The sequence below is a fragment of the Arthrobacter sp. BE255 genome (genome assembly GCF_031457335.1).
In the GTDB taxonomy this organism is placed as follows: domain Bacteria; phylum Actinomycetota; class Actinomycetes; order Actinomycetales; family Micrococcaceae; genus Arthrobacter.
Genome location: NZ_JAVDWK010000003.1, coordinates 339,567 through 395,182, shown reverse-complemented (window position 1 = coordinate 395,182; position 55,616 = coordinate 339,567). Strand labels below are relative to the sequence as shown.

Genomic DNA, 55,616 nt, shown 5'->3' with positions numbered 1-55,616 from the left:
TCCATGACCAATGCTACCGCTGTGCCTTTTGCCGGGCACGGGGCGCCGCGCGCCTCCGCTGAGCGCGGCCACATCGCTGCCGTTCCGGTGGCCGATGCAGACGAGCGTACCCGCGACCGGGTCCTTGGGGCAGTCCTGGAGCACGGTCCAGTCAGCGCGGCTGAACTTGGCGACCTTCTCGGCTTTACGCCCGCGGCAGTCCGCCGCCACCTGGACCATCTGTCCCGCAGCGGCGTCATTGAGGTCAAACGCGTCGCCAAGGCCGGGGCCGGCGCTGGCCGGCCAGCCCGCCGCTACGTCCTGAGTTCCCAGGGCCAGTCGTCACTGGGCAATGACTACCTCGACATCGCCACCCTCGCGCTCAAGCAGCTCCAGGCAGTGGCGGGCGAAGAGGCTGTGCGCCAATTCGCCGTCGAACGCTTCGCCGAAATGGAACGCCGCTACGCACCGGAGATCGAGAAGGCCGGACCGGACATCACTGCACGTGCGAGCGTACTCGCCGAGGCGCTCAGCCGCGACGGCTTTGTGGCCTCTGCCGCGTCGATTGAGGCCAAGGCGCCGCTGCCGGCAGCGCTGTCCAGCGTCCAGCTGTGCCAGGGCCATTGCCCGATCCAGCAGCTCGCCGCCGAGTTCCCGGTCTTCTGCGATGTGGAGACTGAATTGTTCTCCCGGCTGGTAGGCGTTGACGTACGCCGCCTGTCCACGCTCGCGCGCGGCGGACACGTTTGCACAACCCACATACCCACAGGCCGGCTGGCTGCCGGCGGACCGAACGTCCCGCAAACAGCCCCCGCCAGCCTGGATGAAGTAACCAACCATCAGCAAGAAAGGCCGTGATGACGGACCAACTATCAGAGAAAGCGGTAGCCGAAGACACTGTGATCTCGGAGATTCTGGAAAAGAATCCCGAGCTCCACGGCATCGGCACGTACGAGTACGGCTGGTCCGACAAGAACGATGTCGGCGCCAACGCCCGTCGCGGTATCAACGACGAAGTAGTCCGTGATATTTCGGACAAAAAGAGCGAACCGCAGTGGATGCTGGACCTTCGCCTGAAGGGCCTGAAGTACTTCGACCGCAAGCCCATGCCCACCTGGGGTGCAGACCTCTCCGGCATCGACTTCGACAACATCAAGTACTTTGTCCGCTCCACCGAGAAGCAGGCCGCCACCTGGGAAGACCTGCCCGAGGACATCCGGAACACCTACGAGAAACTGGGCATCCCGGAAGCTGAGCGCAGCCGCCTCGTCTCCGGCGTCGCCGCACAGTACGAGTCCGAGGTGGTGTACCACCAGATCCGCGAGGACCTCGAAGCCCAGGGCGTCATCTTCCTGGACACTGACACGGCGCTGCGCGAGCACCCGGAGATCTTCCAGGAGTACTTCGGCACCGTTATTCCCGTGGGCGACAACAAGTTCGCCTCGCTGAACACTGCCGTCTGGTCCGGCGGATCCTTTGTGTACGTCCCCAAGGGCGTCCACGTGGACATTCCCCTGCAGGCATACTTCCGCATCAACACGGAAAACATGGGCCAGTTCGAGCGCACTCTGATCATCGCCGACGAGGACTCCTACGTCCACTACATCGAAGGCTGCACGGCGCCGATCTACACCTCGGATTCGCTGCACTCCGCCGTGGTCGAAATCATCGTCAAGAAGGGCGCCCGCGTCCGGTACACCACCATCCAGAACTGGTCCACCAACGTGTACAACCTGGTGACCAAGCGTGCCATCTGCGAAGAAGGCGCCACCATGGAATGGGTTGACGGAAACATCGGCTCCAAGGTCACCATGAAGTACCCGGCCGTCTACCTCGTGGGCGAGTACGCCAAGGGTGAGACCCTGTCCATCGCCTTCGCCGGCGCCGGCCAGCACCAGGACACTGGCTCGAAGATGGTGCACATCGCGCCGAACACCAAGAGCTCCATCATCTCCAAGTCCGTGGCCCGCGGCGGCGGCCGTGCCGCATACCGTGGCCTGGTCCAGGTCCGTGAAGGTGCCAAGCACTCTGCCAACACCGTCCGCTGCGACGCGCTGCTGGTGGACACCATCAGCCGGTCGGACACCTACCCGTACATCGACATCCGCGAGGATGACGTGGTGATGGGCCATGAGGCAACTGTTTCCCGGGTCAGCGAAGAGCAGCTCTTCTACCTGATGTCCCGCGGCATGCGCGAAGACGAGGCCATGGCGATGATCGTCCGTGGCTTCATCGAGCCCATCGCCCGCGAACTCCCGATGGAGTACGCACTTGAGCTGAACCGCCTGATTGAACTGCAGATGGAAGGGTCCGTCGGATAACGATGACTGAAATCACTACTGAAAAGGCACGCATCGGCGCGCCCTCAGCCCAGCCGTTTATTGACGGTTTCACGGAAGAGGGCGAAAGCCTGTCTCCGATCAATGCGAACGCCTCCAAGGCCCCGCTGGCAGGCGAAGCGGTCAAGAGCCACTCGCACGGCGGCGGAGTGGGCATCCCGGACAGCTCACGCGCCGGACGCCTGACCTCCTACACGCTGGCGGACTTCAAGCCGCTCACCGGCCTTGAGGAAGACTGGCGGTTCACCCCGCTCAAGCGCCTGCGCGGCCTGCACAGCGAGGTCCTTTCCGGCGCGGCTCCCACCGTCACGGTCAGCGGCCCGGAGCGCGTCACGGTGGAAACCGTGGCCCGCGGCGACAAGCGCATCGGTTCTGCCGGCATCCCGGAGGACCGCGTGTCCGCCAACGCCTGGGAGAACTTCAGCGAAGCGACCGTCATCACGGTTCCGGCTGAATTCGAAGCCGAGACTGAGATTGCCGTCCTGATCGAAGGCACGTCGACGGAGGCCGCGGCCCAGCACATCGTGATCGTCGCGGAGAAGTTCTCCAAGGCCGTTGTGGTCCTGGACCACCAGGGTTCGGCCGTCGTGTCCGAGAACGTCGAGATCGTCGTCGAAGACGGCGCCAGCCTCACGGTTGTCACCCTCCAGGAATGGAACGACGACGCCGTGCACGCGTCCTCGCAGCAGGCGAAGATCGGCCGGGACGCCAAGTTCAAGCACGTGATGGTCAGCCTCGGCGGTGACCTGGTGCGCGTCACCCCGTCCGCACGCTTCACCGCTCCCGGTGGCGAGGCCGAGCTGTTCGGCCTGTACTTCGCCGACGCCGGCCAGCACCTGGAACAGCGCCTGTTCGTTGACCACGCAGTGGCCAACTGCAAGTCCAACGTGCTGTACAAGGGTGCGCTGCAGGGCCGCAATGCCCACGCTGTCTGGGTTGGTGACGTCCTGATCCGCAAGGAAGCAGAAGGCACCGACACCTACGAGGCCAACCGCAACCTGCTCCTCACGGACGGCGCCCGCGCCGACTCGGTGCCGAACCTGGAAATCGAAACCGGACTGATCGAGGGTGCCGGCCACGCCAGCGCCACCGGCCGCCTGGACGACGAGCACCTGTTCTACCTGATGGCCCGCGGCATCCCCGAGGACGTTGCCCGCCGCCTGGTGGTCCGCGGCTTCCTGCACGAGATCATCCAGCAGATCAAGGTACCGGCAATCGAAGAGCGCCTCACCGACGCTGTTGAGCGCGAACTCGCGCTGACGGACAACTGAGACTGCACGGGAACAGCACAGATGACTGAACAGCCAAAGGGCGAGCTTGTCTGCAAGACGGATGAAATCCAGCTCAAGCAGGCGCTCCGGATCCTGATCGATGACTACCCGGTAGCCATCGTGAAGGATTCCATGGGCGAGATCCACGCCATCGGCGACACCTGCTCACACGCGGACATCTCACTGTCCGAGGGTGAAGTGGAGGGGTGCATGATCGAATGCTGGGGCCACGGCTCCCAGTTCGACCTGCGCAGCGGCGAGCCGCTTCAGCTGCCCGCCTACGATCCCGTTCCGGTGTTCGCCGTCGAGATCCTCGGGGACGAGGTCTACGTGGACTTCACCAACGTCCTCAACGGCGCGGAAGCACCGAACTTCAGCTAGCAGCATCGCCCCGGCGCCCGCCGGACAAAGCAACAGAACCAAAAACTTCCAGACAAAGACCGCACCGCCGCCGGAGGGCACGGTGCAGAGGAGAACAAGACCTATGTCTACTCTTGAGATCAAGGACCTGCACGTCAGCATTGACACGGAGCAGGGCACCAAGGAGATCCTGAAGGGCGTCAGCCTGACCATCAACACCGGCCAGACCCACGCCATCATGGGCCCCAACGGATCCGGCAAGTCCACCCTGGCGTCCACCATCGCCGGGCACCCGCGCTACAACGTCACCTCGGGCTCCATCACGCTCGACGGCGAAGACGTCCTGGCCATGAGCGTTGACCAGCGCGCCCGCGCCGGCGTCTTCCTGGCCATGCAGTACCCCGTGGAGGTCCCCGGTGTCTCCATGACCAACTTCCTGCGGACCGCCAAGACCGCCATTGACGGCGAAGCACCCAAGCTGCGCACCTGGACCAAGGAAGTCAAGGACGCCATGCAGAAGCTGCGCATCGACGCCGACTTCGCCCAGCGCAACGTCAACGAAGGCTTCTCCGGCGGCGAGAAGAAGCGCGTGGAGATCCTCCAGCTGGAACTCTTCAAGCCGAAGTTCGCCATCCTTGACGAGACCGACTCCGGCCTGGACGTCGACGCCCTGAAGGTTGTTTCCGAAGGCGTCAACCGCGCCCACGCCGAAGGCAACATGGGCACGCTGCTGATCACGCACTACACCCGCATCCTGCGCTACATCAAGCCTGACTTCGTCCACGTGTTCGTTGACGGCCAGGTTGTTGAAGAGGGCGGCCCGGAGCTCGCCGACCGCCTCGAAGAAGAAGGCTACGACCGCTACGCCACTGGCGCCGGTGCAGCCACCATCGCCGCCGCAGCACAGGCCTAGTTAGGACTTGCCATGACCGAAACCAATACGGCCCGCACGGCCCTGGAGGATGTCGAAGAGGCACTCAAGGACGTCATCGACCCGGAGCTCGGCGTGAACATCGTTGACCTCGGGCTGCTGTATGGCCTGAAGTACTCAGACGACGACGGCGCGCTGCTGATCGACATGACGCTCACCACGGCCGCCTGCCCGCTCACCGATGTCATCGAGGAGCAGGTCGGCAAGGCCCTGGACGGCATCGTTGATGACTGGCGCCTGAACTGGGTGTGGATGCCGCCATGGGGTCCGGAGCGGATCACCGACGACGGCAAGGACCAGATGCGGGCCCTCGGCTTCAACATCTGACGTCACCGCACAAAGTACGACGGCGGCCGGTCACCTTCCCTGCGAAGGCTTGACCGGCCGCCGTCGTTCCGCTTTAATCAGCCGGACCTTTAGAGGGTGGCTGCCGCGAACGTGTCGCACTGGTTGATGTCGCCGGTCTGGTAGCCGGTGTAGAACCACTTCTGCCGCTGCTCGCTGGACCCGTGCGTCCACGATTCCGGCGAGACCTGGCCGGTGGCTGCTTCCTGGATCCGGTCATCGCCCACTGCCGAGGCGGCGGACAGGGCGTCGTTGAGGTCCTGCTGGGTGATTGGCTCAAGGAACGGCTGGCCGTCCGGGCCGGGCTGGGTTGACGCGTGCTTTACCCAGAGACCTGCGTAGCAGTCGGCCTGGAGCTCCACCCGGACGGCACCGGACTCCGGCCCCTGCGGATCCTGCTGGGCCCGATCGAGGTATCCCAGCACGTTCTGGATGTGGTGGCCGAATTCGTGCGCCACCACATACTCCTGCGCCAGCGGACCGCCGGAGGATCCGAACCGGTCCACGAGCTCCTGGAAGAAACCCGGATCAAAGTAGGCAGTGGTGTCGGTGGGGCAGTAGAAGGGGCCCACAGCGCTGGAGGCATTCCCGCAGCCGGTGCTGACGGCCTCGGCGAAGATGACCGTCTCCGGCTGGGGATACTGCACGCCGTAATCCTTCAGGTACGCCGGCCAGAACGCGTTGAGGCTGTTCACCGTGCCGGTTATCCGGCAGTCCAGGCGCGCGTCGGCGTCGGCCCCCGTCTGGCAGGCAGGCGCGGTGCCCTGGCTTTGCGGCTCCTGCCCCGCGCCGGTGAGGCCCTCGAGCAGCTGGGGGTTGACGCCCAGCAAGGTGGCAATCAGCAGGATCACGGCGCCGCCAATCCCACCCCCGATAAGACCGCCGCGGCCTCCGCCGCGACGGTCCTGAACCTGGGAGGGATCCAGCTGGACATTGTCATTGAAGCTCATAGAGTCACAATAGTCCCCGCGGGCACGGGCAAGGAGGCCCTGCCGGTAAAGTTGAGGCGATGCCTTTTCTCGATCGAATCCAGCGCTGGGCCGATGACCGCCCGCACGACACCGCCGTCGTTGTGGCCGGCCGGCGCCTGAGCTGGGCTGAATTCCGCGACTCCGCAACGTCCGCCGTGTCCGGTGCCAAAGCTGTCACCGTCCTGGCCGAAAGCAACTCCGTTGACTTCGCTGTCCGGTTGGCCGCGGCAGTGGCAGGGGAGCGCCAGTGCGCCGTCCTGGACCCGACGTGGCCGGCACAGCTGCAGCAGGAGATCCGCCACCGGCTGGACGGCTCAGCCCGGCCCGGGGACGTGGCCGCGGACGACGCCCTGGCCGACGGTCCGCCCGAAACCACGTTCCTGATCGGCCTGACCTCCGGCACCACCTCGGTACCCAAGGCGTTCACCCGCTCGAGGCAGTCCTGGCGGAAGTCCTTCGACGCGTCCATCGAATTCTTTGGGCTCCGGCAGGACGACGTGACCCTTGCCCCTGGCCCCCTTGCTGCGAGCCTGAACCTCTATGCGCTGGCGGAGTGCCTCTACGCAGGCTCCGAGTTCCAGACGCTGGAGACTTTCGACGTCGGCGACGTCCACGCCGCCATCACGCACGACGGCGTGACGCGCCTGGTCCTGGTACCCACCATGCTGCGGTTGCTCAGTGAGCGCGGCCTCACCGGCTGCGTGGATGCGGCCGGCGTGCGGACCATCATCTGTGCGGGTTCCAAGCTCGATGCCCGCACCCTTGAAGCCGCCCGCCGATGGGCACCCAACGCCACCATTTTCGAGTACTACGGCGCCTCCGAACTGAGCTTCGTTTCGGGCGCCGGCCTCCCGGCCGGGGAACTCGATGCCGGCGGCACCGGAATCGGCCGCGCGTTTCCGGGCGTGGAGGTCAGGATCCTGGACGACGACGGAACCCGGCTCCCGGACGGCGACGCCGGAAACATCTGCGTCCGCAGCGGCATGGTCAGCAACGGGTACCTGTGGGGCGACGACGGCGAGGCACTTCGTTCGTTCGACGGCTGGTTCACTGTGGGCGACCAGGGCTACCTGGCAGAGGACGGGCTGCACATCCTGGGCCGGCGGGCTGACATGATCCTCACGTCCGGGAAGAACGTCTACCCGCATGAGGTCGAACTGGCGCTGGCGTCCGTTCCCGGGGTCGCGGCGGCCATCGCGGCCGGGATGCCCGACGACCTCAGGGGCCAGCGCGTCGTTGCAGGCGTGGTCCCGGCGCACGGCGGAATATCGGCCAACCAGCTCAAAGCCGGCCTGGAAAACATCCTGGCGCGGGACAAGCGCCCGCTGCAGTACTTTGCCCTGTCCGAGCTGCCCACCACCGACCGCGGCAAGGTAAGCCGGAACATGCTCCTTGACTGGATCAGTTCCCATGACCAGCGGGTCCGCCCCCTTGGGCACTGAAGCCCGTGGACACTGACACCGCAGTCCCGGGGCTGCTCCCTGCCGACCGCCAGCCTGTGATCATCGCCGCCCGGAGGACCCCGGTGTGCCGCTCCAACGGGGCGCTGAAGGACCTGCGTGCCCACCAGCTGCTGGCGCCTGTCCTGACGCAGCTCCTGGCCGAGAGCCACGTGTCCTCGAAGGACGTGGCAGATGTGGTGATCGGCAACGCCGTGGGCGGTGGCGGCAACGTGGCCCGTTTTGCCCTGCTGGAGGCCGGCCTTCCGGTCAGCGTGCCCGGCCTGACAGTGGACCGCCAATGCGGCTCCGGCCTGGATGCCATTGTCCTGGCCGCCAGGCTGGTGGCTGCAGGCGGGAATCCGGTCTATCTCGCCGGGGGAGTGGAGAGCATCAGCACTGCGCCGCTGCGGGCTTACCGGAACGACGACGACGGCGAACCGGACTTCTTCTCCCGGGCCCGGTTTGTGCCGGCCGGCTACGGGGACCCGGACATGGGGGTTGCCGCCGAGAACGTTGCCGCGCGGTTCGCCGTCGGCAGGGACCGGCAGGATGCCTTTGCCCTGGCCAGCCACCAGCGGGCTGTCGCGGCTGCCCGGGCCGGACTCTTCGAAGGCGAAATCACGCCGCTGGAGACAGCGGCCGGAACTGTCAGCAAAGACGACGGCCCGCGCCCGGGACTCAACGCGGCGGTCCTGAAGCGCTTCCCGCCTGCCTTTGTTGAGGGGGGAACGGTCACCGCCGGAAACTCATGCTTCGACGCCGACGCCGCCTCCGCCGTCGTGATCACGTCGCTGCAGCGAGCCCGCGAACTGGGGGCAGCGGACGGGCTCCTGGTCCTGGCGACGGACACCGCCGGAGTGGATCCCGAACTGCTGGGGATTGGTGCGGCGGTGTCCGGTGAAAGACTCCTGGCGAGCCGGGGGCTCATGCCGGCAGATGTGGGGCTCGTGGAGTTCAATGAAGCTTTCGCCTCCCAGGCCCTGGCGTGCCTGGATTACCTTGGCTTTGACCCGGAGAGCGCGAACGCAGACGGCGGTGCCCTGGCGCTGGGCCACGCCTACGGGGCATCCGGGGCGGTGCTGGTAACGCGCCTGCTGGCCCAGGCCCGGGCCCGTGGTGAAGAGGGCCAGCTGGCGCTGGCGCTGATCAGCATCGCCGGCGGGATGGGGACCGCGGCGCTGTTGCGGTACGAAACCATCAGCTAGGCAGCCGTCAGCGGGGCGGTCAGTCGTCGGCGTCGCCGAGCCCTCGGGCGGCCAGCGCCTCACCGGTCTGGCGGGCGAAGGCCACTGTGGTGATAAAAACTGGCAGCACCAGCGCGCGCGGGTTTCGTTCCAGTCCCCGTGCCCGGGCGGAATCGCGGACGTCGGCGAAGGCGCCCGCAATGTACGGGATGCTCCGCAGCATCACAGCGATGGTCAGTGCGAAGCGCTCCGGATCGGCACCAAAGCGCCGAAATGGCGTGGCCAGTGACACCACGCCGTCCAGCAGCCGCTGCATGGGCGTGGTAGCAGTCAGCAGGGACGCTGCCACGATGCAGACGAGGATGTTCAGGACGATCCGGGCCGCGGTGGGACCCCCGAGCTGCCACCACTGGAACAGCCCGATCACGGGCAGGACCAGCAGCAGCGGCCGGATGGCACCGAAGAGCCGGCGCGGTCCGGCCCCCGTGAGGAGGTAGAGCCCGCACATCACGGCGAGGACCGCGGCGGACACCAGCCAGTCCACGATCAGGAAGGACGCCAGGCCGCAGCCAAACACCAGCAGGAACTTCAGGAGCAGCGGGCAGCGGTGGATGACCGAATCGCCCTGGACATAGTTCGCCAGGAGGAAGCCGTGCCCCCTCACGGTGCCGCCAGGCCTTCGGCGCAGAGCGTCCGGTACCGGTCCACGGCCTGGAGGGGCGCGCCGTCGAATACGATGTGTCCCGCTTCAACCACCAGAACACGGTCCATGTCGAGCGCCAGCTCCAGGTCGTGGGTGGACATCAGGATCTGCTGCTCCAGGCCGGCCAGTGTGCGGCGCAGGAGTTCGCGGTTCCGCAGGTCCAGCAAGGTGGAGGGTTCGTCGAGCACCAGCACGGAGGGGTTCACAGCCAAGACAGCGGCCAGTGCCATCAGCTGCCGTTCCCCGCCCGAGAGTTCATAAATGCTTTGGTCAGCGAGGCCCAGCAGCCCGAACCGCTCCAGCGCGGCCTCTGCCAGGCGCCGCCGTTCCACTCCGTTGCGGACGGAGCGGCGGAGCGAAAGCTCAACATCTTCCCGTCCTGTTGGCATCACCAGCTGGGACAGCGGATCGGTGAAGACAAAACCAACGTTCCGCCGGACCGCCCGCACGGCGCGGACGGTGTCGTCGCCGTCCACCGCCACTGTCCCGGACCTGGGCTGAACCAGGCCGTTGACCAGTCGCAGCAGCGTCGACTTGCCGGATCCGTTGGCCCCGATCACGCCGATGCGCCGTTCCGTCAGCTCCAGGGTCACGCCGTGGAGCAGCGTCTTAGGCTCCGGATGGTTGTCAACGTCTACCGCGACGGCGGCCTGGCGGAAGGAAATTGCCATGACGGTTAGCGGTTGATCCGCTTCACGCGGCGGACCAGCACGTCGGGAAATGCCCGGTGCAGGGCCACGGCAATCCCGGCGGCCAGGATGTTCTTGATCACGTCACCGGGGTAGAAGACAAGGTCGGCCATGAAGGCCTGGCCCAGCCCGGTCTTGGTGTTGATCACGATGCCGGCAACGCCCAGGGAATGCACCACCAGGATGCTGGTCACGGTGGCCGCCAGGAAGAACCAGAGCGCCCGGGCCCGGGTGGTGCGGCGGATAACCACGGTGGCGAGCCAGCCGACGAGTGCCGCGGCAATGGGGAATGCGATGATGTAGCCGGCTGACGGTCCTGCCAGGATGCCCAGGCCGCTGCGGCCCTGGCTGAAGATCGGCAGGCCGGCGAGCCCCAGGAGCGTGTAAAGCCCGACGGCGGCGAAGCCCCGCGCGGGGCCCAGCATCAGTCCCGTGAGCATCACCGCGAGGGTCTGGAAGGTGATGGGGATGCCGAAGACGTTCGCCGCGATCCCGGGAACAAGCGCGGAGCCGGCAACGAGCGCGGCGAAGACGGCGATCAGGCCAAGGTCGGTTGCGTTCCAGCGGCGGCGGGCGGGGGAGGCGGCGCCGTTGACGGCGGTGTCAGTCTGGCTCATGGAAAATCCTGTCGGGGTTGTACAAGCAAAGCATGGGGTGCTTCCGACGTTACCGCCCGCCGTCGGACTCCATTTTGTAGGGGATCCACTAAGCGGGACGGTCCGATGTGACGGCAGGGCACAAAGGTCCGTGCCGGACCCGCGGCAGAGCGCCCCCAGAGCTGCCGATCGAGGCGGTTATGCGGTGAAGCTGCGGCCGGTAGACTTGTATAGGCCGTTCTCCGGCCTCTCTGCCCGGTTCCTTCCAGACTTCATTCGGTTGGCTGCGGCGTTCCCTGTTGTGAAAGGCCTTACCTGCTGTGATTACTGTCCAGGATCTTGAACTGCGCGCCGGCGCCCGGCTCCTTATGGACCAGGTGAGCTTCCGCATCGACAAGGGAGACAAAATCGGCCTGGTAGGCCGGAACGGTGCAGGCAAGACCACCCTGACACGTGTCCTGGCCGGCGAGGGGCTGCCGGCAGCGGGCAAGGTGACCCGCACCGGTGAGATCGGCTACCTGCCCCAGGACCCGCGCACCCCGGACATGGAGCAGCTCGCGCGCGACCGGATCCTGTCCGTCCGCGGCCTGGACATCGCCGTCGGCAAACTCCGCGTGGCCCACGAAGAGATGGCCAGCGAGGACGCCAACATCCAGCGCAAGGCAATGAACCGCTACGACCGGCTGGAATCGGAATTCCTGGCCGCCGGCGGCTACGCGGCCGAGGCTGAGGCGGCGGCGATCTGCTCCAACCTCGCCCTGCCGGACCGGCTGCTGAACCAGCCGCTGAAGACACTCTCCGGTGGCCAGCGCCGCCGCGTGGAGCTTGCGCGCATCCTGTACTCGGATGCCGAGACCATGCTCCTGGATGAGCCCACCAACCACCTCGACGCCGATTCCATCGCCTGGCTGCGTGACTTCCTGAAAAACCACCAGGGCGGCCTGATCGTGATCAGCCACGACACCGAACTGCTCGAGGCCACCGTTAACAAGGTGTTCCTGCTGGACGCGAACCGCGCCCAGATCGACTTCTACAACATGGACTGGAAGCGCTACCTCACCCAGCGCGAGACGGATGAGCGCGCCCGCAAGCGCGAACGCGCCAACGCTGAAAAGAAGGCCCAGGTCCTGTTCGACCAGGCCAACAAGATGCGCGCCAAGGCCACCAAGGCCGTTGCCGCGCAGAACATGGCCAAGCGCGCCGAACGCCTGCTCAGCGGGCTGGAGGCAGTCCGCGAAAACGACCGCGTGGCAGCCCTCCGGTTCCCCGACCCGTCGCCTTGCGGCAGGACCCCGCTCACCGCCGAAGGCCTCAGCAAGTCCTACGGCTCGCTGGAGATCTTCACCGACGTGGACCTGGCCATCGACCGCGGTTCCAAAGTGGTCATACTTGGGCTCAACGGCGCCGGCAAGACCACCCTCCTGCGGATGCTCGCCGGCGTGGACAAGCCGGATACCGGCGACGTCATAGCCGGGCACGGCCTGAAGGTGGGCTACTACGCCCAGGAACACGAAACACTCGACGTCGACCGCACCGTCCTGGAGAACATGCGCTCCTCCGCGCCGGACATGAAGGACGCCGAAGTCCGCGGCATCCTCGGCTCGTTCCTCTTCTCGGGCGACGACGTCGACAAGCCGGCCGGAGTGCTCTCCGGCGGTGAAAAGACCCGCCTGGCCCTGGCCACCATCGTCGCCTCCAGCGCCAACGTGCTCCTGCTCGACGAGCCCACCAACAACCTGGACCCCGCCAGCCGCGCCGAAATCCTCGGGGCCCTGCGGAACTACTCCGGCGCCGTTGTCCTGGTGAGCCACGACGAAGGTGCAGTCGAAGCACTGAATCCTGAGCGGGTTGTGCTGCTGCCCGACGGCATCGAGGACCACTGGAACGAAGACTACCTGGACCTGATTACGCTGGCTTAGCCTTATCGCCCGTTCGGGTGCGGTCGCGCCCCCGGCCGCGTAATTTGCCGCTTGCTGGCTCGTTCCTCGCCTCTGACGCAAGCTACACAAATCACCCGGCCGCTGGCGCTTGCGGTCCGGTCACCTTTGGGCGAACCAGAGCTAGCGGACCGTTAGTTCTTCGGCTTGTGTGATCCGGAGCAGCTCTTTGTAGGTGATGCTGAACATTGAGTTGTGGTCTCCTGCTCCGGCCCAGAGGATCTTGTGGGCCTTGAGGGAGTTGTCCAGGATCGTCCTAATCTTGACTCCGGCCGCTGTCAGGGCGCGTTTCACATTCGCCACCGGAGCGGCAACATCCAACGGCTTCACCCGTCAGTAGCCCTGCGCGTCGAGGAGGGCGTCTTCCTCTTCCTCGGCGGTTGGGTGCTTCCGCTTGCGCGGGACATGCGGACGACGGCGGGCTGCCGCTGCGGCAGAGTGCCCCGGGCTGCCCGAATCGCTGGCGCCGTCATCCTCAGCGTCCTCGGCGTCGATCTCGGCGTTCCGGGCCTGTTGGCGCGCGGCGTAGCCGAAGCCCACGAACATGAGCACGCCGAAGGCAAACCACTGCAGGGAATACGACAGGTGCGTGCCTTCCTCCGTGGAGGGCATGGGGAACGGGAAGGGCATCTCCGCTGCCGGCGGCGTCTCTGACGCAAGCTGGCCGTAGGCTCCTGTCAGCAGAGGGTAGCCGAGCTCTTCTGCGTAGACGGGCAGGTCGATGGACGCCAGCTGGCCGTCAGGGGCGCCACGCTGAAGCGTCGGTTCTCCTGCCTTCAGGCGGACGACGGCGGTCACCTCACCTGCGGGCGGCGCGGGGATCGAGTCAGGGCGGCCAGGATTGTTGTTGCCGATGGGCAGCCAACCGCGGTCGATCACCACAGTCTCGCCCGAAACCAGCTTGAAGGGCACCACCACTTCGTAGCCGGGCTGCCCGTTCAGGGGCCTGTTGCGGACAATCCGCTGGCCGGCGGCGTCATACGCGCCCTTGAGTTCAACCTGCGTCCATTCCTTCTCGGGCTCCAGATTGTTGAACTCGTCCTTGACCGCAGCGAAGGGGACCGGGGTGGCCGAGTAGTTGGTGAGGACCCGGTTGATCTCCGCGAGCGTTTCGGCGCGGCGGTCCATCTGCCAGCGCCCCAGGAAAACACACGCCGTGGCGAAAATCACGGCAAGCAGGAGGTAGCCCAGCCATTTGCTGGAAAAGAGGAAGCGGTACATTCAGCCTTCCTGTCCCTGCTGGGTGGAACCGGACACGGAATCTGTTTCCAGCGGCAGTGTTTCCTTCCAGAGCCCGCGGGTCTGCAGGTAGTCCTCGAGCCAGTCGCGGTGGTCGCCGCAGGCCAGCCAGATCTTCCGCCGCTCGGGCGTGTGGATCTTCGGGTTGTTCCAGAGCAGCTGCCAGGAAGCCTCGGACCGGCAGGCTTTCCGGGAGCACATGGGAGCTGCGGCCGGCGGGGGACCGGGGGTCCCTGCGGCCAGGTCAAAAATGTTCATGAAGCGCGCCGTTCCTCGCCGTGGGTTGGTTCGTCGTCGTCATCAATGAGTTCGCCCTGCAGGACTTCGTCATCCGGAGCGGCTTCGGCCGGTGCCCAGCTGGGTCCTTCCAGTTCGGCCAGTGGCGCGGAGTCGAGCAGGGAATCGCTGTGGATCTCCGCTTTGTCGCTGCCGTTCGCAATGACCACCGCGATCCAGGGCAGGAAGACAGCGCCTGCGACCATCACCAGCTTGAACCAGCCGTCCACCACAAAAATGAGGATGAGGCAGACCATGCGGATTCCCATGGCCAGTGCGTATTTGATCATCCGTTGGCGCATGTCCTCGGAGTGGGCTGACGCAGCGTCCGTGATGCTATGGACTCCGGTATCGCCGGAGAACCGTTCAGGATCTCCGGGCACGGGCTGTCCAGCATGGTTTTCAAGGGTCACGGCTGATTGATCACGCTCCAAAGGCTTGCCTCAATTCTCTCACCATCCGGCAGTGGCGCCCAAACGCGGGCTAAGATCGGAGGCAGCAAAATCACAGCCTCTTCCTACCGCGGCGCAGCCTGCCGCAGATTCCCGGAGCGTTTTATGTCTGAAGCAGCTACTGCGGCCCGCAGCGTCCTCATCACCGGCGGAAACCGCGGCATTGGCCTGGCCATCGCCGAGGCCTTCCTGGCCAACGGCGACAAGGTGGCGGTGACCTACCGGAGCGAGTCTGAGCTGCCGGCCGGGATCCTGGGCGTCAAGGCTGACGTGACGGATGAAGCCTCAGTGGATGCGGCATTCGCCGAGGTGGAAGCTGCGCATGGCCCCGTTGAGGTTCTCGTGGCCAACGCAGGCATCACCAAGGACACGCTGCTGATGCGGATGAGCGAGGACGATTTCACCTCCGTGATCGACACCAACCTCACCGGCGCCTTCCGTGTGATCAAGCGCGCGTCAAAGGGCATGATCCGGATGCGCAAGGGCCGCGTTGTGCTGATCTCCTCAGTTTCCGGCCTCTACGGCGCTCCGGGGCAGATCAACTACTCCGCCTCCAAGGCAGGCCTGGTGGGCATCGCCCGTTCGCTGACCCGGGAACTGGGATCCCGCGGAATCACGGCCAACGTGGTGGCACCGGGATTCATTAACACGGACATGACGGCCGAACTTCCCGAAGCCACCCAGAAGGACTATCTCTCCAGCATTCCTGCAGGCCGCTTCGCTGAAGCGTCGGAAGTTGCCAATGTGGTCCGCTGGATTTCCAGCGACGAGGCAGCCTACATTTCCGGCGCAGTCATCCCTGTCGACGGCGGATTGGGCATGGGCCACTAACAGGAAACCCTGCTGCCGGGCAACCTCAGGAAGCGGCGCCGAACGCTTCAATCAGCCAGGCCGTTACGTCTTCGTCGACGTCGTCAGCCGCGTTGAGTTCAAGGTGGTGCATCCACACTCCGGGGGACGGGTGGACCACCTCCTTGAACCGCGCTGACTCCACCCGCCGGGGCAATGCAATGGAGAGAACAGCAGGTACCGCTGTCTTGAGGTGCTGCTGCGGATTCCAGACATAGGCGAACCCGCGCCGGTTCCGGAAGGCCACCTGGCTGGCAGTGGTCCGCACGGTGGCTGGAACCGCGCCGAGAATGGCGTCGCTGACAATGTGGCAGAGCCGCAGTCCTTCCGGTGAGTTGGCGAAGACGCCTTCCGGCGTCGACGGTTTGCCTGCGGCGCCCGTCATGGCCTGTGCCCTTGCGGTTTCCGGCGGTTCTTCATGGGGGGAGCCTACGCCGGGACGGCAGGCTCCCGGCAGGGCCCCGTCACTAGCCGGGGCAAGCTTCTTTGTCGGGGTCAAACAAGCAAATACGGGGCCTGCGCTGGCATGATGGACTGCAGACCTCTAGCGATTTAGACGTTTCGAACAAAGGAGCCCATATGGGACTGCTGGACAACAAGACCGCCATCGTGACCGGATCCTCACGCGGAATCGGCGCCGAAGTGGCAAAGATCCTGGCCGGCGAGGGCGCCGCCGTCGTGGTTAACTACCGCCAGAAGGCGCCCCGCGCCAACAAGGTGGTCGCAGGAATCGAAGCCGCGGGCGGCCGTGCAACGGCCGTCGGTGCGGACCTGACCACGCTGGAAGGCGTGCAGGCCCTTGCCAGTGCCGCCATGGAAAACTTTGGTTCGCTGGACGTCCTGGTGCTCAACGCTTCCGGTGGCATGGAGACCGGCATGGAGGACGACTACGCGCTGAAGCTGAACCGGGACGCGCAGGTCAACATGCTCAATGCCGCAGTGCCGCTGATGAAGGAGGGCTCCCGCGTGGTCTTCGTGACCAGCCACCAGGCCCACTTCATCAACAGTGTTTCCACCATGCCGGCGTACGAGCCGGTGGCCCGCAGCAAGCGTGCCGGTGAGGACGCCCTCCGTGCCCTGATCCCGAACCTTGCCGAGAAGGGCATCTCGCTGGTGGTCGTTTCGGGCGACATGATCGAAGGCACCGTTACGGCCACACTGCTTGACCGCTCCACTCCCGGCGCCATCGAGGCCCGCCGCGCCGAGGCCGGCAAGCTCTACTCGGTGGAGGAGTTCGCCGAAGTGGTGGCCGGCATGGCTACCGCCGACGTCGAGTCCGGCCACACGGAGTACGCCGGCGGTGCCGACTACTTCGGCAAGGGCGCCAGCTAGGGTTTCCGGGCTCTCCCAAAGGGTTGTCCCCGCGGCAACCCGTCACACGACAGGCTCCGGGCAGAAAAGCTGCCCGGAGCTTTTGTCTGTCCGGAGCTTTTCTCTGTCGGGGGGCGTTGTCTGGGAGTGCAAGGCCGCCTAGGGTCTTATGCATGGCACAGCAACCAGAGGTGACGCGCCGTACCTATCCGGCCGGTGTTCCCTGTTGGGTGGACACCCGGCAGCCCGACGTGGAGGCAGCCATGCACTTCTACGGCGGAGTCTTCGGGTGGCAGTTCAACGACACTGCCCCGGCCGGCGGTGGCAGGTACGTCATTGCCACGCTCAACGGACAGGAAGCCGCCGCGATCATGGGCCCCGGCCCCGGTGTCGCCGCGTGGAACACCTACGTCTCCGTCGACGAAGCGGATGCTGCCGTTCGCCACCTGCTCTTTGCCGGTGCAACACTGAAATCGGCTCCTGCCGATGCGGGCTGGGGCGGCGTGCAGGCGGTGCTGGCAGATCCTGAAGGCGTCGAGTTCCGTATCTGGCAGGCCCGGGAGCGCTCCGGCGCCCAAGCGGTCAACGGTCCCGGTGGCTGGAATTTCAGTGACCTCCACACCACAGACACCGAGGCAGCTGCCGCCTTCTACACGAAGGCCTTCGGCTGGCAGTTCGACAGCCTCGGCTTCGGAACGATGATCCGCCGCCCCGGATACGGGGACCACCTCGAAGCCACCGTCGACCCCAACATCAGGGTCCGCCAGTCCGGCGCCCTCGTGCCCCGCGGGTTCGAGGACGCCGTCGCCTGGCTTGCCTCCGCGGCGCCTGGTGGGCAGCCGCAGTGGCACGTGACCTTTACTGTCGCGGACCGCGACCGGACGGCCAAGGATGCAGAGCGCCTCGGCGCCGTCCTCCTGGGGCAGGACGATACCGAGTGGACGCGCACTGTCCTGATCAGGGATCCCGGCGGAGCCGTATTCACCGCAAGCCAGTTCACGCCGCCGTCGGGCTAAGTGGTCCCGGCCGGAGCCGGGGGATCAGACGCCGGCGATGTGGCGCACGGCATCCAGGTAGGGCATGTTGACGGCGGAGTCTGCAACTGCACGGACAGCGGGCTTTGCGTTGAATGCCACTCCGATCCCGGCGGCTCCCAGCATGTCCAGGTCGTTGGCCCCATCACCCACGGCAATGGTGTGTTCCATCGCGATTCCTTCGGCGGCCGCCCACTCGCGCAGGTATTTCTCCTTCGCAGCGCGGTCAATCACGGCACCGAGAACCTTGCCGGTCAGGGCGCCGTCCACGATTTCGAGTTCGTTCGCGATCCAGTAATCCAGGCCCAGGTCCTCCGCGATCGGACGCAGGATCTGGTTGAAACCGCCGGAGACCACCGCAACCACGTGTCCTGCGGCCTTGAACGCGGCCACCAGATCGGCGGCGCCCTCACTCAGTTTCACTTCTGCGCGGACGGAGTCGACGACGGCGGCCGGCAGTCCCGCGAGCACGGCCACGCGTGCGTGCAGGCTCTGCGCGAAGTCCAGTTCGCCGCGCATGGCGGCTTCGGTTACGGCGGCAACTTCCTCGCGCTTGCCCGCGTAGGCTGCCAGGAGTTCAATGACTTCCTGCTGGATCAGCGTCGAGTCGACGTCCATGATCAGGAACTTCCGCTGGGCTGCGCGGAGTCCGGAGGGAACGATGGCGGTGTCCAGGCCGTCCTGCGCCGCCTCGGCTACCGCGTGGCGCAGGGCCGCGATGCCCGAATCCGTGCCGTCAGCGACGGCCAGTTCGGCGGTGTGGACCTCAAACCGGCTGTCCCCGGCGCGGGATTCGGACTCGAAAGTCGCGCCGCTGCCGGCCAGGACGGAGCGCAGCTGGTCAAGCTCGGAGGCGGTCAGTTTCGGGCCATAGCTGACCGCAGTCACGTTCGGAGTCATGGCTGCAATCTTAGCCAGCGCAGGGGTACGGCCCGAATTCATTGCGGAGGTACAACGCCGCCGGCCGTGACGCATGTCGCAAGGCCCGTATCAGTTATCAGTCGGTCCCCGTTTTGTCCTAGTGTCTACTCCTATGAGTGATGTTTTGGAATTGGCTTCCGTCAGCGTTGTCCGAGGCAAGAAGACCCTGCTGGACAAGGTTGACTGGCAGGTCAACGAAGGCGAACGCTGGGTCATCCTTGGCCCCAACGGCGCAGGCAAAACGACGCTTCTGCAGATCGCCGCAGCACGCCTGCATCCGAGCAGCGGCAAGGCCGGGATCCTCGACGAAACCCTGGGCCGCGTCGACGTCTTTGAGCTCCGTCCCCGCATCGGCCTTTCGTCCGCCGCCCTCGCCACCCAGATCCCGGAACACGAGATCGTCCTGAACGTGGTGGTCACCGCCGCCTACGGTGTGACCGGCCGGTGGCGCGAGGGTTACGAGCGCGACGACGAGCGCCGCGCCTTCCGTCTGCTGAACGCGTGGGGGATGGGGCCGCTGCTCAACAGGACCTTCGCCACGCTCTCCGAAGGTGAGCGCAAGCGCGTCCAGATCGCCCGGGCCCTCATGACGGATCCGGAGCTGCTCCTGCTGGATGAGCCTGCTGCCGGGCTGGACCTGGGCGGCCGCGAAGAACTCGTCCACAAGCTCAGTGAACTCGCGCGGGACGAAGCCGCCCCGGCCATGGTCCTGGTCACCCACCACCTTGAAGAAGTCCCGCCCGGCTTCACGCACGCCATGCTGCTGCGTGACGGCGGTGTCGTCGCTGCCGGCCCGATCTCCGACGTCCTCACCGATGAGCACCTCACCACAACCTTCGGCCTGGCCCTGGACGTGACCGAGAACGCCGGCCGCTACACCGCCACAGCCCGCCGCTAGGCCAGGGCGCCGCCCACCGTGGATTTTCTCAGCAGTACTTTTGTGTTCATCGCCGGCCTGTGGGCCGGCACCATCAACGCCGTCGTCGGCTCCGGCACCCTGGTCACCTTTCCCGTCCTGATCGCCCTCGGGGTCACCCCGGTGGTGGCATCCATGAGCAACGCCATGGGCCTGGTGGCCGGTACCGCCGCCGGCGCCTGGGGCTACCGCCGTGAGCTCAAGGGGAGGGGACTCCAGCTCCTCAAGCTCCTGCCGGCGTCGCTGCTGGGCGGCATCACCGGCGCCTGGCTCCTCCTCCACCTCCCGGAGAAGGTCTTCCACTACGTGGCGCCGGTCCTCCTGGTGCTCGCCCTGCTGATGGTGGTCTTCCAGCCACGCCTGCAGGCGTGGGTCCGCAACCGCGAGGAGAACCCGGAACACGCCGTGCGGGACAAACGGCACGGCGTCCTCCTGGTGGTGCTCGTTTACCTGGCCGGCGTCTACGGCGGTTATTTCGTGGCCGCCCAGGGCATCCTGCTGGTGGGCATCCTGGGTGTTTTCCTGACCGGTACCATCCAGAACGCCAACGCCATGAAGAACATCCTGGTGCTCGGCGTGAACCTGGTGGCCGCCGTCTCCTACCTGGTCTTCGCCTTTGACCGCATCAACTGGCTGGTGGTGCTCCTGATCGCCGTCAGCTCCACCATCGGCGGACTCCTTGGCTCCAAAGTAGGCAGAAGGCTCTCACCCACCGTCCTCCGTGGTGTGATTTTTGCCCTCGGGCTGGTTGCGCTGGGCTTTATGATCGCCAATCTGCTGAAATAATCAGCCGGTGCCAATCCACTACCTCGAGTCGGCCCGGGATCCCCGGGTATCCGACTACACCCAGCTGACAGATGTCCACCTGCGAAAGCTCCGCGAACCGGCGGAGGGCATGTACATCGCCGAATCCTCGCGCGTGCTGCGCCGCGCCCTGGCCGCCGGCCACCAGCCGCGTTCGTTCTTCCTGGCCGAGAAATGGCTGGCGGACCTGCAGGATGTCCTGGACGCCCACCCGGACGTCCCGGCATTCATTGGCCACGCCTCGTTGCTGGAGGAGATCACCGGCTTCCACCTGCACCGTGGGGCGATGGCTGCCATGCAGCGGCCGGCGCCCGCTCCCCTGGACGAACTGCTCGCCGGCGCCCGCCGGGTTGCGGTCCTGGAGGACATCGTGGACCACACCAACGTCAGTGGTCGCAAAATACAAGATTCTGATCGAGCTCATTTTCCGGGGCGATCAAGGATCGCGGTCCTGGAGAACCTTACCGACCATACAAACGTAGGTGCGATTTTCCGCAGCGCCGCCGCCATCGGCGTCGACGCCGTCCTCGTCTCACCCCAGTGCGCCGACCCCCTCTACCGACGCTCCATCAGGGTTTCGATGGGCACCGTGTTCCAGGTGCCGTGGACCCGGATCGAGTCGTGGCCGGGGGACCTTGAGGTCCTCAAGGAAGCAGGCTACTTCGTGGCCGGCATGTCGCTCGGCGAAGGTGCCATCACACTCGATGAGCTTGTCGCCCACGACCACCAGAACCTGGCGTTGGTCTTCGGCACCGAGGGTGACGGGTTGAGACCTGAGACCGATCAGGCGCTCGACGCGCGCGTAACAATCCCGATGATGAATGGCGTGGATTCGCTGAATGTTGCGGCGTCATCCGCTGTGGCGTTCTACGCGACGAGGTAGTGGCTGAGCGTGACGCACCCGCCCGACCGCGGTGTCAGGAGCAATTGAAGAGCTGGAGTACCGCATCAATGCCAGCGGCGACTCCCCAGGAACGTCACAGCGGCGGTGATGGCGATGCCGAGGCCGATCGGGACGCTGAGATGGATCTGGAGCAGGGGAACTCCGATGGCGGCCCCGGCGAACATAGCGAGGACAGCGCCCAGCCGTCGGTTGAGTAACCTGGGCCGTTGCTTGCCCACAAGTGACTCTCCGGCGAGGGAAGTCATGGTGGAAGTAATGACCACTGTGGTCATGTCTCGTACGCCCAAATGCCGCGCAATCAGGGCCTGGGAGCCCATGTGCATGGCGATAACGGCGGCAACAAGGACACCAATAGACTGCCGGCCGACGTCTTCCACGATGAGAGAGGTGGCGGCGGTTCCCGTCAACGCGATACAACCCGCTGTGAGAAGGAGCGTGACCCTGCGGTTCCAGCCTTTCGGGCTTGACTGGAGCGTAGATCCGGCAACCGCCGCGCCGAGGAGAAAGGCGCCAAGTGCTACCAGTGGGCCCAAAGTTGGCAGGTTCGCCGCCCCGGCCAACGCCATAGCAAGAATCACCAAATTGCCGGTCATGTTTCCGGTGAAGATGTGATCAAGTCCAAGGTAGCCGACCGCGTCAACCACACCTGTAACGAGCGTGAGGGCCATCATGAGCATCAGTCGGAACTTTTCCGGAGACGACACATTTTCTTGTGGGGTAGAGGCAGTTTTGATACCTGAGCTGGCTACAGCTGATGTCATGGTTTAAGGGATCCTTCATCGTGAGGGGTGGTCTCTATGACCACCCCACGGACACGCTTGTTGGTGGTTTTAGATGGACTGGCAGGCAACTAAGGCGATGCCGTCGCTCCGGGGATCTGCGCCGGTGGCGAGGGCGCCATCGTAGCGTCGACGTGCAATCTTGGAATGGCCGAATGCTTCCGCCGTCGTGAGCCGCTCGGCTTCCTGCCTTGCATTGTTGGCGCGGCGCTCAGGCTTCAAGCTTGGAATGCTCGCCCAGACGATGCCATGAACGGTTGTGGTAGACCAGGGCGTCGCCGGGTTCGCCCGCTTGGACGTCACGCATCACGCGGGACTCCAGGGCGTGAACGGCGATGATGGTGGAGGTCCCCACCTCCATGCGATCGATGACGGCGCAGCGCACCCAGGCGCGGACATCCTCATACACCGCTTCGCCGGTTGCAAGGGGCGACCAGCGGTGCGTCTGGCCAAAGCGGTCGGCGCCGGGGGTCGCTCCAAACTTCGCCAGGTCGACGTCGTGCGCGTCCAGCAGGTGCACGACGACGGTTTCGGCGCGGGAAAGTACTTCGGACGCAGAGGACAGTGCCGAGACCGAGAAGATCATCAACGGAGGTTCCGCACTCACTGACACGACCGAAGATACCGTCAGTGCCACCGGTCCTTCGCCGGCATCGGCCGTGATGACGGCGACACCTCCCGGATGGCCACGGAACAGTGACTTGAAGTCGTTGGCCGAGAGGGAGGACGGGAAGCTTTGCTTGGGAGTATCGAGCCATGTGTCCATGGGGTAAGCATGGAACATCGTTATGACACCTTGGGGGCGGAGCGGGCGAGTTCCTCGCGAATGATGTTCGTCCCTGCGCTGAGGGCACTCAGCTTGGCCAGTGCGACGTCCCGGGGGAACGGTGCCATGCCACAGTTGGAGCTGGGGATGAGCTTGTCCGCATCGACGAACTGCAGGGCCATGCGGAGGGTGTTGGCGACCTCCTCCGGCGTCTCGATGGTCTCGCTTGCGACGTCGATTGCCCCGAGCATGACTTTCTTGCCGCGGAGGAGCTCGATGAGGTCCATGGGCACGTGGGAGTTCTGGGACTCCAGCGAGATGATGTCGATGCTGGAGCTTTGCAGCAGCGGGAAAGTTTCCTCGTACTGCCGCCACTGTGAGCCGAGCGTCGCCTTCCAGTCATTGTTCGCCTTGATCCCGTAGCCGTAGCAGATATGCACGGCGGTCTCAGCGCGCAGTCCTTCTGCGGCTCTCTCAAGCGCAGCCACTCCCCAATCCTTGACCTCATCGAGGAAGACATTGAACGCGGGCTCGTCGAACTGGATGATGTCAACGCCGGCCGCCTCGAGTTCTTTCGCCTCCTGGTTCAGGATCGTGGCGAACTCCCAGGCCAGCTTCTCGCGGCTCTTGTAGTGGTCATCGTAGAGGGTATCCACCATCGTCATTGGACCGGGAAGAGTCCATTTGATCGGCCGGTCCGTGGTTGCGCGGAGGAACTTTGCGTCGTCGACGAATACCGGCCGCTCGCGGCGCACCGGTCCGACGACGGTCGGTACGCTCGCGTCGTAGCGGTCGCGGATGCGCACGGTCTTGCGTTGTTCAAAGTCGACCCCGCTGAGATTCTCGATGAAGGTCGTGACGAAGTGCTGGCGGGTTTGCTCACCGTCGCTGACGATGTCGATGCCGCGCAGGCTCTGCTCGTGGATGGCGATGCGCAGCGCATCCTGTTTGCCCTCGAGCAGCGCATCTCCCTCCAGCTTCCACGGGGACCAAAGAGTCTCCGGCTGTGCGAGCCACGATGGTTTCGGCAGGCTACCGACGACGGTGGTGGGCAAAAGTGTGTTCATGATTGATGATTCTCCGTGGGTCAGTTGACGAGGGCGGGGTAGTTGGCGGTCCACTGATCCAACAGATCCTTGTGGGGCGTGATGAAGTGCTCCTCCGTGTACTTCGCCTGCGTGATCGCGAGCTGACCGCGCTCGACGCGGTCGTAAGCGATCTGGGTCCGCGAGTAATCCTGCTCGCCCAGGCTCGGCTGGTAGACGGCGGCGGCGGCGGAGTTCGCGTTGTAAACTTCGGGGCGGTAGATCTTCTGGAACGTCTCCATGGTGCTGATGGTGCCGATGAGCTGCAGGTTGGAGTAGTCATTGAGCAGGTCGCCGCGGAAATAGAAGGCGAGCGGCGCAACGCTGCCGCGTGGCATGAAGTAGCGCACCCGCAGTCCCATCTTGGCGAAGTACGCGTCCGTCAGCGAGAACTCGTCCTGCTGGTACTCGACGCCCAGGACCGGGTGACGGTTCCCGGTTCGCCGGTACGTCTTGCTTGTGGAGACGCTGATGCAGACCACTGGCGGCTGCGGGAAGCGTTCCCGGCATACCGGGGAATCGAGGAAGTGCTGGAACAGCTTGCCGTGAAGATCGCCGAAGTCCTCAGGCACCGTGGGCTTGCCTGAGTCCCCGGCTGCCGCTGGCAGTACGACGCTGAAGTCGAAGTCTCGGACGTAGGAGGAGAAGTTGTTGCCGACGATCCCTTGGTGGCGGACCCCGTTCAGCAGGTCGACGATCTGGATATCGAGAACCTCGAACAGCGGGAACTGCTGATCCGTGCCGTCCGCGGTGAGCTGTATCTGCACGGAAACGATCTCAAGCTCGAGCGCGTAGCGGTCCCGGTCCGGGTTGTCCCAGTCTGCGAGATCGTTGAAACGGCGCCGAATCATGGTCAAGGCGTTGCGGAGGTTCTCCTGGCGGTGCTCGCCCCGTGCCAGGTTGGCGAAATTCGTCGTGATCCGGGAGCCTTCCGACGGGGAGTAGTCCTCGTCGAAGCGGGTCGTGGTAATGCTGAAGGTGAAGTCGTCTGCCATGTGCTGCCAATCTTGGAGATGGGCCGGAGACGGCCTTTCAAAAGGGACGTGTCCATGGTGCAGCCTTTCAGGGGGTATCAAGTAACTAGGCGTCGCTATGCACTCATATAGACTTTCCCTATGGCTCAGATTTCGAGCGGACTGACCCTGCAGCAGCTCCGCTACTTCATAGAAGTTGCCGCGGAGGGGTCGATCTCCGCGGCGGCCGATCTTCTCTATGTCGCGCAGCCGACCATGTCCGCGGCAATGAAGGACCTTGAGGCACGGGTGGGCCGTGCACTCCTGGTTCGCTCCGCCCGCGGGGTCACCCTCACCGCCGACGGGGTAGAGTTCCTCGGCTACGCGAGGCAGGTCGTCGAGCAGTTCGCCCTCCTCGAGCAGCGCTATCTTGGCAGGCCACCGACACGACGTCTGCTCGGGGTGTCCACGCAGCACTACTCGTTCGCGGTGGACGCCTTCGTCCGGATGGTCAAGGCCACTGAGGTGGCCGAATACGAGTTCTCGCTCCGCGAGTCCCGCACCTGGGACATCATCGAGGATGTCCGGACACTCCGCAGCGAGATAGGCATCCTCTACCGGAACGATTTCAACCGGAAGGTCATCGACAAGCTGCTCCGCGAATCCGGGCTCGCGTTCTCTCCGCTGTTCCTCGCCGATCCGCACATTTTCATTTCACGGAACAACCCGCTCGCCTCAAAAGAGCGAGCGACTCTTGACGATCTTGCCGGCTTGCCGCGGCTGACCTTCGATCAAGGTGCGAACAACTCTTTTTACTTTGCCGAGGAGATTCTCTCCACCTTGTCCAGTAAGCAGGAGATCCGGGTCTCTGACCGAGCGACAATCTTCAACCTCATGATCGGGCTCCACGGCTACACGATCTCGACGGGCATCATCAGCGGGCAGCTGGACCCGGAGATCGTCGCCATCCCACTCGACGTTGACGAACGCATCGAGATCGGCTGGATCGGCCACGCCGCGATTCCGCTCACCGACCAAGCACAGCGCTACCTCGGGGAACTGCGGGCCGTCGTCGCTGAGTTCGGCGTCGCTCTACTCGACTGACCGCAGTCGAGTAGGCGGTTCCGTACCCCTCAGGTGATTCGACGCGTCTGTTGCAGCCGAGCGGGTTGCTGGTGTCGTACCTACCCGTCGCAGGAGCCAAACTGACAGGCAAGGCCCTGGATAAGCTGCCAGAGGCGGACGAAGAATAGGTGCAAATCAAGGTTCTTCACGTGTGTGACTGTTCGTGCCAAGCCCCGGCAATGTTTGCGCCGTGAAATGCCTATAACACATTGGAACCACCACCAACGTGGGGGCGATTTTCAGGTCCGCGGCTGCGCTGGACATCGATGCCGTCCTGGTGTCGCCGCGGTGCGGAGACCCGCTCTACCGGCGGAGCGTCCGCGTCAGCATGGGCACTGTTTTCCAGGTTCCGTGGGCACGGCTCGAGTCCTGGCCGCGGGATCTTTCCCTCCTCAAGCAGCATGGCTTCACCGTGGCGGCGCTGGAGCTGACCGGGGATGCGGTGGATGTCGATGAACTTGCCGCCCGGAATCCGGACCGGCTGGCTTTGGTGCTGGGCACGGAAGGTGCAGGCATGAGCGCAAAGACACTCGCCGCCGTCGACCTCGCAGTGAAAATCCCCATGCGGGCCGGCGTGGACTCGCTGAATGTGGCCGCCGCGTCTGCAGTGGCGTTCTGGGAGCTCAGGCCCCGGGGATAAGGCCCGGCAGGCGGTTCGCGGGGACCGCGCCGATCCGCTATTATTGGTAGCTGGCCGCAATGCTGTAGTGCTTTTCGCTGCTGCAGGGCGCGGCCATCCCATTCATACCTGGCAACTGGCCAAATCCAGTTGTGCGAACAAAGGTCCCATTATGAAGTCTGATATCCACCCGAAGTACGAAGCTGTTGTTTTCAACGACCTGGCTTCCGGCGTCAAGTTCCTGACCAAGTCCACCGTGTCTTCCAAGAAGACCATCGAGTGGGAAGACGGAAACACCTACCCGGTCATCGACGTCGAAATCTCCTCCGAGTCCCACCCGTTCTACACGGGCAAGCAGCGCATCATGGACTCTGCAGGCCGCGTCGAGCGCTTCAACGCTCGCTTCAAGGGCTTCGGCGGCAAGAAGTAATTCACTTCGCCCCAACGTTCTGTGGAAAGCCCGCACCGGCAACGGTGCGGGCTTTTTTGCATTTTCCGGCACCCCGGGCTGTGAGGCAGGATGGAAGGCATGACTGACACAGCGCTCCCCGACGAAGACCGCCCCCGCCTCCATGGCGAGTACAAGGTCCCCGGCGGGAAGCTCGTGGTGGTGGACCTCGACGTCGTGGACGGACTCCTCACCGGCGTGTCAGTCAGCGGGGACTTCTTCCTGGAACCGGACGAGGCGCTCCCGGATATCAACCGGGCCCTCAACGGGCTGGCGGAAACCACGACGGCGGCAGAGCTTTCCGCTGCCGTGACCGCTTCCCTGCCACCGGGCGCAGTCCTGTTCGGCTTTTCGGCCGACGCCGTGGCGGTCACCGTACGCCGTGCCCTGGCGAAGGCAACGTCCTGGTCTGACCATCACTGGAACGTCATTGCCCCCACGGTCCTCCCAACCCACGTCAATGTCGCACTGGACGAGGTCTTGACCGAGGAAGTCGGCGCCGGCAGGCGCAACCCGACGCTGCGGTTCTGGGACTGGGAGGAGCCGTCCGTGGTGATCGGCAGCTTCCAGTCCGTCCGCAACGAACTGGATCCCGACGGCGTGGCCCGGCACGGCATCACCGTGGTCCGCCGCATCAGCGGCGGGGGAGCGATGTTCATGGAGGCCGGCAACTGCATCACGTACTCCCTGTACCTGCCGCAGACCCTGGTGGACGGGATCAGCTTTGCCGACTCCTATGCTTTCCTGGACGCCTGGGTGATGGCCGCGCTGGAGAAGATCGGGGTCACCGCGTTTTACGTGCCCCTGAACGACATCGCCACGGACCAGGGCAAGATCGGCGGCGCCGCGCAGAAACGGCTGGCCAACGGCGGCATGCTGCACCACGTCACCATGAGCTACGACATCGACGCCGACAAGATGGTGGACGTGCTGCGCATCGGCAAGGAAAAGCTCTCGGACAAGGGAACCCGCAGCGCCAAGAAGCGTGTCGACCCGCTCCGCCGGCAGACCGGGCTCGCACGCACGGAAATCATCGCGGCGATGATCGAAGTGTTCACCGAACGCTATGCCGCCACCCTGTCGGAACTCACGGACGCCGAACTCAGCGCCGCCCGGGAGCGGGTGGCTGCCAAGTTCGGCACCGAGGAGTGGCTGCACCGCGTCCCCTGAGGGTGTTTATATCCAAGCCTGCGCGGTGAGTGCCCGGAGCAGGTGGCTGCGCTGCTCCACGATGATCCTGCGCAGGGCGCGCGGGGCATCGGCATTGGCCTCCAGCCAGGCGTCCGTCCGGAGCACCACCGGGTGCTCCTTGGGCAGGGTCCCGGCCGGGAGGTCCTGCGCCAGCGGGTAGAGCCCGCGGACAATCCGGCTGGCAATTTCGATGCTCCGGCTGTCCCAGACGCCGCGGAGGCTTGCGAAGTATGGCTCCACGTACGGCTCCAGGAGCGGGGCGGGCGCCGTGGTGAAGCCCGCTATGGTGGCGCTCAGCAGCTGGTTTGAGAGCTCCGTTCCCTCCACAGCGGCCTTCCAGGCAGACGCTTTGACCTGGGGGTCCGGACGCGCGGCGAGGGCGGTCGCGTGGCCCGCCCGGCCTGACGCCGTAGTGTCCGTTGCCAACTCGGAGTCCAGCTCCTCGACGGCTGCCTGGCCGTTGGCTGCCAGCGCGTGCCAGATGTTCCACCGCAGCTCGGCGTCCACGGCGAGGCCGTCCACCTTCCCTGTGCCGTCCAGCAGCTCCCTGAGCCGGGGGAGAAGCGTTGAATCGTGGCGGCTGACGGCGGCCACGGTGCGTGCCCACGCAAGCTGCTGGTCGGAACCCGGGGCGGCCAGGCCAAGCTGGCTGTCCGCAGCCGTCAGGAAGTCCCTGCGCACGGCGTCACGCCCGGCTGCAGGGGTGTAGCGTTCGACGGCGGCCTGCGCGTTGTCGAGGATGTTCAGCAGCACGCCGATCCCGGTTTCGGACGGCCCGAACGCCTTCACGGCGTCCACGTAGCGGGCGGCCGGGCTTTCCGCGTCCCTGGCGGAGTTCCATAGCGCCGTCCAGCAGAGTGCCCTGGCCATGGGGTCGGGGATCCGGTCCAGCGAGGCCAGCACCGTGGCTTCGGAAACAGGGTCCAGCCGGACCTTGGCATAGGTGAGGTCGTCGTCGTTCACCAGCAGGAGCGCCGGCCGCGGCCGGCCGGTGAGTTCCGGGACCTCCGTCCGCGCTCCGGCTATGTCAGTTTCGACGCTTCCGGTCCGGACCAGTGCACCGTCGGCGTCGAAGTTGTAGGAGCCCACCCGCAGCCGGTGCGGCCGCAGCGCCACACGTCCCGTGACCGGGTCCACAGCATCCTGGACGATGGCGACGGCGCCGAGTTCGCCGTCGTGCGTGCCGCTTTCCACGGACAGCGTGGAGATACCGGAAGTCTGCAGCCATTGCGCGGCCCAGCCGGCCAGGTCGCGCCCCGAGGCATCGCTGAGGGCCTTCAGGAGGTCGGCCAGCGTGGTGTTTCCGTAGGCGTGGTCGCGGAAATACTGCCTCGAGCCGGCGATGAAGGCGTCGAACCCCACGTACGCCACCAGCTGCTTGAGCACGGACGCGCCCTTGGCGTAGGTGATGCCGTCGAAGTTCTGCTTGGCGGCCTCGAGGTCGGGAATGTCGGCGACCACCGGGTGGGTGGTGGGCAGCTGGTCCTGGACATACGCCCAGGCCTTGCGCTTGTTCGCGAAATTCACCCAGGCTGTATCCCAGTCCGTGGCCTGGTCCACGCCGAGCGTTCCCATGTAGTCCGCGAACGACTCCTTGAGCCACAGGTCGTCCCACCACTGCATGGTGACGAGGTCGCCGAACCACATGTGGGCCATCTCGTGCATCAGCGTGTTTGCGCGCCCCTGGTACTGCGCATCGGTGGCCCGGGAGGTAAAAACGTAGCTTTCGGTGAAGGTGACCAGGCCCGGGTTCTCCATCGCGCCCAGGTTGTATTCCGGGACAAAGGCCTGGTCGTATTTCCCCCACGGGTAGGGGTAGTCGAACAGCCGGTTGAAGAAGTCCAGGCCGCGCTTGGTGAGGCCGAACAGTTCGGCCGCATCGAAGGATTCAGCCATCGACGCCCGGCAGTACAGTGCCAGCGGCACTTCCAGTTGCGTGCCGTCGTCGAGCGTAGCGCTCCAGTGGTCCTGTGCCCTGAAGTACGGCCCCGCGAGCACGGTGGTGATGTAGGTGGACATGGGGCGGGTGGGGGCGAAGTCCCAGCGGCTGGTGTCCGGATCACTGGTCAGCCGGGTCCGGGCAGCCTCGACTCCGTTGGAGGCCACCTCCCAGCCCGACGGCGCCATAACGTGGAACGTGAATTCAGCCTTGAGGTCCGGCTGTTCAAAGTTGGCAAACACGCGCCGGGCGTCGGCGGGCTCGTACTGCGTGTAGAGGTAGCACTGGCCGTCGGCCGGATCCACAAACCGGTGCATGCCCTCGCCGGAACGGCTGTACAGGGCGGTTCCGGTGACCGTCACCTGGTTTTCTGCCTGCAGGTTGTCCAGCCGGATCCGCGAGCCCTCCACCGCGTCGGCCACGGGCAGGCCTTTGCCGTTCAGGAAAACGCTGTGGACCTCGGCGGCGATGAAATCAAGAAATGTCGACGCCACCTGTCCCTGGCCCGGTGCGGCTGCCGAGAAGTTGATGACGCTGCGGCTGGTGTAGCCCGCCACGTCCGGGTCCGCTGCCTGCCGCACGTCCAGCGAGACATCGTAACTGTGGGTGGTGATCAGGGCTGAACGTTGCGCGGCTTCTTTGCGCTGCAGATTCTCATGTGACACTCCGCTATCTAATCACGGGATTCGCCCGCCGTTCACCGCAGGAAAGCCGCCATGGCAGCGCCCTGCAGGCGTCCTAGGCGGTCATGAGCAGTGCCGCCGCCAGGCCCAGCAGCGCGATCAGCAGCCATGCCGCCAAAGCGGCGAAGAGCGCACGGCCTCCGGTATGCAGGAGCGTCCGGATCCGGACGGCTGACCCCAGCCCGAACAGCGCGGCCCCCAGCAGGATGTCCTGGACTGCGGCGCCGGCGTCGAGGATCCCGGGCGCCAGCCAGCCGCTGGATCGCAGGCCGACCATGGCCACAAAACCGAGCACAAAGAGCGGAATCACCGGAGGCAGGCGCCCCGCGTCGGGCGCTGCCGGTGACCCCGGCGGGGCGGAGGCTGCTGCCTTCCCGGCGGCACGCGCCGTACTGAAGCGCTGGTGGACGCCCGCCGCGGCAACGATGGGTGCCAGCATCAGCACCCGGGTGAGTTTGACCACGACGGCGATCCCCAGCGCCGCCGTCCCCGCGGTCTGGGCGGTGGCTACTACCTGGCCGACGTCGTGCACGGAGGCCCCGGTCCAGGCCCCGAATGCCAGCGGACTGAGCTGCAGCGGATGGACCAGCAGCGGCAGGACCCCGATGGCCAGGGTTCCGCACAGCGTCACGAGTGCCACGGGCAGTACCGTGTCCACATGCCGGATCCGGCGGACGGCGGCCATGGCGCCGATGGCGGACGCACCACAGATGGAAAAGCCGGTGGCAATCAGGAGCGACGCCTCCGCCGGCAGCCGGAAGAGGCGGGAGATCGCGTAAGTGCCGGCGAAACTGGCCAGCACCACGCCGGCGATCAGCACCAGGGCCAGCCAGCCCAGGCCCAGTACGTCCATGATGCTGACCTTGAGCCCCAGAAGCACGATCCCGCCTCGCATCAAATGCTTGCCGGCGAAATCGAGTCCCGGCCTGGCGCGCCCGGCCACCCAGACAGCCGTCCCCGGAAGGTTCGCCGCGAGCAGGCCAAGGACCACGGCCAGGGTCATGGCGGGAAGGACGGGCACCAGCCAGTGGATGCTGAAGGCAGCGGCCAGTGCCAGGGCGGCAGTCAGCAGGCCCGGCAGGAGACGGTCCTTTCCAAGTGGCACTCACCTACTTTGCCGGATGGGACACGGATTCCACGAACCGGCGGCACCGGTCCAACACGCCACAATGGATGGCAGTAATGATTTCGAAACAAAAAGATGGTTGGCTAAAGGACATGTCAGACCTATTCCAGGATTACTCCGAGGCCGCCGGGCGTACCGGTGCCTACGACGAGATGTTCGCCCCCGGCCAGGAAGCACGCGAGTCGTACGGCCAGGTGGCCGATGCCCTCCGAAAGCTCTCGCTGGCCGATGTCAGCGCCCGGGCTGACTCGATGGCGCGGACCTTCCTCGACCGCGGTGTGACCTTCGACTTTGCAGGGGAGGAGCGGCCGTTCCCCCTGGACATCGTTCCGCGCGTCATCCCAGCGGATGAGTGGACCGTCCTGGAAAGGGGCGTGGCCCAGCGGGTCAAGGCCCTGGAAGCGTTCCTCAACGATGTCTATGACAAAATGACGGTAGTTTCCGACGGCGTCATCCCTCGCCAGCTCGTCACCACCAGCGCCCACTTCCACCGCCAGGTGCAGGGCTTCGAGCCCGCCGGGGGCGTGCGCGTGCACATCTCAGGCATCGACGTGGTCCGCGATGCGGCCGGCACCTTCCGTGTTTTGGAGGACAATGTCCGGGTGCCCTCCGGCGTGAGCTACGTCCTGGAGAACCGCCGCGCCATGGCCAAGGGCCTGCCCGAGGCCTTTGGCCAGCAGCTCATCCGTCCCGTCGAGGAGTACCCGCGGCGGCTGCTGTCGGCCCTGCGCAAAACCGCACCGTCCGGCGTCGATGATCCCACCGTGGTGGTCCTGACCCCCGGCGTCTTCAACAGCGCCTACTTCGAACACACGCTGCTGGCCGGCCTGATGGGCGTTGAACTGGTGGAAGGCCGCGACCTCATCTGCCGCGGCAACCGCGTGTACATGCGCACCACCGCCGGCGAACAGCGCGTGGACGTGATCTACAAGCGCATCGACGACGAATTCCTGGACCCGCTGCAGTTCCGCGCCGACTCGATGCTCGGCTGCCCGGGCCTGGTCAACGCGGCACGGGCCGGCGGCGTCACCATCGCCAACGCGGTGGGCAACGGCGTCGCTGACGACAAACTTGTGTACAGCTACGTTCCGGACCTGATCCGGTACTACCTCAGCGAGGAACCGATCATCGCGAACGTGGATACGTTCCGGCTGGAGGAAAAGGACGCCAGGGAATACGTTCTGGACAACCTGGCCGAACTCGTGGTGAAGCCCGTGGACGGATCCGGCGGCAAAGGCCTGGTCATCGGGCCGGACGCTTCCAACGACGAACTCGACGCCCTGCGCAAGCGCGTCATTGCTGATCCCCGAGGCTGGATCGCACAGCCGGTGCTTCAGCTTTCCACGGTGCCCACGCTCAGCGGCGACAAGTTCGGTCCGCGCCACGTGGACCTGCGCCCGTTCGCGGTCAACGACGGCGACGACGTCTGGGTCCTCCCGGGCGGACTCACCCGGGTGGCGCTCAAGGAGGGTTCACTGATCGTGAATTCCAGCCAGGGCGGCGGCTCCAAGGACACCTGGGTACTGGCGGACTCGCCCCAGGTTCCGGTGGAGACCATTCCCCGGCCGTCGATTGCCATCCGCGAACGCGTCTCAGTCTGGCCCGTGGAAAGCAACTGGCGCGACCGCCAGTCGGAGCAGCAGCAGTGATCCGGGACCATATCCCGGCAGTAATTTCCCATCAGATTCCGGACGCGCAGGAGGTAGCCACGAATGCTTAGCCGTATTGCTGAGTCCCTTTTTTGGATCGGCAGGTATGTGGAGCGTGCCGACGGCACGGCCCGCATCCTGGACGTGCACCTGGAGCGCCTGAACCACCTGCCCATGGAGGAGCGGCGCAGCGTCGCCCAGGAACTCCTTGCAGTCATGGGCGCCCGGCCGCAGAGCGAGGACTTCGGCCTGCCCGAACTCCTCCACGCCCTCGCGTACGACAAAACCAGCGCCACCTCGATTGCCGGGTCCCTGGGCGCGGCCCGGGAGAACGCCCGCCGCGCCCGGGAGACCGTATCCTCGGGCCTGTGGGAGAGCCTCAACACCACCTACTACGGGCTGAGCCAGCACCGCAAGGATGTGGTGGGCACGTACCGTTTCTGCAACTGGACGCTGGAACGTACAGCGATGGTCAGCGGCCTCGCCGACACCACCGTGAGCCACGACGAAAGCTGGCTGTTCCTGGTGCTCGGCCGTTCCCTCGAACGCGCCGACATGACCGCCCGCATGCTCTCCACCCGGGATGTCCTCTCCGCGGGCATGTCCTGGGTGAACATGCTGCGCTGCGCCGGCGCCTACGAATCCTTCCTGCGGACCCGGCGGGCCGCCTTCGGCGACCAGCACGCCGCCGAGTTCCTCCTGCTGGACAGGCTGTTCCCGCGCTCCATCGTGTACGCCTTGCGTGACGCCGACGAGTGCCTGGCCAAGCTTGATCCGTCCGCCCAGCGGGTGGGCTTCATCAACGACGCCCGCCGGATCGTGGGGCAGGCGCGGACCTTCCTGGAGTTCCACCGCACGGACGACCTCATGTCGGAACTGCCGGAGCACATGGAACGCGTGCAGAAGGCCGTTTCGCAGGCGTCGGACGCCATTTCCCGTAAGTACTTCAATCAGGCGGACGAACTGGCCTGGGTGGGAGAAGTTTCATGACCCGGCTGAGCATCATCCACAAGACCGCCTACAAGTACAACAAGCGCGTCACCCTGTCCTACAACGAGGCCCGGATGACCCCGCTGACCGACCCCCAGCAGGTGGTCCTCGAGTCGGTACTCAAGGTCTCGCCATCCCAGGCGGCCGTGAGCAGCTACCGCGACTACTGGGGCACCCGCGTGACGGCCTTCGACATGCAGATGCCCCACGACCACCTCGAAGTCATCTCCAACATCACCGTGGAGGTCCACCGGGCTGAAAGGATCCCCGCGGAAACCGACATCGCGGGATGGGACGTCCTGGCGTCAGCCGAAACCCTGAACACCTACAGTGATTGGCTGCCGCAGTCCCTGCTGAGCGGTCCGGGCGAGGAAGTCCTGGGGATTATCCCCGGCGTGGTCGATGGCAAGAACCCGCATGAGGCCGCGATGGCCATCTTTGAATGGATGCGCGGCGAAATGACTTACATGTCCGGCTCCACCGCGGTGACCACGAACGCCGAAGAAGCGTGGGGACAGCGGCAGGGCGTCTGCCAGGACCTGGCGCACCTGGCCATCGGGGCCCTCCGCAGCTGCGGAATCCCTGCCCGCTATGTGTCCGGTTACCTCCACCCGCGTTCGACGGCGGACATCGGCGAGACGGTGGCCGGCCAGTCCCACGCGTGGCTGGAGTGGTGGGACGGCCAGTGGCGGAGCTGGGATCCCACCAACCACAAACCGGCCGGCGACTACCACGTCACCGTGGCCCGTGGCCGGGACTACCGTGACGTGCCCCCGTTGAAAGGGATACTTTCCGGCGGCGGCGGATCCGCGCTGAGCGTCAGCGTGGAGATCACGCGGCTCGCATAACTGACATCAGGCCGGGCCCGCAAGCCCGGCCTGATTGCTTTCCGCCCTATTCCGGGGACGCCTTGACGGCCCCGCTCAGCTGGGTCCACCAGGTCATCGGTGCAGTCACCTTGAACCGCCTGCCAGTGATGATTCCCGGCGTCACCCGGACAAAGGTGTCTTTCCTGCCGGCCTGCCATGGGAACAGGTAGAGCGCCGCCGTGTCCAGGATCTGTTCAGTTCCCGTCACAGCGGCCGCGGCACCCTTCACCACCACGCTCCAGGCGAGTCCGGTGGTGGCATCCACGCCGTCCGCTTCGAGGGCCACGTGTGCGCCTCCGGTGGCACCGGCGAGCTTGGTTCCCTCACCGGTGCGGAACACCAGCGTCCCGCCGTCCACGGTGTAGTTGATCGGGAAGATGTCCGGATGGCCGTCGGCCAGGACCGCCAGCCTGCCCACGGACACAGTCCGCAACAGTGCCCAGCATTCGTGGTTTTCCAGGTTCTGGACTTCGGAGGAAGATGACTCGTTGCTCATGACGCTGAGCTTACGCCCGTGCCGGGGCCCGGGACAGGGACTACCAAGGGCTGGGCTTGTAGTCCTTCAGGAAGACGCCGTACTGGTCCTCGCCCTTCTCGCCCATCACAATGGGGTCGTAGACGCGTGCGGCACCGTCAACCAGGTCCAGCGGAGCGTGGAAGCCTTCCTCCATGAGCCGGACCTTCGTGAAGTGCGGGCGTTCATCGGTGATCCAGCCGGTGTCCACTGCGGTCATCAGGATGCCGTCCGTGTCCAGCATTTCCTGGGCACTGGTCCGGGTCATCATGTTCAGGGCCGCTTTGGCCATGTTGGTGTGCGGGTGCCCGGGGCCCTTGTAGGCGCGGGAGAACTGGCCTTCCATCGCGGAGACGTTGACGATGTACTTCCTGTGCGCCGTGGACCGCTTCATGGCATCGCGCAGCCGGCTCACCAGCAGGAAGGGGGCCGTCACGTTGCAGAGCTGCACCTCCAGCATTTCCAGGGGATCCACCTCGTCCACCACTTGGGTCCAGCTGTTGATGGTGGCCAGGTCGGGGACCAGCCCGCCGGCGTCGATCGCTGTCCCGGAGGCGATGCGCTCCAGCGAGGCAGAGCCAGTGGAGAGCGCCAGCGACGTGATCGCATCCCCGGCAAGGACGGGATGGTCGGTGACGCTGCTCGCCAGCGCGAGCGGGTGCTTGTCGTGCGCATGGCCGAACGTCAGCAGCACCGGACCGCCGTTGGCTGCCTCCAGTGCGGCGGGCAGCGGTTCATCCTCGGCGTCCACCAGCGGCTTGTAGGCATTGCCCGAGCGGCGGACGGTCTGTGCCGCGTTGTTGATGATGATGTCGAGCGGACCGGCTGCACTCAGCGAATCCGTCAGGGCCATGACCTGGGACGGGTCGCGGAGGTCGATGCCCACGATCTGGAGCCGGTGCAGCCAGTCGCCGCTGTCCTCCATGGCCGCGAAGCGCCGCGCCGCATCCTTGGGGAACCGCGTGGTGATGGTGGTGTGCGCCCCATCGCGCAGGAGGCGCAGAGCTATGTACATCCCGATTTTCGCGCGCCCGCCGGTGAGCAGGGCCCGGCGGCCGGTGAGGTCGGTGCGGGCATCGCGTTTGCCGTGGCTGAAGGCGGCACATTCGGGGCACAGCTGGTGGTAGAAGGCATCCACCTGGGTGTAGTGCTGCTTGCAGATGTAGCACGGGCGGGAGCGGATGAGGTGCCCGGCGATGTCCCCCGTGGCCGAGGTGGCCAGCTTGTTGCCCCGGGTTTCGTCATCGATGCGGTCCGGCGCCGCCGTGGCCGTCTGGGCAAGGACTGCGCGGTCCGCTTCTGAGATGAGATCCCGCTTGGTCACACGCCGGTGCCGCTTGACGGCTTTGAACATTTTCCCGGTAGCGCGCCGGACGGAGACGTAGTCCGGGTGCTCCTCGTCATAGGCGTGGATGGTGTTTAAAACCTTGAGGCAGGCCTGGATTTCCTCAGGCGTCAGATCGGGGGAGCTCATTGTACCGATTTTACAGCCTGTGGAGATCCGGCCTGCCCGGACGGAGTAGTGCGTACTGCTACGTGCGGCTTGCCTCGGAGGCCTGGGCCACGCCGGCGTGCACCTCTGCCACCTGTTCCACGGATTCACGCAGTTCAGGGTAATTGGCGGTTGCCGCCTTAACGGCGTTCGGAACGAGGTGCAGGTTCCTGGCTGCGAGGGCACGTTCCTCCTCGCCCGGCTCAGGTACGTTCTGTCCCTTGGACAGGACGGTGATCCCTGACTCGGTCACCTTGAAGCCGCGGGCACGGTCCAGGTCCGGGTCCAGCCCGATCGCTGCGCCGGCGGGTACCTTCACGTTCTTGTCGATGATGGCCCGGTTCACCACGGCCCCCTCGCCGATGTTTACCTTGTCCATCAGGACCGAGTCAATAACCCGGCTGCCGGTACCTACGAAGACGTCGTTGGAAAGTACGGAGCCTTCCACCACACCGCCGGAGATCACGACGCCGCTGGAGACGATCGAGTCCAGCGCGGTACCCACGGTGTCCTTCTCGCCGCGGACGAACTTGGCCGGCGGGGAGATGCTCTGGCGCGTATAGATGGGCCATTCGGAGTTGTACAGGTTGAACACGGGCAACGGCGAAATGAGGTCCATGTGCGCGTCATAGAACGAGTCGATAGTGCCGACGTCGCGCCAGTAGGTGCGGTCACGCTCGGTGGAACCGGGGATGTCATTGAGGGTGAAGTCGTAGACGCCCGCCTGGCCCTGGCTGACGAAGTAGGGGATGATGTCGCCGCCCATGTCGTGCTTGGTGTCCAGGCGCTCCGCGTCCACGTGGAGTGCTTCCACGAGCGCGTCGGCGTCGAAGACGTAGTTGCCCATCGATGCGAGGAACTGGGTGGGGTCAGCGGCCAGGCCGGGCGTACTAGCCGGCTTCTCCACAAACGCGGCAATCTTCTGCGCGTCGTTCTGGTCCACTTCGATCACGCCGAACTGGTTGGCCATGCTCAGCGGCTGCCGGACGGCCGCAACGGTGGCCTTGGCGCCGCTCAGGACGTGCTGCTCCACCATCTGGGCAAAGTCCATGCGGTATACGTGGTCGGCGCCGACCACAACCACGATGTCCGGGTTGGCGTCATGGATCAGGTTCAGGGACTGGTAGATGGCGTTGGCGCTGCCCAGGAACCAGCTCTTGCCCACGCGCTGCTGGGCGGGGACGGACGCGACATAGTTTCCGAGCTGGGTGGACATGCGCCACGTTTCGGAGATGTGGCGGTCAAGGCTGTGTGATTTGTACTGCGTCAGCACCACGATCTGGAGGTACCGGGAATTCACAAGGTTGGACAGCGCAAAGTCGATGAGGCGGTAACTCCCGGCAAAGGGCACGCCAGGTTTGGCGCGGTCCGCCGTCAGTGGCATCAACCTGTTTCCCTCACCGCCTGCGAGGACAATGGCCAGGACTCTTTTGTTCAACGGCATAATGGTCGCTCCTGTACGCCTTCGTAACTCCCCAAACAGTCCGGCATGCCCGGACCCCTTCACACTAGAACAGATAAGCCGGAAGGACTACCTTGGGTATCGTGCGAATAGACATTGTGACTAAAGAGTTCCCGCCGGAGATCTACGGAGGCGCCGGAGTCCACGTGGCCGAATTGAGCAGGGTGCTTAGTAAGCACGTTGACCTGCAGGTTCGTGCCTTCGGGGCGCCCCGGGACGCCGACTACCATGGTGCCGGGGTGACGTCGTATTCCGTGCCCGAGGACCTTGGCTCGGCGAATGCGGCTGTCCAGACGCTGGGGGTGGATCTTCGGATCGTGCCGGACATCGAGGGCGCCGACCTTGTCCATTCGCACACCTGGTATGCCAACATGGCCGGACACCTGGCGTCCCTGCTGCACGGCATCCCGCACGTGCTCAGCGCGCACAGCCTCGAACCGCTGCGGCCCTGGAAGGCCGAGCAGCTCGGCGGCGGCTACGCCCTGTCCTCGTGGGTGGAGAAGACCGCATATGAAGCCGCAGCCGCCATCATCGCCGTGTCTGAAGGCATGCGCCAGGACATCCTGCGCAGCTACCCGGACGTCGATCCCGCCAAGGTCCGCGTAGTCCACAACGGCATCGACGTCGAGCTGTGGCACCGCGACGAAGGCGACGACGCAATCAGGGCGCTCGGGATCGATCCGGACAAGCCCAGCGTGGTCTTCGTGGGACGCAACACGCGCCAGAAGGGCGTTCCGTACCTGCTGCGCGCCGCCGCAAAACTGCCGGCCGACGTCCAGTTGGTCCTCTGCCTCGGCGCCGCGGATACCCCGGAGCTCGCCGTCGAGACGGCCCGGCTCATCGAGGAACTCCAGGGCCAGCGGACAGGTGTGGTCCTGATCGAACGGATGCTGCCCCGGAACGAACTCATCCAGGTCCTCAGCCACGCCACTGCGTTCGCCTGCCCCTCCATCTACGAGCCCCTCGGCATTGTGAACCTGGAAGCGATGGCGTGCGGCGCTGCCGTGGTGGCCAGTGCCACCGGCGGCATACCGGAAGTTGTCCAGCACGGCGAAACGGGCCTGCTCGTGGACCTTGAACAGGTCACCGACGGCACGGGCACACCGCTGGATCCGGAGAAGTTCGTCACCGAGTTCGCCGCAGCCCTGACCGAAGTTGTGTCCGATCCGGAGCGCGCGCGTGCCATGGGCCAAGCAGGCCGCCGCCGTGCCGAGGAACACTTCTCCTGGGAATCCATTACCGAAACAACCCTTGAGGTGTACCGCTCAGTCCTCTCCTGAGGCTGGCGATTTATCACGACGGCGCCGCTCCCCACGCGTGGGGAGCGGCGCCGTCGTGATTTCCAGGCTGGGCAGCGATGCAGGCTCAGCCGCGCGATTTGCGCGCCGCTGCGGCGCGCGCCAGCAGTACTTTTTCCTCAACGGGGGACTGGCCGCTTGCGCGTTGTGCCCGGAGGTATTCGCGGGCTTCGTCCTGCCTCTCCTTTTCGGCGCCTGTGGCGATCGCGGCCCGGATATGCTCCGGGCCGTAGCCGAAGGCGTCGACCAGGTCCAGTGCGTGCGGGCGGATCTTGACCAGCAGCCGGTTGATGTACTCGCCCACGGTGCGGCCGCGCTGCATGGAGAGCCTGCCGTTCATGAGGTACCAGGACAGGTTCTTCTCGATCAGTGAAAGGCCAAACAGGTCCCGCAGCCAGGTCAGGACGGTCCTGGTGCCGGGATCGGTGACGTCACGGAGTGCTTCGGTGAAGGCTTCCCACTGCAACAGCTCGGCGTGTGCCTGGGCGGCCTCAATGAGTTCGTTCTGGTGCTGGTTGAAGAGGGCGGCACCCTTGTCGTGGGGCAGCCTCCCGGCACCTTTGAGCGCGGATCCGACGTCGGCCACCATGGTCTGGACCCTGTCGGTGAGCAGCGCACGCTGGCCTTCCTCGTCGCGAAGGGCAAGCGCCGCCTTCTGGACGGAGCCGGTGTCAGCCACAAACTGGGCCACCTGCCGCAGGCCCGTGCGGTGGATGGCCACCCCCGTTGCCTGGCCCACAACGTAGCGGGCCAGCACACCGAAGTCGACATTCCGGAACTCCTTGGCGTAGTCAGCGAGCAGCCGTTTGGCCACGAGCTGGAGCAGCACCGTATTGTCGCCTTCGAACGTGGCGTAGACGTCCAGGTCGGCACGGAGCGATGCGAAGCGGTTTTCGATCAGGAACCCGGCGCCGCCGCAGGCTTCACGGCATTCCTGCAGCGTGTCCAGGGCGTGCCAGGTGCTGAGCGGCTTGAGGGCGGCAGCGAGGGTTTCCAGGTCCTGCCGGTCCTCGTCGGTGTCGTGGGCGCCGGAAAAGACGTCGTCGAACTTCTGCAGGAGCTGCTCATGCGCGAAGCCGGCGGCGTAGGTGGTGGCCAGCCGGGTAAAAAGACGCCGCTGGTGGCGCTGGTAGTCCAGGAGGACTTCCTCGTCAGTGTGGGATGAAGCATTGAACTGGCGCCGTTCAGTGGCGTACTGGATGGCAGCCTTGAGCGCGATCTTCGAGGCGGCGACGGCAGCCCCGTCCAGCGAAACCCGGCCCTGGACGAGGGTACCGAGCATGGTGAAGAACCGGCGCCCCGGGCTGGCGATCGATGACGTGTACGTGCCGTCGGTGTCCACGTTGCCGTAGCGGTTCAGCAGGTTTGTGCGGGGGATGCGGACGTTGGTGAAGTGCAGGCGTCCGTTGTCGATTCCGTTCAGGCCGCCCTTGACGCCGTCGTCTTCGCCGCCGATTCCCGGCAGGAACTCCTTGGTAGCCGGATCACGCAGGTCGACGTAAAAAGCGTGGACCCCGCGGTTGACGCCCCCGGTCACGAGCTGGGCGAAGACCACGGCGCCGAGACCGTCGACGGCGGCGTTGCCGATGTAGTCCTTCCACGCCGCACGGAACGGGGTGTGCACCACAAATTCCTGGGTTTCCGCGTCGTAGGTGGCGGTGGTGGCGATGCTGGCAACATCCGAGCCATGGCCTGTTTCGGTCATCGCAAAGCAGCCCGGTATGTCCAGGTTCATGATGCCCGGGAGCCACTTGGCGTGGTGCTCTTCGGTGCCGAGGTGCATCACGGCCGACCCGAACAGTCCCCACTGGACACCGGCCTTGATCTGCAGGGATGGGTCAGCCGTGACGAGTTCCTCGAAGCCGGCGATGTTGCCGCCGTGGTCGTCCGCGCCGCCCAGGGCGGCGGGGAAGGCACGGTGGACGGCTTCGTTGTCCACGAGGTACTTCAACTGCCCGAAAGTGCGCGTCCGGTGCTCGGTGTGTGTCAGGCCTTCCGTTTTGTGCAGCTCGGGGCTCTCGGCCAGCCGGCGTGCCTGCCTGCGGATGCCGGCCCATTTGCCCAGGAGCTGTTCACCCAGGGCGGCGACGTCGACGGCGGGATGGGCGTTGGCGGGCTGGGGGCGGGAGGGCGTCGCTGCCTTTGCCTGGCCGGCGGGCCGCGGCCCCTTGCCGGCGGGGCGGTCCACTACTTCAGTCATGTCAATGTCCTTCGTTGGTTCTGACAGGTGGGGTTGGTGGGGAATTCTCGAAGCCGGCTTGGCGGCTCTACGGCGATTCTGCGGGGGAGAGCTCAGGGGCTATTCCCACGCACAGCCAGGCCGTGATCTGGCGTGCCATGGTTTCCTGGTCGGGCTTTGCCGGCGAGTCCGGAGTGCTGAGCCACTGCTCCCCGGCGTTGCGGACCAGGCCGATCGCGGCCGTGGGCCAGTAACCAATCACCGATTCCTTGCCGTCGCCAAGATGCGCGCGCATTGGCGTGGCGATCATCTCCGCGATGGAGTCGAAAAAATGACCGAGGGCGCCCGAGATGGCTGCTGAACCCTGGGGACCCTCCGGCTCGCCGGCGGCGTGCCGCGTGACGAAGGTGTAGACGCTGGGACTGGTTTCGGCCATCTGCAGATAGGCGGACACCATGGCAAGCAGCCCCTCGCGGGGAGTTTGGGCACTCTGGGCGGCTTCCCGGATACGGCGCTGCATCTGGCTGAGGACCACTTCGCCGACGGCCTGCTGGAGACCGGCCTTATCTCCGAAGTAGCGGTAGAAAACCGACTTTGAGGTGGCGGCTGCCGTGGCAATCTCTTCCATGGAAGCGTCGCTGCCGAGGGCATGCACGGCCCGGCGCGCCGACTTGATCAGTTCCCGGCGGCGTTCCTCGCGGTGGCTTTGCCAGCGGGCAGAGCGGCCGTCCGCACTGGCACTGGCCGGAGGCTGAAATGCCTGTGTCTGGGGATTGTTCACGATACCCAGCGTATCAGGTACGCTGGGTATCGGTAACAGACCAGAACCAGAGGAGACACCGATGTCCGTCGAGGGACAGTCCGTCACAGGACCCCAGGAATCCAGCACCCCGGTTGCAGCCGCAGCCGTTCCGGCGCCCCGCAGGGCCGTGGTTGTGGGCGGAAACCGGATCCCGTTTGCGCGGTCCGGCGGCGCCTACACCAAGTCGTCGAACCAGGACATGCTGACCGCCGCACTGGACGGCCTCATAGCCAGGTTCGGCCTCCAGGAGGAACGGATCGGCGAGGTCGCCGCCGGCGCCGTCCTCAAGCACTCCCGCGATTTCAACCTGACGCGTGAAGCGGTCCTGGGATCTGCGCTGTCCGCCGAGACGCCGGCCTACGACCTGCAGCAGGCGTGCGCCACGGGGCTGGAAACCGTCCTCGGCCTTGCCAACAAGATCAAGCTCGGCCAGATCGACTCCGCCATTGCCGGGGGCGTGGACTCCGCATCCGATGCCCCGATCGCCGTGAGCGAAGGCCTGCGGCAAGTACTGCTGGACCTCAACCGGGCCAAGACCCTGCCGCAGCGGCTGCAGGTACTCAGCCGGTTGCGGCCCAAGGATCTTTCTCCCGATGCCCCCAACACGGGCGAGCCGCGTACAGGCCTCTCCATGGGTGAACACCAGGCGCTGACCACCGCCCAGTGGAATGTTTCCCGCGAGGCGCAGGACCAGCTGGCGTTCGCCAGCCACCGCAATCTCGCCGCCGCCTATGACGCCGGGTTTTTTGACGACCTGCTGACGCCTTACCGCGGGCTGACACGGGATTCCAACTTGCGGGCCGACACCACCCTGGAAAAACTGGCCACGCTGAAGCCCGTGTTCGGCAAGAGCCTTGGCGCCGAAGCCACCATGACCGCAGGCAACTCCACCCCGCTGACAGATGGAGCCTCCACCGTCCTGTTGGCCGCCGAGGAATGGGCTGACGCCCACGACCTCCCCAAACTTGCAGCCGTCGTGGACGGGGAGGCGGCCGCCGTCGACTTCGTCCACGGCAAGGACGGGCTCCTGATGGCACCCGCGTTCGCCGTGCCGCGGCTCCTCGCCCGCAACGGACTCACCCTGGCGGACTTCGACTTCTACGAGATCCACGAAGCCTTCGCCGGCACAGTCCTGAGCACCCTGGCCGCCTGGGAGGACGAGGAGTTTGGCCGCACCCGGCTTGGCCTTGACGGAGCTTTCGGCACGATCGACCGCACCAAACTGAACGTCAACGGCTCATCCCTGGCAGCAGGCCATCCCTTTGCCGCGACCGGAGGCCGCATCGTTGCCTCGCTGGCCAAGATGCTGCACGCCAAGGGCAGCGTGGACGGACGGCCGGCACGTGGCCTCATCTCCATCTGCGCTGCCGGCGGCCAGGGCGTCGTCGCAATTCTCGAAGCACTGTAGGGGGACCGTATGACCGACAAATACACCCAGTTCGTGAACCGGGGGCTGGGAAAGAACGTGGCAAAGAAGCTGGGCCTTCCGCAGCCGGCGATCCTGCGGCGGTACCAGCCGGGCCAGCCCCTGATCACCGGCCCCATCCTTGTTCACGGCAGCACTGCCGGCGCGGAGGCACTGGCGGCCAGCCTCCTATCCTGGGACCTGGATGTCCGCAGGCACGCCGTACCGCGCGAAAAGCTGGGCGCCATTGTCCTGGTCCTGGATGAGCTGGACGGGCCCGGAGACCTGGAGGGCCCGGTCCTGGCGGCAGCCTCTTCGCTGCGGGACCTTGCCCCCAGCGCCCGTGTCATTACCGTGTCCCGGCCGGCCGGCAGCGGCAACAACCCGTCGCAGGCCGCTGCCAGGCAAGGCGTTGACGGCTTCCTGAGGTCGCTGGCCCAGGAACTCCGCTCAGGCGCAACGGGCAACGGAATCCTGCTCGCTGACGGGGTTACGGCCACAAGCCCCAGCGCCCTGGCCGCTGTGCGTTTCCTGCTCTCGGGCCGTTCAGCCTTCGTGGACGGGCAGTTCCTGACGGTCACCTCAGCTGAAGGCCAGCTGCCGGCAGATTTCACCAAACCCCTGGCAGGCAAGGTTGCCGTTGTCACCGGCGCAGCCCGCGGCATCGGCGCAGCGATCGCCAGGACCCTTCACCGCGACGGCGCCACCCTGGTGCTGGTCGATATCCCCGCCGCCGGAGACCACCTCGCCGCCGTGGCCAACGAGGTCCACGGCACGGCGCTCCAGCTGGACATCGGCCGGGAGGACGCGGGCCACCGGATCATCGAGCACGCACTGCAGCGGCACGGCCGCCTGGACATCGTGATCCACAACGCCGGGATCACCAGGGACAAACTCCTGGCCAACATGGATCATGCCCGCTGGGCCTCCGTCATCAACGTCAACATTGCCGCCCAGCTCCGCATCAACGATGCACTCTTCGCATCCGAGCACTTCCGCAACTCACCGCGCATCGTGTCGGTGGCCTCCACCAGCGGCATTGCCGGCAACCGCGGACAGACAAATTACGCTGCCTCCAAGGGCGGGGTAATGGGAATGGTGCGCGCCTCGGCACCCCTGCTCGCCGAACGCGGGGGAACCATCAATGCCGTAGCGCCCGGGTTCATCGAAACAGACATGACCGCCAGGATCCCGGTGGCGCTGAGGGAAGCGGGCCGCCGGCTCAACTCGCTGCGGCAGGGCGGCCTGCCCGCCGACGTCGCCGAGGCCATCGCCTTTCTTGCGAGCGATGCCGCCGGCGGCATCAACGGTGGAGTGCTGCGAGTCTGCGGACAGAACATGGTGGGGGCATGACCACGGTCCAGCCGGTCATCCTGGGCGAGATGCCGTCCCTCTCCAAGCTCTACGTCAACGCGGCCGCGCAGGCAGCCCGCCGCCGGGTACTTGGATCCCACGATGGGTCAGATCTGCCGGAGGCCAGCCACGAAGTCAGGGGAGTCGCCCCCGACGTCGGCAACCTCACCGCATACCAGCACCTCATCGGCGAGACGGCCAGCGATGTCCTGCCGGCCGGCTTTATCCATGCGCTTGCCTTTCCACTTGCCATGAGCGTGATGAACCGGGACGATTTTCCGCTCCCCTTACTGGGCATGATCCACCTCAGCAACCATGTCGAGCAGCGGTCGCCGGTCCTGTTTTCGGAGCGGCTGGACATCACGGCGCATGTGGAGAACCTGCGGGGCCACCGTTCGGGGACGCAACTGGACGTGGTCGCCGAGGTCCGCGTCACGGGATCGGCCGGGGTCCGGTGGCGCGGCGTCTCCACTTACCTCGCGAAGGGCGTCTTCCTGCCGGGCATCGACAAACCCTCGCCCGTTGGCAGCAGGAGTGACTTCAAGGTTCCTGATCCGACGGCGCTGTGGCAGCTCGGCGTTGACACCGGCCGGGCTTACGCAGCTGTATCCGGCGACTTCAATCCGATCCACCTCAGCGTCCTGTCCGCCAAAGCCCTGGGCATGCGGCGGTCCATCGCCCACGGCATGTACCTGGCGTCGAGGGCGCTGGCGGACGTCGGGGCGGTAAAGGGCGATTCGTTCAGCTGGCACGTTGATTTCGAGGCGCCCGTGTTCCTGCCGGGACGCGTTGCGCTGGACATCAGCACGGTGCAGCTTCCCGGTGGAGCGTGGCAAAAGTCCGAATTTGTGGCCTGGAATCCCCGCTCCGGCCGCAGGCATTTTGCCGGTGCGGTGGCTGCACTCTAGGGCGCCGGCCGCACCGCGCGGAGGATCCGGTGCAGGCTCAGCAGGATTGATTCGGACGCTGTCACCGTGCCTTCGTCCGGGTCCCGTTCGGCCGTGGCGGCCATACAGGCTTCCACGGCCGCTTCCGCGGCGGTGAACTTCCTGTGCTCCGACTCCGGGTCTTCAGTGTGGAATGAACGCAGCAGCTCTCCGGTGGCCCTCATGGCGTCCGCCAGCGGCCCGTTGTCCTGGAACGGAACGGTGTAGGGCGCCTCGTCCTGCCAGATGACATCGGAAAGGACTTCCGTCATGTCCTGGATGTGGAACGTCACCCGCTCCAGCTCGCGCAGGTTGCGGTAGTCCAGATCCACGTCCCGGGGGTGCAGCCGCCGGCGCGGGTTCGCGCGCCTGCTGGCATCCGCTTCCTGGACGAGGTGGCGGACGGTACGCGCCGCCGTGGCGAGCTCATCCGAACGGCGGGACCAGTCATCGTGCTCCGGCGGCCACTTTTCCTTGAGGGCCACGCCCATGTCGGTCAGCTGCGTGCCAAGGGCCAGCCGGAGCTCGTCCAGGCTGGCTGCGGCGGCGTTGAAGTGCAGCGGGGGAAACACCAGGAAATTCACGGCAATACCTACGGCGACGCCGACGCCCATCTGGATCAGGTAACCGAACGAAAAACCGTCCGGATTGCTGCCGCCCACCAGGAGGACCAGCAGCGCCGCCGTCGGAATCCAGTCCCGTCCCGAACCCAGGCGGGGAAGGCCCGCGAGCAGCACGCCAATCCCCATGAAGATGGCGACGCTCACTGGTGACGGGTCCGTGACGTTGACGAGCAGGAACGCGAGCCCGATTCCCATGGCCAGGCCCACCAGTGTTTGCAGGCCCTGCCGGACGGAACCGGCAACGTTGTGGTACATCGACACCAGGGCGCCCAAAGGTGCATAGTACGGGTACTCCGCAGCAGTTCCCGGCATGTAGGGGGCAACGAAAAAGGCCAGCCCGGCGGCAAGCGCAGCCTTGGCAGCCAGCTGGAGGCGCTGCAGCGTGAACGCCACCGCAAGGCCCTTGACGGCCTGGTGCAGGAACCGTGTGCCCCTGGCCAGCCGGGCCGCAAGCGGCGTTTGAGTATCACTCATCCGCCCCACCTTAGGGGCAGCGTTCCGCTACGACAAGGTGGCGGCGGCGCGCCGGACCGCAGCGGCCAGCCGGTGGGCCTTGCCCGGGGTGCGGCCGTCCTCGGCGCGCTGGGGAATGTAGCCAAAGCCTAGTCCGTAGGAGGGGTCCGCGAAGCCGAGGGCAGCGTTGGCGCCTTCATGGCCGAAGGCCCGGTGGCTGCCGAAATTCCGCGACGGATGGGGCTTCATGAAGACCACGGCAAAGGCGTTGTCGAGACCCGAGGAACGGTCCAGGCCCCATACCTGCTCCTGGGACATCGCGTCCACAGTGTCAGGCGAAAGCAACGGCGGGCCGCCGCCGATGCCGGAGGTCGCCGCCGCGTACAGGCGGGCAAGTCCTTCCGCCGAACCGACGCCGCCCGCCGCGCTCATGCCGGCTGCACGGACCGTCCGCCGGTTGGGGAGTTCCATGATGGTGCTCACGGCCGCGTTGCCGTTGAGTCCTTCAAGGCTCAGTGGGTCCAGCCAGGGCTGCTGCGGGTCGGCGTCATAGAGGACATCCCGGTAGCGGCCATCAAGCTCTGCCGGCAGGCCCAGGAAGAAGTCGACGCCGAAGGGCCGGCGGATGCGGCTGTCGTACAGGGACTGGAGGCTCTGTCCGGCTACGCGCCGGCAAAGTTCCTCCATCACGATGCCGATGGTGAGCGCGTGGTAGCCGAAGCAGCTGCCCGGTCGCCACGCCGGCGCTGTTGCCGCGAGCCGGGCGGCTGCCCCCGGGGTGGTGAACTCCTCGAGGGCGAAGCCGCCTTCGACTCCCATCACGCCAGCCTGGTGGGACAAGGCCTCACGGACGAGGAGCCGGTCTTTTCCGTGCCTGCCGAACTCGGGCCAGTAGTGGGCAACAGTGCGGTCCAGGTCCAGCAGGCCGTCCTGGACCAGCAAGGCGATGACCATCGCCGCAACGCCCTTGGAACAGGAGTAAGCGCCGGTGATGGAATCTGCGGCGATCAGGGGGCCGCCGGTCAGGTCAACCACCTTCGTGCCATGGTGGTAGGCAGCCAGCTGTGCGCTGTAGAGCCCATCTTCGGCCAGGAGGAATTCGAACAGGTCACGAACGCCCTCGAAACCGGGCGCCACAAAGCCATGGGAAATCTGCATGGCCTTAGCTTAGCGGCTTAGAAAGCGCTTTCCGGTCCGACCGGGCCGTGCCCCGGTGCTACTTCTTCGCCGGGCCGCACCGGACCCGGGGGAGTGCCGTTTCCGAATGGCCGTCCGCCCAGGGATTCCCGGCCGTGGGCATCGAGCCAGCCCGAAAGCTCCGGGCCGTTCGGCACGATACCGGTGGGATTGATGTCCCCGTGCACGAGGTAATAGTGCTGCTTGATCTGGACGAAATCGATGGTGTCGCCAAAACCGGGGGTTTGGAAGAGGTCACGGGCATAACCCCACAGCGCTGGCATTTCGGTGAGTTTCTGGCGGTTGCACTTGAAATGGCCGTGATAAACGGCATCAAACCGGGCCAGCGTGGTGAACAGCCGGACATCGGCCTCGGTAATCGTGTCTCCCACAAGGTATCGCTGGCTGGAGAGTCGCTCCTCAAGCCAGTCCATGGCGGTCCATAGCCGGGCGTAGGCGTCGTTGTAGGCTTCCTGCGAGCCGGCGAAGCCGCAACGGTAGACGCCGTTGTTGACCTCCGTGAATACGCGCTTGTTGACTGCATCGATTTCGGGCCGGAGGTCCTCCGGGTACAGCTTCGGGGCGCCTGGCCGGTGGAAATCGGTCCACTCGGTGGAGAAGTCGAGGGTGATCTGGGGGAAATTGTTCGTCACAACCGCGCCGGTGCCAACATCGACGATCGCGGGGACTGTGATGCCCCGCGGGTAGTCGGGGAACCGCCGGAAGTAGGCAGTTTGGATACGTTTGATGCCCAGGACCGGGTCCACGCCACCAGGGTCGAGGTCGAAAGTCCACGAGCGGGCGTCATGCGTGGGGCCTGGCTGGCCGAGGGAGATGGCTTCCTCGAGGCCCAGGAGCCTGCGGACTATGACCGTCCGGTTTGCCCACGGGCAGGCCCTCGCCGCGATGAGGCGGTACCGTCCTGCCTCAACAGGCCAGCCCGGTTCGCCGTCGGTGCCGGGCCTTCCGTCGCGGGTGATCCGGTCCTCGATGTAGTTGGTGTCCCGGGTGAACTCGGCACCGCCGGTGACATAGGCGCCGAGGGTGCTGTGACCCGCACCGTCCCCGGTGCCGCCGGTTTGCTGCCCTGTTCCCGTTTCCTGGCTCATCTGAACACCCTATGCGCCGGCGACGAGAATCGCCGAGATGGGCTGCCAGGCCAGGAACCAGGACGCCGAAACGATCGCGATGAACAAAGCTATCCAGATGAAGGACGGCACGGACGTTGAACGGTAGAGGAGATAGGCGTCGGAACTGGCCAGCCTGTCCCTGCGGCGTAAGTGCACGTGGATGAGTTTGATGACATCGCGGACCGCGGCCACCAGCAGGGCCAGGCCAAGGGCGATCGCCACGTGGCCGGTAAATGCGTGCGGAACGAAGAGGACCAGCACGGCGCCCAAGGCAGCGGCGGCTGAGGTGATCAGGAACCCGGCCAGGTTGCGGATGAAAAGGAGCGACGTGAGCAGGATCAGGGAGCCGACAGTCAGCGCGGCCGGTCCCCAGCCGTTGAACCCGGACCAGACGAGCGCGGCCCCTGTCAGTGCGGGAACCGGGTAACCCCAGAAACCGGACCACACGGTTGCCAGCCGGCCCCGGCTGTAACTTGTGGTTGTTCCCGAGTGGTCCAGGCCCAGCCTGATCCCGCCGAGCCTCTGTCCGCTCATGACGGCAGCGAAAGCGTGACCCAATTCATGTGTCGCGGTGGCCAGCAGGCCAAAGTACCGCCACGTGGCCTGCGGAACGGAGAGCGCCGTTGCGATCAGGAGGACCACAGTCAGTTCACCCAGGGAAACATCCGGGAGGGCCGTCCGGCTGAACGCTTCCAGCAGGCGTTGCCACAGCTGATCGGGCACGGAGTTCACGGGCTGCCCGGAGGGGTGTAGTCAGAGTGAGCCATAGCCCTCTACGGTACTAGAGGGCGGTGGTCCTGCCCGCGCCCCGGCCTGGGGCGTGCTACGAATCGAGGAATACCGTGTCCACTTTGAAGGAACGACTGCACGCTGACGTGGTGGTGCACATGAAAGAGCGCAACAAGACAGCGCTCACGACTGTGCGCAATGTGCTGGGGGAGATCGAAACCCGGGAAAAGTCAGGCAAGACCCCCATTGTGCTGGACGACGCACAGGTGACGTCCCTGCTGCAGAAGGAAGCGGCCAAGCGGCGTGACACCGCCCGGATCTATGCGGAGGCGGGCGAACCGGACCGTGCCGCGGCGGAAATCGCCGAGGCCGAGGTCATCGAGGCCTACTTGCCAAAGCCGCTGACGGAGGCGGAGGCGGAAGCGATTGTGGATGCGGTCATCGCGGAGCTTACAGCCGCGGGCCAGGCGCCAGGCATGCGGCAGATGGGCGAAGTGATGAAGCCGGTGACCGCGAAAGTGGCCGGCCGCTTCGACGGCAAGGCGGTAAGCCAGATGGTGCGCAGCCGGCTCGCTTAATACGAAAGGCACGTCCACGGTTTCCGTGGGCGCGCCTCATCGTATCCAGGTGCGCAGCCGAAGCAGGCGCAGAGGGGTGTTCGTCGTGCGGGTATCAGCCTTCGCAGTCCGTGCAGTAGCTGTGTCCGTCTTTCTGCCGCGCGATCTGCGAGCGGTGGCGGACCAGGAAGCAGGAGTAGCAGGTGAACTCGTCGTCAGCCTGGGGGATGACCTGGACGATCAGCTCCTCGGCAACGAATTCGCCTCCCGGAACGCCAGCGCCGTCCAGTCCGTCAGCTTCATCAAGTTCCAGCACAACGCTGCGGGCGTCCGGTGCATTCGCGGACTGGAGCGCCTCGAGTGAGTTGTCCTGCGATTCCTTGACGTCGGAGCGGAGTTCGTCGTAATCGGTTGCCACTTAGGTGTTTCTCTTTTCTTTGGTTCAGTCTGTCGCGTATGCAACGTACAGCATGGCGCTGGTATTCCCCAACGGGCTAACGCTCCACTACACGTATGGCGGGCGCTTTTCGGTCCGAATGTGACCAACGGCACTGTTGCGGGCTACTAAAGCATGGAACGTGCAGCCAGCACAAGACCGACGGCGGCCGGAGCCGGATCGTCAGCGGGACCCATAGAAAAAAGCCCCTGGAATCCGTGGATTCCAGGGGCTTTCCCTTCTGTGCGCGGAGGGGGACTTGAACCCCCACCCCCTTTCGAGGACTAGCACCTCAAGCTAGCGCGTCTGCCATTCCGCCACCCGCGCAGGTGGTAATTCGGACTGCGTTTCCGCCTTTCAGCGTTTCGCATTTCTCCGAAGCAGCGAGAAAGACTCTAACATGAATTTTCCGGGAACATGAAATCGGGCCTGATGGGTAGGCTGAAGGCAAGCGAATCCGCCCCTGGTTCCCTGCAGCCACCCACCTTCATGAGGAGTGCCCAATGACCGAAATCCGTCCCGAAGATGAAGTTGTCCGGATCTGCCAGGAGCTCATCCGGATCGACACATCGAACTACGGAGACGGCTCCGGTCCGGGGGAGCGTGCCGCTGCCGAGTACACGGCCGGCCTGATCGAAGAAGTTGGCCTGTCAGCGGAGATCTTCGAGTCCGCGCCCGGGAGGGCAAACGTCGTCACCCGGATGGCGGGCGAGGACCCTGGCGCCAGCGCACTGGTGGTCCACGGGCACCTGGACGTTGTTCCCGCGCTTAAAGAGCAGTGGTCAGTGGACCCCTTTGGCGCAGAGCTCAAGGACGGGCTCATCTGGGGCCGCGGCGCCGTGGACATGAAGGACATGGATGCCATGATCCTTTCTGTCCTGCGTGACTTCGCCAGGACAGGGCGCAAACCGAAGCGTGACATCGTCTTCGCTTTCTTCGCCGACGAAGAGGCAGGCGGCGAGTACGGCGCCCGCTACGCGGTCGACAAACGTCCGGAACTCTTCGAAGGTGCCACGGAGGCCATTTCCGAGGTTGGCGGCTTCTCCGCAACCATCGGCGGACAGCGCACCTACCTCCTGCAGACCGCAGAGAAGGGCATCTCCTGGCTCCGCCTCGTTGCCCACGGGCGGGCCGGACACGGTTCCCAGATCAACACCGATAACGCCATCACACGCCTGGCCGCCGCGGTGACCAGGATCGGCGAATACAAGTGGCCGATTGAGCTGACTCCCACCACACGCCAGTTCCTTGATGGCGTGACGGAACTCACGGGCGTGGAATTCGACCCGGACAACCCGGACGTCCTGCTGAACCAGCTGGGCACCGTGGCGCGCTTCGTCGGGGCGACCCTGCAGAACACCACCAACCCCACACTGCTGAAGGGCGGCTACAAGCACAACGTCATTCCGGAGTCGGCGGAAGCCCTCGTGGATTGCCGCACGCTGCCCGGACAGCAGGACCACGTCCTTGAAATTGTGCGTGAGCTCGCCGGGACCGGCGTGGACGTCAGCTACGTGCACAACGACGTCTCACTGGAGGTCCCGTTCGCAGGAAACCTCGTGGACTCCATGATCGACGCGCTGCACGCCGAGGACCCGGGAGCCAAAGTACTGCCCTACACGCTCTCCGGAGGCACGGACAACAAGTCGCTGAGCCGCCTGGGCATCACGGGCTACGGCTTCGCCCCGCTTCAGCTCCCGGATGACCTGGACTTCACCGGTATGTTCCACGGTGTCGACGAGCGCGTCCCCGCCGACTCCCTCAAATTCGGCGCCCGGGTACTCAACACGCTCCTCACGAACTACTGAGCCGGCCCCGGACATGACGCCCGAAGACGTGTTGCCCGAGACCCTGCTGGAACGGGTCCGCGGGCGGGCTGCCGCCTACGACCGCGACAACGCGTTCTTCCATGAGGACCTCGAGGAGCTCACCGCTGCCGGCTACCTGAAACTGTTTGTTCCGGAGTCCGACGGCGGCCTGGGGCTTGGGCTCGCAGCGGCGGCACAGTGCCAGCGGCGGCTCGCAACGGCGGCGCCGGCCACCGCCCTCGCCGTGAACATGCACCTGGTCTGGACCGGCGTCGCGCAGGTGCTCGCGGCCAGGGGAGACCATTCCCTGGACTTCATCCTGCAGGAGGCGGCCGCAGGCGAAGTCTTCGCGTTCGGGAACTCCGAGGCCGGCAACGATTCGGTGCTCTTTGATTCCCGAACTGTGGCCGCCCCGCTGCCGGACGGCGGCTACAGCTTCACCGGAACGAAGATCTTCACCAGCCTTTCGCCGGCATGGACCAGGCTGGGGATCTTCGGCAAGGATCCCCAGGCAAGGGACGGCGAAGGTGAGCTCGTCCACGGGTTCATCCGGCGGGACACGCCCGGCTACAGAATCCTGGATGACTGGGACACCCTCGGGATGCGTGCCAGCCAGTCCAGCACCACGGTGCTGGACGGCGCCGAAGTCCCGGCGGACCGGATCTTCCGCAAACTGCCCGTCGGCCCGAACGCGGACCCGCTGATCTTCGCCATTTTCGCGTGCTTCGAAACTCTGCTGGCCGCCGTCTACACGGGCATCGGAGAACGGGCACTGCAGGTGGGTGTGGAGGCCGTGAAACGGCGGACATCCCTTAAGAACGGCGGCCGGAGCTACGCGCAGGACCCGGACATCCGCTGGAAGGTGGCCGAGGCGGCCATGGCCATGGACTGCCTCTATCCTCAGCTGGCTGCCGTGGCCTGCGACGTGGACGCCCTGGTTGACCACGGACCGCAATGGTTCCCCCGGCTCGTGGGATTGAAAGTCAGCGCCACGGAAACCGCCCGGCGGGTGGTGGACCTGGCCATCAGGGTAAGCGGCGGCTCAAGCTATTTCCGGGGCTCGGAACTGGAACGGCTGTACCGCGACGTGCTGGCCGGCATGTTCCATCCATCCGATGACGAATCGGCCCACAACACGGTAGCCAACGCCTGGCTCGGCCCGCTCGAGGCCTAGACGGTCCGCTGGACCTGCATTACCCGTCGGCGGAGCCAGAACCGCCGCCCGCCGCCCACATACAGCTTGCTGCGCTCCAGTTCCCACTTGCCGTATTCGGAATGTTCCACAAGGCGCCGCCTGGCATCAGGCAGGGAATCGTCGGGACTGACCGTCAGTACGAGGTACTCGTACTGCCTCAGATAGTCCCGTTCCCGCTGGACCGAGCTGGTGAGAAATTGTTCCTTCATTGCTCTCCATTTTCGTCCTTTTCCGGCTAACGTGAAGTCATGAGCATCGATCCGCGTGTCGCGCTTCAGTCCTTGACTTCCTCCTTGGAAGAACACCTTATAGCAGCGTCCAACCGCCGCGGTGATGGGGACCCCGCCGTAGAGGCGGCTTTTTTTGCCGTCGCGGATGCGTTCGAAGTCTATGAGGACGCCCT

General features: G+C 65.6%; 55 protein-coding genes, 1 tRNA gene and 2 pseudogenes (2 of these 58 cut by a window edge). 30 read left to right on the top strand and 28 right to left on the bottom strand.

Features of this window, described 5'->3' with window-relative positions; all coding sequences use genetic code 11:
* The 6 genes from J2X42_RS08165 to J2X42_RS08140 all read left to right on the top strand — a co-directional run.
* On the top strand, positions 1-837 hold the 3' portion of the coding sequence (locus tag J2X42_RS08165; RefSeq protein WP_396134044.1) for a helix-turn-helix transcriptional regulator. 6 nt of this gene lie to the left of the window's left edge; the window shows 837 of its 843 coding nt (coding positions 7-843); the start codon falls outside the window, past its left edge; it ends in the stop codon at positions 835-837.
* On the top strand, positions 837-2,300 hold the full coding sequence (gene sufB / locus J2X42_RS08160) for a Fe-S cluster assembly protein SufB (protein ID WP_131132948.1): 1,464 nt from the start codon (positions 837-839) through the stop codon (positions 2,298-2,300). The genes J2X42_RS08165 and sufB overlap by 1 nt, the downstream gene beginning before the upstream one ends.
* 2 nt (positions 2,301-2,302) lie before the next feature.
* The gene (gene sufD, locus J2X42_RS08155; RefSeq protein ID WP_310164026.1) at positions 2,303-3,589 is read left to right on the top strand and encodes a Fe-S cluster assembly protein SufD; all 1,287 of its coding nucleotides are present in this window, start codon (positions 2,303-2,305) and stop codon (positions 3,587-3,589) included.
* Positions 3,590-3,610: 21 nt separating this feature from the next.
* Positions 3,611-3,970: a non-heme iron oxygenase ferredoxin subunit gene (locus J2X42_RS08150; RefSeq protein WP_131132950.1), complete on the top strand. Its 360-nt coding sequence runs from the start codon at positions 3,611-3,613 to the stop codon at positions 3,968-3,970.
* A 103-nt stretch (positions 3,971-4,073) separates the two neighbouring features.
* Entirely contained in the window at positions 4,074-4,862 is a 789-nt protein-coding gene (gene sufC / locus J2X42_RS08145) for a Fe-S cluster assembly ATPase SufC (RefSeq protein ID WP_310164021.1), read from the top strand.
* A 12-nt stretch (positions 4,863-4,874) separates the two neighbouring features.
* Positions 4,875-5,207 (top strand): metal-sulfur cluster assembly factor, encoded by a 333-nt coding sequence (locus J2X42_RS08140; RefSeq protein ID WP_131132952.1) that lies wholly within the window; start codon positions 4,875-4,877, stop codon positions 5,205-5,207.
* An 89-nt stretch (positions 5,208-5,296) separates the two neighbouring features.
* Here the strand turns inward: J2X42_RS08140 and J2X42_RS08135 are convergent, their stop codons facing one another.
* Positions 5,297-6,175 (bottom strand): neutral zinc metallopeptidase, encoded by an 879-nt coding sequence (locus tag J2X42_RS08135; protein ID WP_310164016.1) that lies wholly within the window; start codon positions 6,173-6,175, stop codon positions 5,297-5,299.
* A gap of 59 nt (positions 6,176-6,234) precedes the next feature.
* Here J2X42_RS08135 and J2X42_RS08130 point away from each other — a divergent pair, with 59 nt between their 5' ends.
* Both J2X42_RS08130 and J2X42_RS08125 read left to right on the top strand, forming a co-directional pair.
* On the top strand, positions 6,235-7,638 hold the full coding sequence (locus tag J2X42_RS08130) for an AMP-binding protein (RefSeq protein ID WP_310164014.1): 1,404 nt from the start codon (positions 6,235-6,237) through the stop codon (positions 7,636-7,638).
* Between the two features lie 5 nt (positions 7,639-7,643).
* Complete coding sequence (locus J2X42_RS08125) at positions 7,644-8,843, top strand: thiolase family protein (RefSeq protein ID WP_310164011.1); 1,200 nt, start codon at positions 7,644-7,646, stop codon at positions 8,841-8,843.
* Positions 8,844-8,862: 19 nt separating this feature from the next.
* On the opposite strand, the gene J2X42_RS08120 is transcribed toward J2X42_RS08125, so the two are convergent.
* The 3 genes from J2X42_RS08120 to J2X42_RS08110 are packed head-to-tail and all read right to left on the bottom strand — an operon-like array spanning position 8,863 to position 10,831.
* Positions 8,863-9,486 (bottom strand): energy-coupling factor transporter transmembrane protein EcfT, encoded by a 624-nt coding sequence (locus tag J2X42_RS08120; RefSeq protein ID WP_310164009.1) that lies wholly within the window; start codon positions 9,484-9,486, stop codon positions 8,863-8,865.
* A complete protein-coding gene (locus tag J2X42_RS08115; RefSeq protein ID WP_310164007.1) occupies positions 9,483-10,196 on the bottom strand; it encodes an ABC transporter ATP-binding protein in 714 nt (237 codons plus the stop codon). The genes J2X42_RS08120 and J2X42_RS08115 overlap by 4 nt, the downstream gene beginning before the upstream one ends.
* Before the next feature lie 5 nt (positions 10,197-10,201).
* The gene (locus J2X42_RS08110; protein ID WP_310164003.1) at positions 10,202-10,831 is read right to left on the bottom strand and encodes a biotin transporter BioY; all 630 of its coding nucleotides are present in this window, start codon (positions 10,829-10,831) and stop codon (positions 10,202-10,204) included.
* A gap of 299 nt (positions 10,832-11,130) precedes the next feature.
* Between J2X42_RS08110 and J2X42_RS08105 the strand changes: the two genes are divergently transcribed.
* On the top strand, positions 11,131-12,729 hold the full coding sequence (locus J2X42_RS08105; protein ID WP_131132958.1) for an ABC-F family ATP-binding cassette domain-containing protein: 1,599 nt from the start codon (positions 11,131-11,133) through the stop codon (positions 12,727-12,729).
* A 141-nt stretch (positions 12,730-12,870) separates the two neighbouring features.
* On the opposite strand, the pseudogene J2X42_RS08100 reads toward J2X42_RS08105, so the two are convergent.
* The 4 genes and pseudogenes from J2X42_RS08100 to J2X42_RS08085 all read right to left on the bottom strand — a co-directional run.
* Positions 12,871-13,011 (bottom strand): annotated as a pseudogene (locus J2X42_RS08100) (YbaK/EbsC family protein); the annotation flags it as partial.
* Positions 13,012-13,080: 69 nt separating this feature from the next.
* On the bottom strand, positions 13,081-13,968 hold the full coding sequence (locus J2X42_RS08095) for an SURF1 family protein (protein ID WP_310163999.1): 888 nt from the start codon (positions 13,966-13,968) through the stop codon (positions 13,081-13,083).
* The gene (locus J2X42_RS08090; RefSeq protein ID WP_310163997.1) at positions 13,969-14,244 is read right to left on the bottom strand and encodes a hypothetical protein; all 276 of its coding nucleotides are present in this window, start codon (positions 14,242-14,244) and stop codon (positions 13,969-13,971) included.
* The gene (locus tag J2X42_RS08085) at positions 14,241-14,675 is read right to left on the bottom strand and encodes a DUF3099 domain-containing protein (RefSeq protein WP_310163996.1); all 435 of its coding nucleotides are present in this window, start codon (positions 14,673-14,675) and stop codon (positions 14,241-14,243) included. Before J2X42_RS08085 ends, J2X42_RS08090 begins: the two co-directional genes overlap by 4 nt.
* Before the next feature lie 144 nt (positions 14,676-14,819).
* On the opposite strand from J2X42_RS08085, the gene J2X42_RS08080 reads away from it, so the two are divergent.
* Positions 14,820-15,545: a beta-ketoacyl-ACP reductase gene (locus tag J2X42_RS08080; RefSeq protein ID WP_310163995.1), complete on the top strand. Its 726-nt coding sequence runs from the start codon at positions 14,820-14,822 to the stop codon at positions 15,543-15,545.
* 25 nt (positions 15,546-15,570) lie between these two features.
* Here the strand turns inward: J2X42_RS08080 and J2X42_RS08075 are convergent, their stop codons facing one another.
* Entirely contained in the window at positions 15,571-15,948 is a 378-nt protein-coding gene (locus J2X42_RS08075; protein WP_310163992.1) for a DUF5655 domain-containing protein, read from the bottom strand.
* A 194-nt stretch (positions 15,949-16,142) separates the two neighbouring features.
* On the opposite strand from J2X42_RS08075, the gene J2X42_RS08070 reads away from it, so the two are divergent.
* Together J2X42_RS08070 and J2X42_RS08065 are read left to right on the top strand one after the other, a co-directional pair.
* Positions 16,143-16,895 carry an SDR family oxidoreductase gene (locus J2X42_RS08070; RefSeq protein WP_310163990.1) on the top strand — a complete coding sequence of 251 codons (753 nt, stop codon included), beginning with the start codon at positions 16,143-16,145 and terminating at the stop codon, positions 16,893-16,895.
* A 152-nt stretch (positions 16,896-17,047) separates the two neighbouring features.
* The gene (locus J2X42_RS08065; protein WP_310163987.1) at positions 17,048-17,890 is read left to right on the top strand and encodes a VOC family protein; all 843 of its coding nucleotides are present in this window, start codon (positions 17,048-17,050) and stop codon (positions 17,888-17,890) included.
* A gap of 24 nt (positions 17,891-17,914) precedes the next feature.
* Here J2X42_RS08065 and serB read toward each other — a convergent pair whose 3' ends face one another.
* On the bottom strand, positions 17,915-18,808 hold the full coding sequence (serB, locus tag J2X42_RS08060) for a phosphoserine phosphatase SerB (protein WP_310163985.1): 894 nt from the start codon (positions 18,806-18,808) through the stop codon (positions 17,915-17,917).
* A gap of 133 nt (positions 18,809-18,941) precedes the next feature.
* On the opposite strand from serB, the gene J2X42_RS08055 reads away from it, so the two are divergent.
* The 3 genes from J2X42_RS08055 to J2X42_RS08045 are packed head-to-tail and all read left to right on the top strand — an operon-like array spanning position 18,942 to position 21,432.
* The gene (locus J2X42_RS08055; protein ID WP_310163982.1) at positions 18,942-19,727 is read left to right on the top strand and encodes an ABC transporter ATP-binding protein; all 786 of its coding nucleotides are present in this window, start codon (positions 18,942-18,944) and stop codon (positions 19,725-19,727) included.
* Between the two features lie 18 nt (positions 19,728-19,745).
* Entirely contained in the window at positions 19,746-20,531 is a 786-nt protein-coding gene (locus tag J2X42_RS08050; protein ID WP_310163979.1) for a sulfite exporter TauE/SafE family protein, read from the top strand.
* 7 nt (positions 20,532-20,538) lie between these two features.
* Positions 20,539-21,432 carry an RNA methyltransferase gene (locus J2X42_RS08045; RefSeq protein WP_310163976.1) on the top strand — a complete coding sequence of 298 codons (894 nt, stop codon included), beginning with the start codon at positions 20,539-20,541 and terminating at the stop codon, positions 21,430-21,432.
* Between the two features lie 65 nt (positions 21,433-21,497).
* Here the strand turns inward: J2X42_RS08045 and J2X42_RS08040 are convergent, their stop codons facing one another.
* From J2X42_RS08040 to J2X42_RS08025, 4 genes are all read right to left on the bottom strand, one after another.
* On the bottom strand, positions 21,498-22,214 hold the full coding sequence (locus J2X42_RS08040; protein WP_310163974.1) for a YoaK family protein: 717 nt from the start codon (positions 22,212-22,214) through the stop codon (positions 21,498-21,500).
* Positions 22,215-22,443: 229 nt separating this feature from the next.
* Positions 22,444-23,016 carry a flavin reductase family protein gene (locus J2X42_RS08035; protein WP_310163970.1) on the bottom strand — a complete coding sequence of 191 codons (573 nt, stop codon included), beginning with the start codon at positions 23,014-23,016 and terminating at the stop codon, positions 22,444-22,446.
* Between the two features lie 2 nt (positions 23,017-23,018).
* Positions 23,019-24,065, bottom strand: a complete 1,047-nt coding sequence (locus J2X42_RS08030; protein WP_309970861.1) for a methionine synthase — start codon at positions 24,063-24,065, stop codon at positions 23,019-23,021.
* A 20-nt stretch (positions 24,066-24,085) separates the two neighbouring features.
* A complete protein-coding gene (locus J2X42_RS08025) occupies positions 24,086-25,078 on the bottom strand; it encodes a DUF1852 domain-containing protein (protein ID WP_310163967.1) in 993 nt (330 codons plus the stop codon).
* Positions 25,079-25,198: 120 nt separating this feature from the next.
* Here J2X42_RS08025 and J2X42_RS08020 point away from each other — a divergent pair, with 120 nt between their 5' ends.
* From J2X42_RS08020 to J2X42_RS08005, 4 genes and pseudogenes are all read left to right on the top strand, one after another.
* Positions 25,199-26,140 carry a LysR family transcriptional regulator gene (locus J2X42_RS08020; RefSeq protein WP_309970856.1) on the top strand — a complete coding sequence of 314 codons (942 nt, stop codon included), beginning with the start codon at positions 25,199-25,201 and terminating at the stop codon, positions 26,138-26,140.
* Positions 26,141-26,381: 241 nt separating this feature from the next.
* A pseudogene (locus J2X42_RS08015) lies at positions 26,382-26,801 on the top strand (TrmH family RNA methyltransferase); the annotation flags it as partial.
* 151 nt (positions 26,802-26,952) lie between these two features.
* Positions 26,953-27,210: a type B 50S ribosomal protein L31 gene (locus J2X42_RS08010; RefSeq protein WP_028267311.1), complete on the top strand. Its 258-nt coding sequence runs from the start codon at positions 26,953-26,955 to the stop codon at positions 27,208-27,210.
* A 99-nt stretch (positions 27,211-27,309) separates the two neighbouring features.
* The gene (locus J2X42_RS08005; RefSeq protein WP_310163964.1) at positions 27,310-28,398 is read left to right on the top strand and encodes a biotin/lipoate A/B protein ligase family protein; all 1,089 of its coding nucleotides are present in this window, start codon (positions 27,310-27,312) and stop codon (positions 28,396-28,398) included.
* A gap of 6 nt (positions 28,399-28,404) precedes the next feature.
* On the opposite strand, the gene pepN is transcribed toward J2X42_RS08005, so the two are convergent.
* Together pepN and J2X42_RS07995 are read right to left on the bottom strand one after the other, a co-directional pair.
* Complete coding sequence (gene pepN, locus J2X42_RS08000; protein WP_310163963.1) at positions 28,405-31,023, bottom strand: aminopeptidase N; 2,619 nt, start codon at positions 31,021-31,023, stop codon at positions 28,405-28,407.
* A 73-nt stretch (positions 31,024-31,096) separates the two neighbouring features.
* Complete coding sequence (locus J2X42_RS07995) at positions 31,097-32,146, bottom strand: putative sulfate exporter family transporter (protein ID WP_310163961.1); 1,050 nt, start codon at positions 32,144-32,146, stop codon at positions 31,097-31,099.
* Positions 32,147-32,259: 113 nt separating this feature from the next.
* Between J2X42_RS07995 and J2X42_RS07990 the strand changes: the two genes are divergently transcribed.
* From J2X42_RS07990 to J2X42_RS07980, 3 genes are all read left to right on the top strand, one after another.
* Complete coding sequence (locus J2X42_RS07990; protein WP_310163959.1) at positions 32,260-33,816, top strand: circularly permuted type 2 ATP-grasp protein; 1,557 nt, start codon at positions 32,260-32,262, stop codon at positions 33,814-33,816.
* Between the two features lie 63 nt (positions 33,817-33,879).
* Complete coding sequence (locus J2X42_RS07985) at positions 33,880-34,806, top strand: alpha-E domain-containing protein (RefSeq protein ID WP_018761308.1); 927 nt, start codon at positions 33,880-33,882, stop codon at positions 34,804-34,806.
* On the top strand, positions 34,803-35,654 hold the full coding sequence (locus tag J2X42_RS07980) for a transglutaminase family protein (RefSeq protein WP_310163956.1): 852 nt from the start codon (positions 34,803-34,805) through the stop codon (positions 35,652-35,654). Before J2X42_RS07985 ends, J2X42_RS07980 begins: the two co-directional genes overlap by 4 nt.
* A 46-nt stretch (positions 35,655-35,700) precedes the next feature.
* On the opposite strand, the gene J2X42_RS07975 is transcribed toward J2X42_RS07980, so the two are convergent.
* From J2X42_RS07975 to glgC, 3 genes are read right to left on the bottom strand one after another with little or no spacing between them, the layout of a single operon-like run.
* Complete coding sequence (locus J2X42_RS07975) at positions 35,701-36,171, bottom strand: pyridoxamine 5'-phosphate oxidase family protein (RefSeq protein ID WP_310163955.1); 471 nt, start codon at positions 36,169-36,171, stop codon at positions 35,701-35,703.
* Positions 36,172-36,211: 40 nt separating this feature from the next.
* Positions 36,212-37,663 (bottom strand): SDR family NAD(P)-dependent oxidoreductase, encoded by a 1,452-nt coding sequence (locus tag J2X42_RS07970; RefSeq protein WP_310163953.1) that lies wholly within the window; start codon positions 37,661-37,663, stop codon positions 36,212-36,214.
* A gap of 58 nt (positions 37,664-37,721) precedes the next feature.
* Positions 37,722-39,125: a glucose-1-phosphate adenylyltransferase gene (gene glgC / locus J2X42_RS07965; RefSeq protein ID WP_310163951.1), complete on the bottom strand. Its 1,404-nt coding sequence runs from the start codon at positions 39,123-39,125 to the stop codon at positions 37,722-37,724.
* A 101-nt stretch (positions 39,126-39,226) separates the two neighbouring features.
* Between glgC and glgA the strand changes: the two genes are divergently transcribed.
* Positions 39,227-40,423: a glycogen synthase gene (gene glgA, locus J2X42_RS07960; protein ID WP_310163948.1), complete on the top strand. Its 1,197-nt coding sequence runs from the start codon at positions 39,227-39,229 to the stop codon at positions 40,421-40,423.
* A gap of 85 nt (positions 40,424-40,508) precedes the next feature.
* Here the strand turns inward: glgA and J2X42_RS07955 are convergent, their stop codons facing one another.
* Positions 40,509-42,641 carry an acyl-CoA dehydrogenase gene (locus tag J2X42_RS07955; protein ID WP_310163946.1) on the bottom strand — a complete coding sequence of 711 codons (2,133 nt, stop codon included), beginning with the start codon at positions 42,639-42,641 and terminating at the stop codon, positions 40,509-40,511.
* A 67-nt stretch (positions 42,642-42,708) separates the two neighbouring features.
* A complete protein-coding gene (locus J2X42_RS07950) occupies positions 42,709-43,401 on the bottom strand; it encodes a TetR/AcrR family transcriptional regulator (RefSeq protein ID WP_310163943.1) in 693 nt (230 codons plus the stop codon).
* A 61-nt stretch (positions 43,402-43,462) separates the two neighbouring features.
* On the opposite strand from J2X42_RS07950, the gene J2X42_RS07945 reads away from it, so the two are divergent.
* From J2X42_RS07945 to J2X42_RS07935, 3 genes are read left to right on the top strand one after another with little or no spacing between them, the layout of a single operon-like run.
* Entirely contained in the window at positions 43,463-44,830 is a 1,368-nt protein-coding gene (locus J2X42_RS07945) for an acetyl-CoA C-acetyltransferase (protein WP_310163941.1), read from the top strand.
* 9 nt (positions 44,831-44,839) lie between these two features.
* On the top strand, positions 44,840-46,180 hold the full coding sequence (locus J2X42_RS07940) for a 3-oxoacyl-ACP reductase (RefSeq protein ID WP_310163939.1): 1,341 nt from the start codon (positions 44,840-44,842) through the stop codon (positions 46,178-46,180).
* Positions 46,177-47,088: a MaoC/PaaZ C-terminal domain-containing protein gene (locus J2X42_RS07935; protein ID WP_310163937.1), complete on the top strand. Its 912-nt coding sequence runs from the start codon at positions 46,177-46,179 to the stop codon at positions 47,086-47,088. Before J2X42_RS07940 ends, J2X42_RS07935 begins: the two co-directional genes overlap by 4 nt.
* On the opposite strand, the gene J2X42_RS07930 is transcribed toward J2X42_RS07935, so the two are convergent.
* Genes J2X42_RS07930 through J2X42_RS07915 form a run of 4 tightly spaced genes read right to left on the bottom strand, consistent with a single transcriptional unit; the run spans position 47,085 to position 51,220 of the window.
* Entirely contained in the window at positions 47,085-48,212 is a 1,128-nt protein-coding gene (locus J2X42_RS07930) for an aromatic acid exporter family protein (protein WP_396134043.1), read from the bottom strand. The genes J2X42_RS07935 and J2X42_RS07930 overlap by 4 nt on opposite strands.
* Positions 48,213-48,230: 18 nt before the next feature.
* A complete protein-coding gene (locus tag J2X42_RS07925) occupies positions 48,231-49,340 on the bottom strand; it encodes a serine hydrolase domain-containing protein (protein ID WP_310163935.1) in 1,110 nt (369 codons plus the stop codon).
* 17 nt (positions 49,341-49,357) lie between these two features.
* Positions 49,358-50,467 carry a glutathione S-transferase C-terminal domain-containing protein gene (locus J2X42_RS07920; RefSeq protein WP_310163934.1) on the bottom strand — a complete coding sequence of 370 codons (1,110 nt, stop codon included), beginning with the start codon at positions 50,465-50,467 and terminating at the stop codon, positions 49,358-49,360.
* A gap of 9 nt (positions 50,468-50,476) precedes the next feature.
* A complete protein-coding gene (locus J2X42_RS07915; protein WP_396134042.1) occupies positions 50,477-51,220 on the bottom strand; it encodes a M50 family metallopeptidase in 744 nt (247 codons plus the stop codon).
* 110 nt (positions 51,221-51,330) lie between these two features.
* On the opposite strand from J2X42_RS07915, the gene J2X42_RS07910 reads away from it, so the two are divergent.
* Positions 51,331-51,795 carry a GatB/YqeY domain-containing protein gene (locus tag J2X42_RS07910; protein ID WP_310163931.1) on the top strand — a complete coding sequence of 155 codons (465 nt, stop codon included), beginning with the start codon at positions 51,331-51,333 and terminating at the stop codon, positions 51,793-51,795.
* 94 nt (positions 51,796-51,889) lie between these two features.
* On the opposite strand, the gene J2X42_RS07905 is transcribed toward J2X42_RS07910, so the two are convergent.
* Both J2X42_RS07905 and J2X42_RS07900 read right to left on the bottom strand, forming a co-directional pair.
* Complete coding sequence (locus J2X42_RS07905) at positions 51,890-52,192, bottom strand: DUF4193 domain-containing protein (protein WP_131132986.1); 303 nt, start codon at positions 52,190-52,192, stop codon at positions 51,890-51,892.
* A gap of 262 nt (positions 52,193-52,454) precedes the next feature.
* A tRNA-Leu gene (locus tag J2X42_RS07900) sits at positions 52,455-52,537 on the bottom strand.
* A gap of 176 nt (positions 52,538-52,713) precedes the next feature.
* On the opposite strand from J2X42_RS07900, the gene J2X42_RS07895 reads away from it, so the two are divergent.
* Together J2X42_RS07895 and J2X42_RS07890 are read left to right on the top strand one after the other, a co-directional pair.
* Positions 52,714-54,018 carry a M20/M25/M40 family metallo-hydrolase gene (locus J2X42_RS07895; RefSeq protein WP_310163929.1) on the top strand — a complete coding sequence of 435 codons (1,305 nt, stop codon included), beginning with the start codon at positions 52,714-52,716 and terminating at the stop codon, positions 54,016-54,018.
* A 13-nt stretch (positions 54,019-54,031) separates the two neighbouring features.
* Positions 54,032-55,192, top strand: coding sequence for an acyl-CoA dehydrogenase family protein (locus J2X42_RS07890; RefSeq protein WP_310163928.1), 1,161 nt, complete (start codon positions 54,032-54,034; stop codon positions 55,190-55,192).
* Here J2X42_RS07890 and J2X42_RS07885 read toward each other — a convergent pair.
* The gene (locus J2X42_RS07885; protein ID WP_310163926.1) at positions 55,189-55,422 is read right to left on the bottom strand and encodes a DUF5703 family protein; all 234 of its coding nucleotides are present in this window, start codon (positions 55,420-55,422) and stop codon (positions 55,189-55,191) included. The two genes, J2X42_RS07890 and J2X42_RS07885, sit on opposite strands and share 4 nt — an antisense overlap.
* Before the next feature lie 39 nt (positions 55,423-55,461).
* On the opposite strand from J2X42_RS07885, the gene J2X42_RS07880 reads away from it, so the two are divergent.
* On the top strand, positions 55,462-55,616 hold the 5' portion of the coding sequence (locus J2X42_RS07880) for a hypothetical protein (RefSeq protein ID WP_131132990.1). It continues 112 nt past the right edge of the window; only the first 155 of its 267 coding nucleotides appear in the window; the start codon lies at positions 55,462-55,464; the stop codon falls past the right edge of the window.

Bases quoted from the DNA above. Each gene is read 5' to 3' on its own strand.
- J2X42_RS07990 (WP_310163959.1), top strand. From the start codon at position 32,260: ATGTCAGACCTATTCCAGGATTACTCCGAGGCCGCCGGGCGTACCGGT.
- J2X42_RS08010 (WP_028267311.1), top strand. From the start codon at position 26,953: ATGAAGTCTGATATCCACCCGAAGTACGAAGCTGTTGTTTTCAACGAC.
- J2X42_RS07885 (WP_310163926.1), bottom strand. From the start codon at position 55,422: ATGAAGGAACAATTTCTCACCAGCTCGGTCCAGCGGGAACGGGACTAT.
- J2X42_RS08140 (WP_131132952.1), top strand. From the start codon at position 4,875: ATGACCGAAACCAATACGGCCCGCACGGCCCTGGAGGATGTCGAAGAG.
- J2X42_RS07975 (WP_310163955.1), bottom strand. From the start codon at position 36,171: ATGAGCAACGAGTCATCTTCCTCCGAAGTCCAGAACCTGGAAAACCAC.
- sufC (WP_310164021.1), top strand. From the start codon at position 4,074: ATGTCTACTCTTGAGATCAAGGACCTGCACGTCAGCATTGACACGGAG.
- J2X42_RS07970 (WP_310163953.1), bottom strand. From the start codon at position 37,663: ATGAGCTCCCCCGATCTGACGCCTGAGGAAATCCAGGCCTGCCTCAAG.
- J2X42_RS07945 (WP_310163941.1), top strand. From the start codon at position 43,463: ATGTCCGTCGAGGGACAGTCCGTCACAGGACCCCAGGAATCCAGCACC.
- J2X42_RS08130 (WP_310164014.1), top strand. From the start codon at position 6,235: ATGCCTTTTCTCGATCGAATCCAGCGCTGGGCCGATGACCGCCCGCAC.
- J2X42_RS08055 (WP_310163982.1), top strand. From the start codon at position 18,942: ATGAGTGATGTTTTGGAATTGGCTTCCGTCAGCGTTGTCCGAGGCAAG.
- J2X42_RS08135 (WP_310164016.1), bottom strand. From the start codon at position 6,175: ATGAGCTTCAATGACAATGTCCAGCTGGATCCCTCCCAGGTTCAGGAC.
- glgC (WP_310163951.1), bottom strand. From the start codon at position 39,125: ATGCCGTTGAACAAAAGAGTCCTGGCCATTGTCCTCGCAGGCGGTGAG.
- J2X42_RS07925 (WP_310163935.1), bottom strand. From the start codon at position 49,340: ATGCAGATTTCCCATGGCTTTGTGGCGCCCGGTTTCGAGGGCGTTCGT.
- sufD (WP_310164026.1), top strand. From the start codon at position 2,303: ATGACTGAAATCACTACTGAAAAGGCACGCATCGGCGCGCCCTCAGCC.
- J2X42_RS07980 (WP_310163956.1), top strand. From the start codon at position 34,803: ATGACCCGGCTGAGCATCATCCACAAGACCGCCTACAAGTACAACAAG.
- J2X42_RS08075 (WP_310163992.1), bottom strand. From the start codon at position 15,948: ATGACGGGCGCCGCAGGCAAACCGTCGACGCCGGAAGGCGTCTTCGCC.
- J2X42_RS08035 (WP_310163970.1), bottom strand. From the start codon at position 23,016: ATGTTCCATGCTTACCCCATGGACACATGGCTCGATACTCCCAAGCAA.
- J2X42_RS08030 (WP_309970861.1), bottom strand. From the start codon at position 24,065: ATGAACACACTTTTGCCCACCACCGTCGTCGGTAGCCTGCCGAAACCA.
- J2X42_RS08095 (WP_310163999.1), bottom strand. From the start codon at position 13,968: ATGTACCGCTTCCTCTTTTCCAGCAAATGGCTGGGCTACCTCCTGCTT.
- J2X42_RS08025 (WP_310163967.1), bottom strand. From the start codon at position 25,078: ATGGCAGACGACTTCACCTTCAGCATTACCACGACCCGCTTCGACGAG.
- J2X42_RS07895 (WP_310163929.1), top strand. From the start codon at position 52,714: ATGACCGAAATCCGTCCCGAAGATGAAGTTGTCCGGATCTGCCAGGAG.
- J2X42_RS07955 (WP_310163946.1), bottom strand. From the start codon at position 42,641: ATGACTGAAGTAGTGGACCGCCCCGCCGGCAAGGGGCCGCGGCCCGCC.
- J2X42_RS07940 (WP_310163939.1), top strand. From the start codon at position 44,840: ATGACCGACAAATACACCCAGTTCGTGAACCGGGGGCTGGGAAAGAAC.
- J2X42_RS08005 (WP_310163964.1), top strand. From the start codon at position 27,310: ATGACTGACACAGCGCTCCCCGACGAAGACCGCCCCCGCCTCCATGGC.
- J2X42_RS07890 (WP_310163928.1), top strand. From the start codon at position 54,032: ATGACGCCCGAAGACGTGTTGCCCGAGACCCTGCTGGAACGGGTCCGC.
- J2X42_RS08080 (WP_310163995.1), top strand. From the start codon at position 14,820: ATGTCTGAAGCAGCTACTGCGGCCCGCAGCGTCCTCATCACCGGCGGA.
- serB (WP_310163985.1), bottom strand. From the start codon at position 18,808: ATGACTCCGAACGTGACTGCGGTCAGCTATGGCCCGAAACTGACCGCC.
- J2X42_RS08070 (WP_310163990.1), top strand. From the start codon at position 16,143: ATGGGACTGCTGGACAACAAGACCGCCATCGTGACCGGATCCTCACGC.
- J2X42_RS08150 (WP_131132950.1), top strand. From the start codon at position 3,611: ATGACTGAACAGCCAAAGGGCGAGCTTGTCTGCAAGACGGATGAAATC.
- J2X42_RS07935 (WP_310163937.1), top strand. From the start codon at position 46,177: ATGACCACGGTCCAGCCGGTCATCCTGGGCGAGATGCCGTCCCTCTCC.
- J2X42_RS07920 (WP_310163934.1), bottom strand. From the start codon at position 50,467: ATGAGCCAGGAAACGGGAACAGGGCAGCAAACCGGCGGCACCGGGGAC.
- J2X42_RS08065 (WP_310163987.1), top strand. From the start codon at position 17,048: ATGGCACAGCAACCAGAGGTGACGCGCCGTACCTATCCGGCCGGTGTT.
- J2X42_RS07985 (WP_018761308.1), top strand. From the start codon at position 33,880: ATGCTTAGCCGTATTGCTGAGTCCCTTTTTTGGATCGGCAGGTATGTG.
- J2X42_RS08110 (WP_310164003.1), bottom strand. From the start codon at position 10,831: ATGAGCCAGACTGACACCGCCGTCAACGGCGCCGCCTCCCCCGCCCGC.
- sufB (WP_131132948.1), top strand. From the start codon at position 837: ATGACGGACCAACTATCAGAGAAAGCGGTAGCCGAAGACACTGTGATC.
- J2X42_RS08090 (WP_310163997.1), bottom strand. From the start codon at position 14,244: ATGAACATTTTTGACCTGGCCGCAGGGACCCCCGGTCCCCCGCCGGCC.
- J2X42_RS08040 (WP_310163974.1), bottom strand. From the start codon at position 22,214: ATGACATCAGCTGTAGCCAGCTCAGGTATCAAAACTGCCTCTACCCCA.
- J2X42_RS08020 (WP_309970856.1), top strand. From the start codon at position 25,199: ATGGCTCAGATTTCGAGCGGACTGACCCTGCAGCAGCTCCGCTACTTC.
- J2X42_RS08115 (WP_310164007.1), bottom strand. From the start codon at position 10,196: ATGGCAATTTCCTTCCGCCAGGCCGCCGTCGCGGTAGACGTTGACAAC.